Here is a 57,671-nt window from a genome sequence, read left to right on the forward strand (position 1 = left end):
AGTGCATGCGCCGTGACAGCATATGCCTGCATCGGTGTACCGGGCGCAAAGATCGCTCGCATAAATTCCCCATGTCCCGCATGAAGCACGAGATTGAGATCTTCTTGTCCCGTGTGCGTTGGCAAACCGGTTGCCGGACCGGGACGTTGTCCGATATGAAACGTGATCGGTGTTTCGATCATTCCCGCCAGAGAAACCGCCTCGCACATCAGATCAAACCCACCGCCGGACGTCGTCACAATACTTCGCGCACCGGCATATGAAGCACCTAGTGCCATATTGACTGCTTCGATCTCATCTGTTGCCTGCTCTACCACCGCACCACACTCCTTGCTGTTCTGTGCCAAAAAAGTCAAAAGCCCCGTTGACGGCGACATGGGATACGCCACACAAAAATCAACCCCTGCCGCAAGCGCCCCAAATCCCACAGCATCAATGCCAGACATGAAGAGGTCATCTTTGACTGCCTCTTTTGTTTTCATTGCAACATGCACATCGTGTGAAAAAGCGAAATGTGCACCCATTTTAAAACCTCGTGATAATGCCTCTTGATTTTTTGTAATGATATCCTTTCCCTTTTTTACAAAGAAATTGCGTAAATATTCACGTGCATGCTTTTCATCTGCGCCGATCAATCCCAAAATCGCACCGGCCGCAACCGTATTAGCATAAAGAGTGCCACCAATCGACTGCGCAATGCTTATAAAATTCACTTCCATCACACAATCCTGGCAAAATTCCGCGTCACGAAACCCCAAAAACATCGTCTTATCATTAAAACGATGCTTATAAAAAGAAAATGACCGCGGATCAAGAGAAACGAAGAGATCGATCGTAGAACGAAATGCGTCTCTTTTTTCACTGGAAATACGAATGGTCGTGGAATTGATCCCGCCACGCACGCGCGACATGTATTCCGCCGTCGCAAAGACATGAAAGCCTTGTAATTTCAAAATGTGCGTCAGCAAATGCGCAACGCTCTGAATCCCTTGTCCGGCTTGCCCTGCGATCACGATCGAAAGATCATCTGTAATATGATGTGCCATAATTTTTATTTATATTTTTCAAAAATCTCTGAATGCTCTCGCTTTTGTCATGTTGCATTTCAGCGATCTCTTTTGATCTTATTATAACACAAAACAAAAAACGACCGTAACAGATCGCTGATAACGACTCCTTTTTTTCAACTACTCTAAAATTAACCAACAAAACACATGCCATGGGTACTGATGTGGGTACCCAAAAAGTTTTACACTATTTTCCCGTTGTAACCACGTTTTTATTCAGCCAGATCTTTTTTTACTTCTTCAAATTCATTCTCAATTTCCTGCAAACGCTTTTTTGATTCTTTGATGAGTTTTGCGCCTATTTTTACTTTTTCAATGCCCTGTTCCACATCCACTTCATCTTGCTTTTCAAACCATGTAACGATCTCTTCGATCTCCTTGAGGTTTTTGGTCAAATTGCTTTTTGCTTGTGCCATATATTTATTAGTATGTTATTAGTATGTTAGACACGCCTTGCTTTAGACACACTGCGTTTTAGACACGCTACGCTAGTAGACTTTACACGACATTCTTCTGCATGTCTACATATCTAGAGCGTAGCGTGTCTACCAGTCTAATAGTCTAAATTTACTATACTACGATTTTTATTTTTACAAAAATACCTATTGTACCTCCGTCATGATCTCGCCATCGCTGATGTGAATTGTCATATGATCACCTTTGCTCACATCGTTTTTTCTTCGCACAACATTTCCCCGTTCATCACGTGCAATGCTGTATCCGAGCATGAGTTGTCTCTGCGGATCATTTTGTACGATCGACTTTGCAAGGAATTGCAGGCGCTTCATATATTGTATGATGCCACTTTGGAAAAGAGCGAATGCCCGTTGCATATTCACAAGAGTTCTCGCATCATCGATCATGCGTCCATAGAAACGAAAGATGTGATCTTGCGCAACAGTAAAAAATGTTTTTTTGCGGTCAATGCTTTTTTCCATGTGATGGATCACGTTTGCAAAGCGACGAAATAATTCTAATGATGATGTTACAATCTCTTCCAAAAAGTCCGTAAGTTGCCGTTCGTACTCATTGCCACGTTCTTGTTGTTGTCGCAGAGCTTTGTCAAAAAAGTGCACGATCATCTGCTCCCGACTGCGTACATATTCGCCACATTGATCCCAGCTCTCACGCACAGCACGTGCCGCCGCCGTCGGCGTACTCACACCGCGATCCGCCACGAGTGTCGTCAACGTTTCATCCTGCTCATGCCCCACACCGGCAACAACCGGCACAGGAAAATCTGCGACCATGCGCACCACTTTTTCATTATTGAATGCTTGCAAACTCTCCAAACTACCACCACCGCGCACAATGACCAAAACATCCAAATCTTTTTTTGCCATTGTCGTAAGGGCGCTGATCAGATCATCAACTGCCTGTGCACCCTCCACACGTGATTGATGGAAAATGATTTTGTATCCATAGTGACCCACATTGGTCGTAAAATCTCCGATTGCCGCACCTGTACGCGATGTAATGAGTCCAACTCGCTGTGGCAATTGTGGCAGTGCACGCTTTTTTTCCAGTGCCAACAATCCCTCCGCGTCCAATTTTTTCTTGAGATCATCATAGGCCTTTTTGAGCGCCCCTTCACCGTATAACTCCACCATCGTGCCCACAAAGCTAAATCCGTATTGCTTATGATAGTTGGGATGTCCCGTGATCACAATCTCCATACCGTCTGCAAGTGCGACACCGGCCAGATCATAACGATCGCAAAAGATCATACATCGCATCACACTGGAGCGATCTTTGATCTCAAAATATACGTGCCCGCTCGCATTGCGCTTAAAGCCCACAACCTCACCCTGCACACGCACATTGCGAAAATGTGTTTGCAACAGTGTGTCCAACATCGTCACAAAATCCGTAACGCTTACTGCCACATCATTTTTATCGATGATTTCCCCGGTCTCCTGATCATAGTGCATCGGTTGTTGTACCGGCATGGGACGTATTGCCGCCAGATCATTCACCGCTTGTGCCTCTGCAAAAAGATTGTTCTTTGTTTCATAGGCAACAGATACATCGCCGGTAATCCCATTGCCGCGCACCAAACCTAAAATTACATCACCATACTTGCGAATTTTTGCCGGACCGATGCCTTTGATCCGCAAAAGATCACTGCTTGTCTTTGGCTGCAATCGTGCAATTTCTTTGATGGTATTGAATTGTAAGACCATATATGGCTCCAGATGTTCTTTACCTGCCTGTTCTTGTTGCCATGTGATCAGTTGTTGCATAAGCGTCATATGCAACTATTGTGGCACAAAAAACCAAATAAAAAAAGCTTTTTCCTAAGAGTATCTCTCCCAGCTACAAAATCAACAAGAAAATTGCCGCAATGATCAAACACGTCACAAAAACGATCGATGCCCATCCGCATACCCGTACCCACCACGGATGCGTTTCTCTCCCCATGATGTGTTTATCATCCCCGACGATCATGATCACCACCAAAAGAGGCAAAGCGATCACACCATTGATGAATGCCGCATAATACAATGCCATGATCGGATTGATATGAAAAAAATTCAAAGAAAGCCCAAATAAAATTGAAATGACGATGATCATATAAAAACCTTTTGCATGAGAAAATTTCTCTTCCAGACCCTCATGCCATTTCATGACCTCCGCAAGCGCATACGCACCGGACCCGGCCAAAATCGGGACGGCAAGCATACCGGTACAGATCAAACCGATAGAAAAAAGAAGAAATGCATGTTCTCCCGCCAATGGGCGCAGTGCCATCGCCGCTTGATCTGCAGACTCGATATTATATATCCCATTCTGATGTAAGACTTGTGCTGTTGTGATAATGATGAAGAAGAAAACACTGTTTGCCAAAAACATCCCCGTTCCGACATCCGTACGCATTTTCCGTATTTTTGTCGTCAGTCCATGTTTTTCTTTTTTGAGAGGAATGATGGCACTTCTTTTTTCCATACGATTTTCCTCCACTTCTTCTGACGTTTGCCAAAAAAAGAGATATGGCGTGATGCTTGTGCCAAAAACAGCGATCATCGCAAAAACATATGATTCATCAGGTAAAAATTGCGGCACAAAGGCAAAATGAAATATTTCGCGCCACGCAGGATGGATAATAAAACCTGTCACAACATACGCCAAAACTGAAATAGTCAACCATTTCAACACGCGCACATAAATGCGATACCCGATGAAGATCTCACACACGATTGACACTGCCGCAAAAAGAAGCGCCGCGATATAAAAATTTATATGCGTAAGCATATTCAATGCAGACGCCATTGCGCCAAGATCAGCACCAATATTCACAACATTTGCAATAATGAGTAGCACAACGATCCCGCCGACAATACGTTTTTTATAATGACGCTGTAAAACACCGGCCAAACCATGATTTGTCACGATACCAATGCGTGCACATACTTCCTGAATCGCCATCATCATCGGCAAAAGCCACACGGCCATCCAGAGAATACTCAAACCGAACTTCGCACCAACAGAAGAATACGTACCGATACCTGACGGGTCATCATCCGACGCACCCGTAATGAGACCCGGTCCAAGTGCACGAAAAAAAAGATGCATTTTTTTCCAAGGGTTTTTTGCCAACTCCATGACGCGAATGACTTCTGTCTCCGCGATCACGACCGTACCATCAATCGTCTTGACAGCCCTAACCTCGCCCCACACGACCAATTTGCGCGCAACAATAAGAGGAATACCCGCCATATGTCGGAATTCCGACATGGAGAAAAATTTTTCATTATGATTATTGTCGTTTTGTATTGTTTCCATTTTTTCTCAAAAAAATATCTATCATCATTGTGTCACACTTCACGCGTTTTGATAAGAACAAAAAACCCTACCTCTTTTAAACACTGTATGGCGCATGATCGAAAATTTCATTGTCAATCGCGTTCTTCACCGCATTATATTCCGCGATATCTTTTATCGCCCATGTGAGCAGTGGTTTATTTTTTTTGTGTGCAACAGACACGATCCAACACCGTGGCAACAATGATGCCCGACAAACAAAGAAATCCGGCATATGCGCACTCACGCTCCACAAAATATACAAACCAATCTTTCGCACCCAGCCGCCACAAAAACTCTTATTCTTATAGTCAGTGAAGTTTTGTCCGCATGAGATCTGCGGAAAATATTTTTTTGCTTTTTTGACCAAAAGCGGATCAAATGACGACAACGCGTAATTCCCATGATATTTTTTTAAAATATCGCGCAGTGTAGCAAGAAAAAATTCTCGATCATGTCTTTTGTTTTTCATCTCAATAAGAAGAGGCACGCGCCCACGGACAAGAGCCAGTACATCATCCAGCGTTGGAATATGCTCCTGCGATGAGCCTAGTATACACGCGGAAATCTCTTTTTTTGTCATGTCAGACAATACTGTGTCCACATTGCACATACGTTTTAGCGACCAATCATGAAAGACGATCATTGCGCCATCTGCCGACATCTGCACATCCAATTCAATCGGATAACTGGCATCAACAGCTTTTTGACATGCTCCCAATGAATTTTCCGGCGCATCGTGACCCCATGCGCCCCGATGTGCGATCGGCTGCTGTTGTATCCACTGTTCTGTTTTCATAATAATCCACTGTATGCATTGCCCAAGACGCCCATTGCCCATGGGAGTATAAAGATGAGACCGATCAACGGCAAGACAAACGTCACGATCGTAATGATCAATGTCGCGAGAAAGATCTTTCGCGCGCTTTCCACACTTTTATAAATTGCATTGATCTTTTTCTCTTGTTCCTCCAATTTTTGTAATATTTTTTCTTCCATATTTTTATATATTCTTTTGACAAATATCATATAATACACACTGATCGCATTTCGGAACGCGTCCACAGATCGCACGTCCATGCGTGATTAAATATTCATTCCATTCCACATATTTTTTTGGCGCGACAATTTGGCTCATTTCCCCACTCATTTTTTCCGGCGTCCTCGCGTCACTAAGTCCGATGCGTTTACATAAGCGAAAAACATGTGTGTCCACCGCCATGCCCACATGTTTTCCATATGCTTTTGAAAGCACGAGATATGCTGTCTTGATCGATACACCGCGCAATGTAAGCAATGCCTCCAATGTGTCCGGTACCTTGCTACCAAAATTTTTTACCATCGTTTGCCCGCTTTCCTTGAGTGCTTTGGCTTTGGAGTGATAAAATCCCGTTGAGTAGATCTCTTTTTCCAACGTTGTGATCTTCGCCTTTGCATAGTCTTCTGCCGTTGTATATTTTTTAAACAATTTTTTTGTCACCATATTCACACGCGTATCCGTACACTGCGCAGAAAGAATTGTCCCGACAAGTAATTCCAGGGGCGTTGTCCATTCTACAAACGGACCCGTTGTTTTATACGATTTTTTCAGCCGACGCAAAACTTCCCGCGCAATTTTTTGCTTATCCATGATGCAATTGTGGCACATCTCACACAAGAAATCAAAGATTGACAAAATTGTTGTCCATTGGTATAGTCCATACGCGGAAAATACCATTCACTGTTTCTTTGACAAAAAGGAGAGTATACGATGACAAAAAATAATTCCCATAGCACAGTAACGCGATGTGCTCGATGTTCTTACATGCTCATGCCCCATGAAGGTTATGATGAAACGTGTGGTACACTCAATGTAACACTGTGCGAAGATTGTTATGCACACCCTTCGATCAATCCTGGGGAATACGCTTACGCGATCAAACTATGCCTCATAAACGATTTTGGCACCTTGTCGCCGTACGAGATGCCGGTGTTTTGGCCACAAAAGGACGACGAACCTCTCGAGATTGAAGAAATCTTAAAAATCACACTTGAAGAATCTGCATCGGACATTCCTTGCGGAAAGACCTGCAAATGCATGAGCATTTCCACAGAAATGCAAGCACGTGCAGAAATGAAAGATGGCAGTCTATGCATTTTTCACCGCATGGAAAACGGAATGCGCAGAAAAGCGCTTATGCTGTACTGGTGGCTTCGCTATTATGAAAAGAGTAACAGCCATCCGGATTTCTGGACGGATTTTACAGAGGACGACATCATGTCCCCGCAAATCCTCGCCACCCATGCTCTCGGCATTGCATAATTTCACCCCATCCATAGCAGTCTGCGCACTGCTATGGATATTTTTTTACAAAAGATCACCAGCTTCCGCCACCACCGCCGCCAAATCCGCCACCCGATCCGCCACCGCTAAACCCCGATCCGCCGGAGCCTGCCGATGACGGTTGCGAAACCATCGTGGCATTATTTGCATCGCTAAACGCGTGCAAACTATGTGCAAAAAGGATCGGTGAAAATGTTGCATCACCGCTTTCATACCACTGTGGCTTTGTTTTATAAATATCCTCAAATTGTTTTGCCCATGCTTCTTCCACGCCGAGCACCATTGCATATGGCAACAACTTTTCAAATCGTTCCAGATTTTTTTCCGGCGCATTATGAAAATTGATCCGATCTTTTTCTGCTGTTTCCATATACAATTTCAACCCCAAAACCTGCTCACGAACGATCGCACCATTTTTTGTCCGTTGTGGCATCACGATGCCAAAACTCAAAATAATAACGGATGAAAGAAATGTCGCTATGCCATAAGCAAGACCTGCCATACTGCCGGCAATAAATGAACCGACAATAAGAAATATGCCGATCGTCACATATGTTGCGCGCACTATTGATGGCGTTCCCGTATAGTATCCCTTCTGCATGATCGCACCTTCTATGCTTTTTTTGATTGCAACGAGATCCTTATAGAATTTTTCTTTAAGGTCTGACATCCTGCGCGTTTGCGCACCGCCAAAAATCGCATCAAATAATAATTTGTCTTGCTCGCTCACATCTGCAGAGCTCTTTCCTGTCTGCGTAAATTCATAATCCTCCGAAGAAAATACTCCTTTTTTGTCGATCTTTTTGATCGTGAGATGGCCATTCACCGCCAGCTGGATGATCGCCGCAGAGACGCTCTTTGGTGCAACGGCATCTTCTGCGATCATCCCAACTTCCGCTGCCGTCAGACCTTCCGGCGCCTCGTAATATGGCACGATCGTCCCTTTACCTTCCGGATCACGCCCTTTGGTGTACCACAATCGCCACATGACTATAAGCACAAAAACAGGTAATCCAAAGATCCAATTGTCCATAAGATATTTGACGATCTTTTGTTGCAATGTCGGCTTGTACACTGTTCCGGCCGGCATGCCGATCACGGTTGTCACACCGGAACCTGACACAAGATTTTCTTGCGCAAATGTCACTGTACGATCATTATTAGTGATCATGTCATCGCATGCGACTGTTGACCCATACGGTCCAGCAAAGCATGCTGTTTTGCTGATCTGTGGTGCATGCACCGTTACCTGCACAGCCTTCATCAGCGCCGACCATCGATCTCCCGTTGCATTCCAATACAACTCGTCGTGATCGTCAAAATAATTGATCGCGCCTGTGACCGTGTATGTGATCACATAAGTGTTCATACCTGTCACAAACTTATCCGCATTCCCAATCTTGATCTGCAGATTATCCCCATCTCGTGCTGTGACAAATGTGTAGGGAACACCATATTGATCTGCGACAGTAATATGATCAAGTGTGATCGTACGATTATCATTTGTCGCATTGGTATATTTCACAGGAACATCACGATAGATCCCATGTCGCTGTGTCGTGCCATAATCATATTGGATCGTTTCTGCCACATCCACCGTTGCATCAGCATTGATCGTCATATCTACATCATATGTTTTGATCTCCTCCGCACGTACGCTGAATATCGGCGCCAAAAGAAGCAGTCCTCCGAAGAAAAAGAATATTTTTTTCATAATAATAAAAAATTTAACTTGTAACTTATTTAATATGACTGTCATTTTTTCTTTTATATAAGCAATTACTGAAAGCCCACTTTTGTCATCCTGAATGTGTTTCAGGATCTCGCATATACGGCTTATATAGATGCTGAAACACGTTCAGCATGACATGGATATTAAATGAGTCTTTGTGTCTTTATTATACCACTATTCCCCATGTAAAGAATAAAGCCCCAATATTTTTTGTAAAATATTGGGGCTTTGGAATCAGTGATGGCACTATTGCACCGTTCCGATGATCTTTTTGATCTCGGCAACGGTCTCTCCTGATCTATTCTGAATAATCGCAGAAAAAAAATACATGCCTCTTTTTGCCCCAAGTAATTTTACTGTGATGGCGAGCAAATCATGCGGTTTGACTTGTTTTTTATATCGGACACCGTCAACGCCCACAACCATTGGAGTTCCCGACAATTCAAAAAAATTCTTTGCCAATACTGCCGCAACCAGATTGGCACATTCGATCTGGCAATGACCTGGGAAAATAGGATTATCACGGAAATGTCCCATAAACCACGGATCATCCGAGCAAATGGTTTTAATTCCGACCATCTCATGCGGTCTTTCCGTGTTGTAGGAAATACGATCAAGCATTTGCGCCGGCCCTGTATGCGGGATCATCTCCGCAATATCTCCTCTCTCAAGAAAAAAAGATTTTTTTTCGTCTGCCATTTCATTCCCTCCATATTGAATGACGTGGATCGGTTTGACACAAAAATGATGCTGTCTTTATAAAATATGAATAAAAGGTACTAATGGACCATTATACCACAAAAACCACCTTAATGCAAGTGTCGATCTTTGTCACGTGTTTTTTTGTGAAAAGAGATGGCAAATCGATGCGCTTCCTCACGCATGCTTTCCAACAACTCTTTATCGGTAATGATCGCATGATTGACTGGAAAAAATGCACTTTTATAGACATCGACCTTTTTACGCGTTGGCCCTTTGGCAACTGCGATCACGGGAATATTTATATCTAGTTTTTGCCATAGATCATCCGCCATGTTGAGATGTCCTTTTCCGCCGTCCAAAACAATCAGCTGCGGTATGCCCCAATCATCGAGATGATTGAGCCGTCGCGCCAGCACTTCTCGCATCGCGCCCACATCATCGATCCCCTGCACAGACTGCACTTTGAATTTACGGTACTGACTTTTATCCGCCACTCCGTTTATAAATACGATCATCGACGCAACCATCGCTTCCCCGCCGATATGTGAAATATCATATGCTTCCACACGCATCTCATGTGCACTAAATCGCGTAAATGCAATGTCCTTTTTCATCAGCGCAATATCATTGATATGTGTGAGTGCAAAGATCTGCCGTTTCACTTTGTCCGCTTCTTCGAATTTTTCTTTTTTTGCCAAAGCGCGCATCTGCTTTTCCAACTTTTCGAGAAGTGCTTTCTTATGCCCGGAGAGAAAAAGCGCGATGTTGCGCATATTGCGTTTGTAGTCCGCCTCAGAGATCGCGCCGTCATACGGTCCGGGACACAGTCCCATTTGATAATGCAGACACCCTTTTTCACTCTGCTCACTGCGATCATGAAATGGAAATATTCGGCGAATGATCTTAAGCGCGATCTTCATCTGATCGCGCGATGTATACGGACCATAAATTTTTCCCTTACGATACATCGCATCCTGAAACTGTTCCTTATCAAAATCCGTCTGTCGTACGATCACAACACGCGGAAACCGTTCTTTGGTAATGACAAAAAAAGAAAAACTTTTATCATCTTTTCCGTCAATATTATATTTTGGCTTATGCGTGCGGATTAGTTCCGCTTCAAGGATGAGCGCTTCAAGTACGCTATCGGTTTGAATTGTTTCAATGTCTGTTGCTTGCGCTACCAATCGTTCGATCCGCTCACCGCGCGTATCATGACCGGAAAAATATTGTCGCACGCGATCACGCAATGACGTCGCCTTGCCCACATACAACACCTCTCGTTTTGCACCACGAAAAAAATACACGCCGGGTGCTTTTGGCAATTCCGTTATTTTTTTCGCGTTATTTTTCATAAATATAGATCATCGTAGCACTGTAAATCTATTCTTTCTTGGAGCGAGGTTTTTCTTCAGCATGGTCAATTTTCTTTTTTGCCGCAATCATCTGTAATTTGTTGATGATCGCCGATTCTGCAAATGAACCGACTTCCGCAAATTGATCTTCAGGGATCATTTCACCATCAAGAGCACCACTCTTCATCACAAACTTATACATGGTCTTCTTTTTTCCGTTGTCGGAAATTTCACGCGCTCCCTGTATGATGCCCGCAAGCATCACATGATGCCCATTGAGATCGATCGCACAGGTCACGCGGTCACGGTCAATAGTGATATTTTTAATTGCATGTGTGATTTGCGCTTCCGTCATCATAACATCCCGTCCTGAGAGATCATTGTCGATCAATTTTTTCCAAAAATTTCTATCCGCATTATGACAAATTGCTTGCGCTTCACACGTCCCCTCATATTTTCGCGCATTCTTGGTCACAAAACCCTGCCCATCAGCCGTCGGCACAAAAAAAGACCTGTATTCTTCGGGGATATCTTCAATACTGTGATATTTATTATCATGAGGATCAAATTGTGGTTTTTCTAAAGACATGTGTGTGTGCTTAGATTTTTACATTCCCATCATAGCAATTTTTATGCGCCTTTACCACATCATTTTGACAGATCCAAATCCTCTGTGATCCCAAGTTGATCGACAAATGATTGCACGTGACTCACTACGATCATCGCACCCTCATATTTTTTGAGTGCCTCCGCAATCACGGGGATATGACGAAAGTTGATATGATTGGTCGGCTCATCGAGAATGAGAAGTCCCGGCTCGAGCAACACAAGTTGTGCAAATGCCACCAATCCCTTTTGCCCTTCAGACAAACTGCCGATCTTTGCCTCCATAACATGCTTGGTCAAGAGAAATCCGCTGGCAACAGCACGCAGTTTTTCCTCTTCTTGTATTTGCATGACATTTAGAAGTGCATCATACACCGTATCATCAAAGTTCAGTGTAGAAAAATCCTGTCGATAATAACCCACACGCACACCATCCAATATTTTTGCACCCTCTGTATTGTTTGATGCCAATCGTTCAAGCAGTGTCGTCTTTCCAATACCATTCGGCCCTTTCAAAAGCAAGTGTTCTTTTTTCTTGAGGACAATATCCACCTTTTTCTCGATGGGTTCGTGATCTTTCATGATGTGCACCGATGTGATCGTGATCACATTCCCCACAAAATCACTTTGCGCAGGGATCACAAATTTACGGATCGTCTTATCCTCTTTGCGCACATCCACTTTTGATGCTTCCATTTCTGCGATCTCATCACGCATTTTCTTCGCCACGAGACGCATCTTACCACCTTTGTTTGCGAAGTAATTCATCTTCTCCTTATTGTCCCGAATCTGCTTTTCGAACTGCGCGTTCTTGCGAATTTCTTTTTCGATCTGCGCTTTGATCTCCTCTACGACAATATAATAATCCCCCACATACTGATCGATCTTGTGATTGAATATATCGAGATACAACACACCATCTGTGAACATGTTGAGGAAATCCGCATCATGAGAGATCACGATGCACGTCTTTTCATACATCATGAGAAACGTGAGCAAATGCCCCACGCCGGAATCATCCAAATTGTTCGTCGGCTCATCGAGAAGTAACACGTCAGGCTCTTGGATCAATGCCGAAGCCAGAAGAAGTCGCGCTTGCTGTCCACCGGAAAAGGCGGAAATCGGTTTGTCCATCGGCAATGTCAGATCGACGGCACGCATCACTTCTTTGATATGTTTGTCCAATTCATAATCCTCTCCTTTAAAATACACGGCAAAAAATTCTCGCACAGTCAACGTCAGCTGTTCGCGCGGGATCACCTGTTGCGCGCATGCGATCGTTTGTCCGTCATTGATATAAATGTGTCCTGCTGTTGGTTTGTATGTCCCCATGATCAAGTTAAAAAGTGATGTTTTGCCCGCACCGTTTTGCCCCATGAGAGCTACTTTTTTTCCTTTGCGCAAAGCAAAAGACGCCTCATCAAGGATCACCTTGCCGTTCTCATATGCAAAATTCACATCGCTAAAACGAATTGCTATTTCTTCCTGTGCCATAAACCTTTTTCTAAGATAAAAAATATTTTTACTGAATTCCCATTGTACAGGAAAAATAAAAAATGTGCAATCAATGTCTTTAGCGTTATTTATAGACACGCAATATTTATATATTACAAGTCTATAATAATAAATCAAAAACGTGCAACTTACACGTTTTTGAATGATATATATCCGGCTATATTTCGACTAGTTCTCAATAATATTTTTTGCTTCTACTACTGCGATTGTGTTTCTAATAGATTTAGCCTGCTCGTATTTTTTTTGCAACTCATCAAATAATGCTTTTGCATCCTCTTCCACAATTTGCGATCCATTTACTATGCCATCATATCCACCCACTGGTCTTCTTGGAATATGCCTTCCTCGAAAACCCTTCTCACGCACATTTACAGCAGAACCATTAATTGTTCCTTTGATAATAATATCTGCTCCATCCTCCTCCTTTTGCAAATCCGTCTTTGTTAAGATTTCGAATTCCTGTTCCGAAATAACACCCTGAGATTTAAGTTTCCGATACTTTTCTTCGGTGATTGCATCCATGTGAACTTGACTTTCTACAGTCTCACCATTTTTTAAAATATTTTGTAAAATTGTGTTCCCTTCTTTTGCTCGATCAGCAACATTATGTTCATAATTAGTTCGTTTTTGATCTGGAGTTGGCTGAGGTATAAATTGATTTTCAAAACCCATACACTTTGAATTAATGATGATATGATTTGTCATATTATCACATCTTTGTTATAAATACAATCTATTGACAAAAATTTAAATACGTGCTATGCTGGTCCGTTAACATAAAGTTCCTTCATATTTAGTCACACAAAAAACAGCAAAAGTCGATTTTACATGCATTTTCAAAAATGTGATGGAAAATAATGCGCTCTCAAAAATGTGAGCTTATTTTTCCCGTCGCATCTGCCAATATCTGGTCGAAAGCGCAAAACGGGGTCAAAAAAATCCGACACCATGCTCGGAAAAGGAGGCAAAAATGCACAAAGATGGATTGTCGCCGCCCGTACAGGGCACCTATGAGTCCCTAAGTGGACATTTAATTTTTGATAATACCCTGCCGGCGCCGGCTGCTGCCTGACAACCTGGCCTCGTCCTTCAACACTGGTACCTACCAAAAAAGGAGGTGAATGCGAATTGACGAATCCACGAGCACCGCCCGGATGAAACCCCCTGAAGCGCAATGTTGTAATAACTGTTGCGCTTTTTAAATTTATTCACAAAACTGTCTGATCGGTCTGATCTACCCAGATTATCTTGCAGCTTGCAGGAGCAGGTTTTATAACCTGCTCCTTTCGTTTTTACAAAACAAACATAAGTCACTTTTTACAGCACGAAAACAAATTATTGCTTCTCCTTGTGCCAAACACTTTACTAGAATTTCTTGACAAGAGAGAGAGAGTAAAATGATACGTATAGACAATAGGATTTTATATTTACATAATGGAAAATTATCAAAAATATAATATTTTATATCTAATTCAATCGTTCATTGCAATTTTTATTGGAGGTCTGATTTATATAATTTACCGAACAGACTCCTTGCTTATGTTTAAATGGTTCTACTATTTGAACTTGGATCAAACAATATTTTTTTTGAAATCATTTAGCATCCCCGTAAACGATCTCATAAAATATAGTTTACCAGATGCTTTGTGGATATATTCTTATATCATGGCAATGTTATTCTTGTGGAAAGGCGCTGTAAATAGAAAAAATATTTTATGGATCTTATTTATCCCCCTAATCGGGATAAGCACTGAACTACTGCAAATATATGGATTTTCAGGAACATTCGACGTCGTAGATATTTTACTTTGTATTTTTGCAATAACATTAGCACTTCTTCAAATACGCTGTTTCAATTTAACAATTAATTATAAAATATGAAACAAAGCAAAGAAAAATTTGGATCAATAATAGTAATTATGCTATTTGCTTTTTTGGCTATCGGTAGTGCAGATACTACTGAAAAATCAACATCTCAACCTGGATCGACGACAGGTGAATCTCAACAAAATACAAATACAGCCCCAGAACCTCCAAAAGAAATTACCTACACTCCTGTTACAGCGAATGTACTATGCTCCGAGTACAAATCAAATGAAATCGCAGCAGACAAAAAATTTAAAGATCAATACCTTGAAGTGACTGGCATTGTCAAAAGTATTGATAGTGATTTCACCGATATGCCGGTTGTACATATAAAGTGTGGGGGAGAATATGATTTTATTAGCGTAGATTGTCATTTTGAAAGTAAAGATGAAGCAGCAACACTTGAAAAAGACAAGACGATAGTTATCCAGGGACGAAGTTCTGGTGAAGTAATGGGCAATCCTCAAATTAATACTTGTAAGATAAAAAAATAATTACAACACTAAAGAGCTTGACTTGCAATCTTGCAGGAGCAGGTTTTATAACCTGCTTCTTTTCATTTTTACAAAACAAGAATGCAAAGCACACTGCAACTGCGTTACTGCAAAATTTGTAAAACAATAGACGGTCTTTAATTATGTATACTGTTCATTTCTTTAAAACCTCGCGCAAGAATTTTGCTGTGTAGCTTTCTTTGTAATATTTGATGACTTCTTCCGGAGAACCTGCAACAATAATTTTTCCACCGCCAGATCCGCCCTCCGGACCCATGTCGATGATCCAGTCCGCTGTTTTGATCACATCCATATTGTGCTCGATCACCACCACGCTGTTCCCGCTTTCCACCAATCGATGCAAAACATCGAGCAATTTTGCCACGTCATCAAAGTGCAATCCCGTCGTCGGTTCATCGAGGATATACATCGTTTTGCCTGTTGCTTTGCGCGCGAGTTCCGTTGCCAGTTTTACACGTTGCGCCTCACCGCCACTGAGGGTTGTCGCACTTTGTCCGAGATGGATATATCCGAGCCCCACGTCTTGTAATGTCTTGATGATCGTATGGATCGCCGGATACGGCTCAAAAAAATCCACCGCCTCATCAACTGTGAGATCCAACACATCCGCGATCGTTTTGCCACGATAGGTAATCTGCAATGTCTCGCTATTATATCGTTTACCTTTGCATACATCGCACGGCAAATACACATCCGCCATAAATTGCATCTCGATCTTGAGCGCACCATCACCATCACAATTGTCACATCGCCCGCCACGCACATTGAAACTAAATCGTCCCGGTTTATATCCCCGGGCTTTTGCCGCCTTTGTCTGCGCAAATAATTCACGGATCGGTGCAAATACACCAGTATAAGTCGCTGGATTGGATCGTGGTGTGCGGCCGATCGGACTTTGGTCGATCAATATCACTTTATCGAGATGCTCCACACCAACGATCTCTTGATACTTACCGGGACGCACTGCACTACGCATGAGCTTATGTGCCAATCCTTTATACAGGATTTCTTCAACAAGCGTTGATTTCCCACTGCCAGATACGCCCGTGACCACTGTCATCATGCCCAAGGGAAATTCTACGGTGATCCCCTGCAAATTATTTTCTCTCGCACCACGTACTGTGAGGATCTTTTTATTTTTTATCAAACGTCGATGTTCTGGCACTGGAATGAATTTCTCACCGCGCAAATATTTTGCCGTCAAAGACTCTTTGTTTTGGATCACTTTTTCCGGCACATCTGCCACAACGATCCGCCCACCGTGCTTACCTGCACCCGGACCGATATCAACGAGAAAATCCGCCGCACGCATCGTCTCCTCATCATGCTCGATCACGATCACCGTATTGCCGAGATCACGTAAATACAGCAATGTTTCCAGAAGCTTTGAATTGTCACGCGCATGCAGTCCGATCGATGGCTCATCGAGAATATACAACACACCCACCAACTGCGATCCGATCTGACTCGCCAGTCTGATGCGCTGTGATTCGCCACCGCTGAGTGTGTGCGCACTGCGCGCAAGCATCAAATATCCCAATCCCACTTTATTCAAAAAACTGAGCCGTGAGATCACTTCTTTAATGATCCGCTCACCGATGATCTTTTCTTGTGTGTTGAGTGGCAATTTTTCAAAAAATTGTACAGCGTCCGTGATCGTCATTTGCGATATTTCATCAATATGTTTTCCACCGATCTTGATCCACAAAACCTCTTGTTTGTATCGACTGCCCTGGCACGCGCTACATGGTTTGCGCGACATATATTGTTCGATATCTTTACGAATACTATCTGATTCTGTTTTTTTGTACCGCTCTTCGAGAAACCCCACAATACCTTTCCATTCCACAGTAAAACGCCATGTGCTCCCTTTGGCACTTTTCATGCTCACAGGAATTGGATCTGGATCCTCATCGCCATGCACCAAAACATCAAATTGTCGCTCGGCCAGATCTTTGAGACGCACATTTTCGGGAATGTGATAATATTGCAAAACGGCATGAAAGATCGCTCCATAGTATGAGTTTTTCTTTTTATTGCTCCACGGCAATACGCCGCCCTGTGCGATCGTTTTACTTGTATCAGGGATCACCATCGTGTAGTCGATTTCTTTTTTTGTACCCAAACCCTCACAGGCCGGACACGCACCATATGGCGAATTGAAACTGAAGAGGCGCGGCTCCAAATCGGGAAAAACGATCTTTGGATGGCGATGGCATGCAAATTTTTGATTATATACAGTCACGGATTTTTTCTTTTTGTCATAAGGACGACGTACATATACCAATCCATCCGCGATCTTGAGCGAGATCTCCACAGCCTCAAAAAGCCGTGAGATTTCTTCCGCATCCGCCTTCATCGTATCTACGATGATCTCGATATTGTGTTTTTTATTGCGGTCCAATGCCAACTCACTGGCGGCATCCAAATTGTGCACCTCTCCATTGATATATGCCTCGAGAAATCCCCTGTCCCACATATCGGAAAATAGTTTCAAATAGGTACCCTTGCGTGCGCGCACGACAGGCGCACAAATTTCAATCTCCTCGCCTTGTGCATTTTCAATGATCTGCGCAACGATCTCATCGGTCGAGAGCACTGTGATCGGTTCATGACACTCCGGACAATGTGGCACACCGATCTTTGCCCAGAGAAGACGCAGATAATCATGCACCTCTGTCACCGTCCCTACCGTAGAACGAGGATTGTGTGACGTCGTTTTCTGATCGATCGAAATCGCCGGCGACAATCCCTCGATCGTATCCACATCCGGTTTATCCATCTGCCCCAAAAACTGCCGCGCATAACTGGACAAACTCTCCAGATACCGTCGTTGACCTTCTGCAAAGATCGTATCAAACGCCAGTGTGGATTTCCCGCTTCCGGACAAACCGGTAAACACCGTAAAACTGTCTCGCGGAATCGTGAGATTGATATTTTTGAGATTATTTTCTCGTGCGCCTTTGATGACAATATAGTCCGATTTATCTTTCATAGTCATCACAGTATAGATCATAAATGATGATCTTTCAAGTAATGATGAAATAATCATTGACAAAGACCTATCAAAATACACGTCTTTGCGAGGAATGCAGTGATAACGGAATGACGAAGCAATCTCACTAAAATATGCTGTTTTTCGTGCAGTGATCGAGATTGCTTCGTCGCTACACTTCGTTCCGATCCTCGTAAAGACGAGACTAATAAGTCCACTATCTTTATATCTTGGAAAAAGGTGAGTGGTTACTATATTGTGCGATAAAATCACTCGGACGCACCCAATCCTCTTTTTTTGTACGCTTCTGCTCTGACTTGAAATATCCAGGTAAAACAGTTCCGTCCCATGCTCCCACATAGATCCCAAAATGCAGATGTTCCTCTTGCCACCAGCCATTATCCACCGTATTGCTCTTACCTACCAATCCGATCACATCTCCCATGTCGACGCGCGCACCTTTTTTCTTGTTTCGCTCACCGAGATGTCCATACAATGTGTAAAAAAGTTTATGTGTCACTGGATGTTTATGCACCACGATGATGATATTACCCCAATTACCTTTTGTCGCACTGCCCGCATGCAGTGCCGAATACACGACAGACCCGCGACCAATTGATACGACAGGCGTCCCCGCAGAGCAGATGACATCTTCACCGAGATGTTCACCCCAATCCACACCTCCAAAAATCCCATACACACCAAAACCCAACCCATTCACACGGTATTCATCGACTGGGTAACACAATTGTCGTGCATAAGGATACGCCATATTACCATTTGATCTGAAATTCCAATTCCTCTCCGTCTTTTCCTCTTTCGTGTTCAATGTTGATCACCGCATCTTTGGGAATGCGTAATTTTTCTCCCGCAACGTGGATCACGAATTTTTCATCTTTTTCCAACACGTCTGCCAAACGTCGCAACTTTTTGATAAACTCTTTTTTCGTATAGACTTTTTCAATATCTCTGTTTTTTGATCTTTGCATACGTGAAAAATTTATTTATTAACTTCTCCATATAATATTTCTTTGGATCTTTCTTCTGTTTTTAAAAACTCATCACCCAACTTTTTTAATTCATTATTTGTTACATTGCCAAAAAGTTTTTCTATCAAACGCTGCCCACTCTCCGGGAGTCTTTCTTGCGCTTTTTTCATGAGTTCCTCCCCATCGATATCTTTTTCTAAAGATAAAATGTTATTCACCCACCGTGCCGCACCTGCTTGGCGGATTATTGTTTGTAAATCCGGCAAGTCATATTCTCTGAGCTTTGCATTTTTTACCGCAGAAAAAACCTCTGCACTCCTTTTTGAAAAATCCCCTTGCATCCCATGAGCATCTTGTTCACTTGGCAAACTCAAATATCGCTTATGAGATCCCTTAAATAAAGAATCATCCCTGCACATCGAACGTCTTTTTTGCAACGTGAACCATGCAATATCATTTGCGATCTTTTCCTTTATCTCCTCGCTTTCCATATCTCTGACAGTGGCACACTGAAAGGCGTGTGCGATCTCATGTGCAATTGCATCTAAAAAATCCTTGAGATTCTCATTATGCTCAAGCTTGCCTCTACCAATACCGATTGTGCCAAGTAAATCGCCAAAGCCTTCATAATAGATTGCGTCAGCGGTAATTGTTCTTCCCGCATCAAATACGGTTATCTTTGGGATCTTATAACTGGCGCATAATTGATTTGCCCATTCCTGGCACATCTCCAACCGCCCACTTGTATCTCTGCCAATCCATTTTTTATTCAGATCCAAAAGACTTTCTTCAATTGCATGTAATGCTTCATTCGTACAAATTTTGTGAATATCCTGCAATTCTTTGCTTGGTGTATACAGTTCATAAATTCTTGATTCTGCTTCAAGCATTTCTTCCGGCATGTGGATACGTGCTCCATTTTTTTCAAAAACATGCCAACGCAAATCACTTATCAAATCTCTCTTCTCTTCGTCAGACAGAGATTTCAGATGCTCCTCAGGAAAGGACAAGATCTCTCTCGCCTTTTCTTGATTTTTTGTATTTATTATTTCTTTCTCATGATCAACAAGGCTTTTCTGGTCATTGCTGTGCAAAGTTTCAAATTCATTCATAAATATCATTAGCTATTGCATCATCGTCAACAATTCTTCCAATCCTGTCGTAAATGTCACAAATCCACTCACTTGATTGATGTGTCCGACGTCATTGAGTACGATCAATTTTCCTCCCAATTTTTCTTCCAAAACCTTCCCCTCTGCAAGCGGTACATAGGGATCATTGTCAGAATTGATAAAGACTTTTTGCATCACAGACCGCGCAACTTTATCATAATCCAAGGGCGAAGTAAAAAAACTCTCCAAATACGGGATACCGATCGAATGTGAAAATCCCGAAACTAAAAGCATACCTCCGATCTTTTCATTTTCTGCCAGAGATTCCACATACCGCATGATCGCCATACACCCCAGACTATGTCCGACCAAAAAAATCTCTTCGTTTGGCGTGCCGATCTTTGTGTGCAAATATTTCACCCACTCATCCATTTGAGGAAAATCTGCGATTGGCATCTGCAATACTTCTGCAGAAATATTTTTCGCGCTGAGCTCGTCTTTCATCCACGGAAGCCAATCTGATTGCGCAGAACCACTCCACCCATGGACAATAAATACCTTTTTCATATATTTTATCAAAAAATGACTTACTGCCTATATTTTACTCCACTCACTGTAAAATCCAAAATTCATATGTGAATTCGCTTTCTTGACAAAATATATTTTTTGATGCTAATATTGACAGTTGTTTTTTACATCAAAAAGAGCTCGTACCTAAAAAATCTGATTTTCCCACAAAGGAGACTCCCCATGGCAAACGAAATTTACAAAGTGGATATTTTTGCAGTTGATCGTGCAATGCTAGGCGACTCAAAAACGATCACGATCCATCGAAACAATGGCATTCCATTGAAAATTCCTCTCTCTCGCATTACATGGTCAATCGTGCCGGATGATATGGGAGAAATCGATTTTTGTATTACCCCAGTCATTGACGATGATCTGCAAATGACCTATGAGATCGCCGGATACAAAAAGTACATGGAGGAATTTGCCGAAGCAATAGGTCTCCGCACCGGCATTTTTAAAAAAGACTAACAGTTACCCACCTCCTGATTCAAAAACTCTGCATTAGCGCACTATTGCAGAGTTTTTATTTTGAAAAATTTAATGCACCACATTTACAACAATTTCCTTCTTGCCCAGACTTTCTCCACATAGATCTTGCGCCACCATACACGTCCGGACAAAAAACCGCCAACTGCGCCCAATAGCAAAAGCACCCAGTAAAAGATTGGACCTATATGATCACCCCCCGGAGAATTCAATTGACTGAACTCGACCAAAGCGCACGCGACAATGCCGACAAGCGCGCCCAAGATCGTGGCCGCAATCAGATACACGATCTTTTTGGTGACTGTTGGTTCTCCCGGGGCAACAAATTGTACGACACGATCTGCAATGATTCTCATATGTTTTTTTATTTTAAATTTATCATCTCTTCGTATACTATCATAGCAAATACTTTCAAAAAGTCCCAGAGTAAAAAATATCCGGCACATGCCTTTTTGCAAAAATATAAAAAGAGCTGGTTAGGCTCTTTTGATTCATATTTTATAACCTTTTTATTGTAGTATTAATTTATAATACCGAAACTTATTGATTGTGAGGATGTTATTATGATCCCGCACATGTCGACCGACATCACTATAAAAAATCACTAAACGTTCGCGATCCTTTTTGACGTACTCGATGATCTTTTCTGTCTCGAAAATTTCATGGATAAAGCCGTTTCCTTTTGCACATTCCAATCGTCGCTTGTATGACTGCGCATTTCTATCTGACAGATCCCCACCATCAACGATATACAGGTCATAACCGGAGAAATTATCTCGGAAATTATCAACGATGTATTCCAGACGATTTTTGGGAAGCCTGTACAAAAATCTGTTTCCCTTTTTGTTCTTCATCTGCACCTGCTGAATGAGGATCCGCCGGTCATTCATGATTGAGAAGCCGATTGTCATAACATGCGTACCTTTATAGTGCACGAGAAAACCAAATATCCCATCCAAGAATGTGCGACTGTGTTTGGAATAACCATATTCATTATAGCCTGTAGTAAAATCAAGTCTTACAGAAAAATCCTTTGGTAGACCACGAAAAACAAATTCCGTCAGATGATCATATGCATCGACCACTTCATTCCAAACATTACGACCACCACCATACAACCACATGGAACTCTGGATCTTCCGCACAAGATTATACCGATCATCACATTTAAAAAGATCCTCGACAGTAGTATGCATGTATCCAGATGAATATTCGATCTTGCACAACTCATCAAATGTAAAATGCTCAAATACCTCAAGCGGTAATTGATAAAAATTGCGCCAGAATTGAAAATCCTCGGGATCGCACAGATGATCAGCGATCAATTCTCGCTTACCTGCCAATTTTTTGGAAATATTGCGCAATGCGTAGATCGGTTCTTTCCACCGCGGACTCACCTTGCGCAAACAACCTTTTACCTGTCCCAATTCAATGCCCACCATGAAAATCACCTCCTTTGTATATTTTGACACATCTCTTTTATTTTTAAATAACAACCGGTCATTCTAAACCATACAAAACAATTTGTCAACGGTCGTTGCGTGCTTTTTTGTATATAGATGTACACGACAGTACAACAGTGATATAATTTCTTGGTTATGAACACAATTCAAGAAAATAAAAATCCCACACAAGAGGACTCAACATTGGAAAGTCTTGCATTCAAAGCCACACGACACATCGGGTCAACGACATCACTGATCATCCACTCGATTTTTTTCGTGGGAATTTTTGCGTTGCAGTGGCTCAATTTTACTTTTGATCAGATCATGCTCATCCTCACAACCGTTGTATCTTTAGAAGCGATCTATCTCGCCATATTCATCCAGATGACCGTCAACCGCCACGCAAGCGAACTCGCTGATATCAGTGAAGATGTGGAGGATATTAGCGAGGATGTGGAAGAGATTTCCAAAGATATTGATGATATCCAGGAAGATGTGGAGGATATTAGCGAGGATGTGGAAGAGATTGGCGAAGAAATGGAAAAGGATGATGAAAAAGATGATGCAAAACACAACAGCAGTCAACAACGGATCAATCACATCGAAAGCATCCTCAAAGAACTCCTCGCCGAGGTTCGTGAGCTAAAGGATAAGAAATAAAATAAAAAACGACGATGCAACTGACACCGTCGTTAAAATTCTTCTGTGGATTATCTTGATTTAGAGATCCGATTTAAACTGCAAGAGCATTTCCAATAAACTGCGCTCTTTTAGGAGAATCTCAATAAAAAAGATCTCCGGTAAAGATGTGTACGGACTTTCTACTCCCACTTCATGAAATATGAATGAGGTATTTGTTGAAAGCAAAGCCTCTTGCACCAGTGTATTTTGCCGGATCTTCTCATGAATGAATGTGACAATGAGCATACGGTGTTCAATTGAGTTATAGATGATCTGCTCATCTCCCCAATAAACAAAACGCTTTTCCCCTTTTTGAATGGAATGCGTGATTTCCCTTCCAGCTCTCAGTGCATCCATCCCATCCATCGCAAATATTTCTTCTCGCTCGGCAATATCCGCAAATTTAATGCCCTGCAATGGACTCTCAACGGATGGAAAAATGTGTGACCCAATTGCAAATGGTGTTGTGGCAGGATTTGACAAGATTTGCCCTCTCCAATCCTCCGAGCGATATCGGATGTTCAAACTGTCCTTGTTTTTTTGAACCATAAGATCACCTATTCCTTGTTTTATGATATATTTTGTTAAAATAACGGTAAAAATCAGCATATAGTATTTTGTATACCATGTCAATCAACACGACCATTGTGATCACAATAGCATGAATTTTAGTCAAAAATTTATCTTTTTTGCACCCCGCGCACAAAGACTTCCGACAGAGCAGAAATTCTCACGAAAAAAGATCACTCTCATTGTGAGGATGACCTTTTCTTTTTTTGAAAACTTTTCTGTGATGACCTATTTTGTGCTGATGCCAAAAAATTTGTACAGCATGCAATAGCCAGTCGCTGCGGTCAGAAGCAACATTACGCCAATAATATACCCGACAACCTGCCCCCAGCCAGCAAATGCGCTGTACGCAAAATACATCACCACCAAACCCGCGATCGCGCGAAAAACACGATCCATTGTGCCCTCGTTGACCTGCATATGATTATAAATTAACAAATTATCTTTGTATTGTAGTACCTCCACAATCCCCCCTTTATTTCACCCATTCGTCATTGCGATGAACAGAGAGAAGACTCTTGCCCTTTTATCTCTTTGACAGACCACATATAAACTGCTATGCTAACGCGTTACCAAAAAAGTCATTTAACAATCACACAAACACATTCCCGTATAGGAGGACTCAGAGATGCCCGCGTACGAACCGACCGGACCGTATATCTTACAGAGCGGTCCAAAAAAAGGCCTGAGCATTGAGCAACTCATGTTCAGTAATTACGAATGGCTCGTCTTCATGAAAAATTTTCTCAATGAAAAAAGCCCCGACGCCAAAAACCAGTTACACAAACACATTGAGTGGGTACTTGGTCAAGGAAGTCGCCGCTCGCCCACGATGATTTGCCCCCAATGTGGCAAAAGACCGGTATCCTATTTTTCCTATCTCGGATCCGAACAATTTGGCTATTCGATGGGCGCTACATACACATGCTGTAATGATGAGGACTGCATACACCGATTGAGTACCCGGGGCATTGAAAAAAAACCGGCTTTTTTATCGATCGACCACTCATCGATCATACATTTCAAATCAAAGCGTGATCAAAAGAAAGTCGTAGACATTCTCAAAAAATGTTATGAGTTGCCCAAACGGCTGACTAAAGAGACATTGTTCGCGTTCTTTAACAAGTAACGCAAAACAAAAAGAGCCTGTATCATTCAGACTCTTTTTTCTTTTTCTCCTATTTATTCATCTCAATCACATCGAAAGCATCCTCAAAGAACTCGTCGTCGAGGTCCGCGAGCTAAAGGATAAGAAATGAAAAAATCGGTCTTTCTCTCCACAAAGAGAAAGACCGATTGCACGTGATTACGTACTGACAATATTTATTGCTTGCACATTTCCCACACATCTGGATATTGTTGCATCGTCTGAGCCGTAGCGAGATTCCACGAATCAGTATTACACTGTATTTCTCGATCATCTTTATGCAAAGATTCGAGATAGTTGCGATACAGCTCATAGAATTGTCGCTCTCGGATCGATCCGGGATTAAACCGATGGACTGCGTCAGGATGACTATTCATCAAACCGGCAAAATTACTCGTGGCGACGTTTATCAATTCCTGTTGCACAATGACTTTGGGATTCTCAGCAATTTTGAGCGCATATTCATACCTTTCCGTCGTCAATGGCATTTTCCCCAGTGTGGAAACCTGCTCATCATACACCGCCTGCTGTGTTGGGATCGTGGTCCAAAATGGAGTAATGTAAAATCCACGAATAGGAAACATCGCCAAGAAAATCAAACCTGCGCCACAAAATACACCACAAAAAGGAACAATGAAACCAATGAACTCAAGGTTGTTTAACTTTCTCACAACAAACATGCAACAAGAAAGAACGGCAAAAAAGTACATCAGCATAAAATATGACGACGGAGAAACACCTGCATACATGGACGGTACATGTCTGACCCTAAAAATACACATGACCGCAATAAGATTAACAATCCAAAGAAGCAGCAGCATAGCACCTATTTTGCTATATAACGGCTTCGCAAGCCTAAAACTCCTTTCCTTCTTATCGAGATATATCCCATCTTTGAGTATAATACTCTTGCACTTTTTACACTTGTCCTCATTCCATTCCAAGTCTATCGACTTGATGTGTTTACCACATCTAGGACAACGGCGAAAATCATGCATTGCCTCAGAATTTCCTTCTGCTTTTACCAAGTATTCTTTGGCAAAGCAACGTCTCCACAGATCAACAACATAGTTTTTCAACGAACTGACAAGCTGTGCCATAATAGCACCTCCTCTGATAGAAAATTACGCTTTTTTAGATCATGCGATTGTCATGCCGGTGTACTTATGCATCGAGATGCAATTCCACTCTGGCGATGTATATCGTCACGTCTTTCGCGTATTTTATCGTTCCGACCTATTCGGACCGACATGAAAGTTTAATACAGAACTGATTGTATGTCAAGGATGGTTTTTTGGGTAATATAAAGCAAATGGATCACTTATTTGAAATGGATCACCGTGATCTCCGGACGTCCTGATGTGCGCATTGCCGGACCCCATGTGCCGACACCCCGCGATGTATAGATCGAGAAATCTCCCTCACGCGTCAGTCCATTCGCATAGCGACCATAGATCGCACGCGTGATCAGTTGAAATGGAAATAATTGCCCGCGGTGCGTGTGCCCCGCCAATTGCACATCAAAACCCAGATCCTTGGCAGTACGTGCACTAGAGGGATCATGATACAGGAGGATGTTTGGTTTGTTGAGGTCGAGATCCTGCATATTGTGGATTGTTTCTGCGATGTCTTTTTTCTCGCCACGCTCGGGATAACTCACGCCGACGATCTGCATTCCATCCACAGATACCACAGCATCATCCAAAGTTTGGATCGCTGTTTGTGCAAGCGTATCGGTCACCATATCCAGACCGAGATATGTCTCATGATTACCCGTAATAAAATATACACCCTGCGGTGCTGTCATATGTCGCAACGGATCGATGAGTTCTGCCAGCGCGCCATCCATCCCGTCAAAGAGATCCCCCGTGATAAACACCACGTCAGGATGTTCCTTATTGACCGCAGTCACTACCTGCGTCAAAAAACGCGCGCCATATGTGTGACCGAGGTGCACATCTGATAATTGCACGACCGTTTTGTCTTTCCATGTCTCAGGCAGATCTTTGACCTCTAGTGTGATGTGTGTGACTGTGGGATGAAATGCGCACCATATACCATACCCGGAGTACACGAGAGCGACAATGAGAAAAGAGGTTGCCACAAATTTTTCATTCATGCCACATGCAAACATGTGACAGATCAGAACAATACCCCACACGATGATACACACTATGATCACATTCCACCCGATGGCAAGCAGTAATCCCGAGATCCCATAAAAAGCTCTCGTAAAAATATTCTCCGCATAGTGCGCGAGGATCGATGCAATGATAAAGCTCACACCACACACAAACAATCCCACCACCAACCACATTTTGTATTGCGGATCACTGATGCTAAAAAATCTGACCAAAGAAATATAAATAAAATAGTTCCCGCCAAAAAGGATCGCGATAAAAATGACCAAAAATATCATGAAGCCCCACACCATATGCATGAATAATTAATCGTTAAACTCATCTCACACAATTGTACGCTATTGGAATCATTTTGACTACGCGTGGTCCGTTATGTTTTTGCTTGCACTGCTGCGACATAATTACAATAATCACAATTTTCCGCTGCCGGAGGAATGTCATCACGCATGAGACACGCGTGCGCATCAGTGATGGTCTGCTCCACCCAGCTCGCATCACCAACATAGGGGATGACTTTGACATCAAATTCCAATTTACTGTCAAAAGCCTCTTTGTCAGTGTCTCCATTACAATAGACAAAATACCCCGTGTTTGAGACGGTAAAACCGTTTTTGCGAAAAAGCCATTGATAGATTTCCATCTGCCGTTTGTAACCGATCTGCCACTCCGCATCCAGACTAACTTCCCCGCTTTTTGACGTTGCCTTATAATCCACGATGATCAATTCTCCTTGCGGATTGACCCACACATCATCCACTCCGCCAGTGACGAGTATATTGGTTTTTTCATGCAGATACTGTATACCCCGTCGCAATGAATCCCGCCACTCATCCATCCGCTTATCATCAAACGGCACAGCATCGATACCATATTCTTGCATCAAGGGATGCGCTGTTTGACCGACTCTATGGATATCAAATTCTTTTTTGAGCAAAGCATCCACTGCCGAGTTGAGATTGAACGGAAATCCCGGCGGACGCCCCACACCGAGCCTCCGGTCCAAATAAAAACATCGTGGACAATTCAAAAACAGATCAATCTTTGACCGCGATAGCTTAAATGCGTTCTCAGATGCAGGATCAAAAATATTGCGCGTTCTTATAGCCTTATAATATTCAGACATATGTTTAATTTTACGATGTAGTTAATTAAGCCGATCCGTAACATAATTATACGACCGTATAATTATGTGACACGGTATTGTTGCCTGTTGTATCAATTGATCAATTCTTTAAAAAATTGAGTTGTGTTTTGTCCCATATTTTTATAATTAAGTTATTTGCAAAGTGGTACATAATCGCACGGCCGTGGGATTATGTTACGGGGTTTTTAGCATTTGCAGTTTGGATAAATTGCAAAATATGTAATGGGATAGGAATGTAATGTTATGCATCTTTACGATCCTTCCAAAATTTATGTTTTTTATTCTGCTCATTGACCAATTTTTTCAGCTTGTTCCAATTTTGTTTTTTATTTCCTTCATCCATCATCTTATTGATATCTTTTCCGTTTAACCCGGCATACAATGCCGCGATCTCATAACGCACACCTTGATTATCATTTGGATTCATTTTTAGCAAAAGTCGATATAATTCAATCGCCTTTTCATTATCTCCTTGATCCCAATAATCATCGCCCATGTATTGTATTGCACGCATGTACGCTCGATTATCCATGTCGCCCCACTCCATGGATTTCGGCCATTTTGGAAATTTTTTGACCGTTTTTCTAAAAGCGATTCTCGTCACTTCTTCACGCCTTTTGTCATCACCAAGCACGCCATACACACTGATCAAACCAATATACGTTTGCACATAATCATCATCCGCAATTAATGCAGATTGCAGTATTTTTAACGCTTTCTTTGCACCTCTCTTACCTTCATCCAAGAGATCCATTGCATCATAATAATTATTATTAAGTTCTTCATAATCTATATTTTTGTTGTTCATATATAGTTTATAAATTATTATCATTTTTCCAACTACACCCATAGTTAGAAAAACCCACTTTTAAAAATGTAACATAATTATACGGCCGTATGATTATGTGACTTTTCTTTTAAAGAAATGTTTTTTAAGTTCTGATGCATTATCGATGGTTGATGCTGTAATTATACGCACATATTTATCTGCATTGTATAGACGAACGAGATCCAATATCGTTTTTTCGCACGGATATGGTGATACAAAGACGCTTTGTTGCAATTGTTTGAATTCCAACACATAAAGATGTTTGCGCAAAATATCACGAAAGACACGATCATCCTCCGGTATATCAAAGATCACAATGCGCCACTTCTTATCCCATTTTTTAGGTTTGACAAATGTTGCAATCGATCCAAATAAGTCCAACTGGTGCGCAATCCTTTTTCCTTGCGCAGTCAAAACCAGCATAAAAGATCCATCTGGCATCTTGCGTTCTTTGATAAGCTTTTCTTGTGAAAGTCGTTTGAGCGATCGCGCAAAACTGCGACGATTAATTTTTTGCCAATCTTTGTGCATAACGGAAAGCGTAGCAAAATACTGACCTGGGGAATGGGATAATCCCAGTGCGACACCGCCAAACAACAAAACGAGAATCTTTTTTTGTAACTTCCCTATTTTATACATAGCGCACTAATGGTAACATAATCCCACGGCCGTGGGAATATGTTACTTTTTTACACGTTTGAAATTTGGAGAATTGTGGTGTATTTCATCCTATATTTTTGCATTGATCATTTATCCCGATAATTTTAACGCAATGAAAGATACCAAACCACATCTATCATTTATTCTTTCAAAAATTGAATTGTTTTTTGCCCCGTGTTTTATTTTTTAATGACTTTAGCTATGTGGTACATAATTATACGGCCGTGGGAATATGTGACCTTTGATGCGTCGATTGATATCATTTGTCAGACCAATCTTCACATACCCCGGCATCGCCTCGTTGATCAAAATATAGATAATTTCATTTATAGTTTATTTTTTAGGTTTTAATAACAATAGTAATTCTTCTGATTTCACTCGTGATGCTTTGATTTTATTATTTTTTAGTTTATTGTTTCCTCCTAGAGTACTAAATTTACCAACAATGACATCATGAGAATGTTGTCTACTGGACTTATCAATGTCAAAATATTTTCTTGATATCTCCTTAACTAGTTCACCAGAAAGTCCATTGCTACATTTTCCTTTTGGAAACGTGAAAATTACTGACACTTTTTTTTGTGCAAGCACACATAAAAGATCATTAAGTGCTTTTTTTGACTGACTTAAATTACTAAAATGTGACTGTGGTCTCTCCGTAATGTCTGGGTAGCGTCCTACGCCGGATACTGGTCCACATGTGCCTCGTGCGATTGTTTCTAATACGTGATAAAACCTACTATAATGCACACCGGAATATGGCGGATCAATAAAGACAAGATCGCCCTCTTTAACTTTTGTTTTGATAAAATGGATTGCATCATCCACATATGTCTTTCCTTTTACTTTTGCGTGTTTTTCAGAAATTTCCTTAAGGGTAGTCTTGCATACATGTATGATATCTCTATGCCATGCGTCATAGAGAAACTTTCCAGCAGTTTCTGTTGGTTGAAAAGGTTGAGCTGTGTGCCCCGGAGCTGCTATCGTTCGACTTACAGCATCAATAAGCGCTGCAAGACATGCTGTTTTTTCTGTACTGTTTTTTGGTAAATATTTTATAAGATAATCAATCGTCAACGCTTGTAATGGACTGAAATAGTGACCGCCATATGCATTCCAGATTGGACCAATACTTGATTTTTTTTCACATAGTTTTCGTGATTTTTGAACTGTTTTTCTAAGTACACTGATTTTACAATCCTGCAACTTCACTGCTTCATTAAAAAATGTGGAGGATTTTATCTTTGCATTTGCTTCTTCAATCCATTTATTTTCCAGTGACACAGGATTTAACTTTTTGTCTCGCTCAATAATAGAACCAGACAAAATCTTACCATACATTTGCAAATCAGAAGCTAAAACAGGCACATTGAAACTTTGTGCAACATGATGCACAACCGATCCAGCACCACAAAAAGGATCCACAAATCTTTTTGCAGTTGGCACGGTTTTTTTTATTAGTTCACCCAATCCATTATTTAGCATGAACCGCTTTGAGCCCATGTATTTCATATTTTTGTTTTTTAACTTCCTATAGTCCAGATTTTTCTTTCAGTTCCCTGTACAGAGCTGATGGACCAGTGCCACCCGGAGCATATCTGTCCCTATTAAAATCATCATCTTGCAAATCTATCCGATTAAATATTTCCAAAAACTCCTCCTTTGTGACAATATCGCCAACTTTATCAAAACTGAGATAGGCATCTTTTAAAAATCGCATCAAGGCAATAAACCCCGTTGATTTGTTTAATATCATATTTTGTTGAACATCGTTCCATGCAGTTGGCCACTTTTGTTGCACTGCAAAAAAATAATTCCACAATATTTGAGCAATATTTGCATCTTCTTCTTCAATAAACATATTTCTCAAAAAAAGTTTTTTTTCATCATCACCATTAACTTTATTTGGTATTGAATCTCTTTTATAAATATCCCTATCTTTCATTGCACAAATATTATTTCCTGAGATATACCGAATCAACGAATCAACAAATGTTGCTTGGGTTATTGTCTCAAATCTATCCGTAGCTACACCAAGGATTTTAATTTTACCAAAAAATGGACTACCCTCCTTCTGATCTAGTGCTCTAGCAATATTATGAGCAGTTTTTTGTGGACTTCTAGTTTTTGTATACTCAAATAAATCTGCAACAAGTGATTTATTTACCTTTGTGTGGCTTTTATTTATTGTAGCAAAGATAATTGCTTGGTCTTCAATATCCATATCAACAAATATCGTCACATTTAGAGTGAAATCTTCATTGTTCAAATCAAGTCCACCCTCTCTCAAACCAGCTAGTCTATGTTGACCATCTAGTATTTTTGCTACATTATTATTTCTGCGAATCATTAACTTTCCACTACTTTCATCATAATTAATGTTGCAAATTGCAGAATCGCCAACATTTTCAAACTGACTAATTTCTACAATGATACCAGTTGGAAATGTTGCATCTACAAGCTGAACATAGCTCGCTATTTCCTTCACTCTATTTTTTGATAATAATCTTTGAATTCCAATATATTTTTCTAGTTCAGTCGAGTTTGTTTCCAAATGTCTTATATCTGCATAAGATATTTCCAGTAAATCTTTATAACCAATTGATGCAACATAAAAAACTCCAACGGGTTGTTTCACCTGAATGCAACTAACTTCAATATAATTTTCATTATTATTTAAAGTATTCATGATAATTGATTCATAATATCTCTTTGACTCTCCTTATTTTCTTGATCAGGATCAAGATTTTGGGATTGACGATAGTGTGCATAATATATCGTACCAAGAGCATAAAGAACAAATATCCCCGATATTAATCCTATATATTGTGTTTTAGTTGGAACAACTGTAGTGGCCATATAGCCTACAGCAGAAAATATAATTACAACCCAGGAAATCATATATAAGATTTCTGACAAATTTACTGGTTTTTTTGAATAACCTCTCATCATGTGAATAGCAGAGCCTAATAATGCTGCGCTATATATAAAAAATTCTCCATTTTTCCAGAGTTGATTTATGCTAAAATTATCATCGGTTATGAGTACGTAAAAAAAAGTGAGCCAAATTGGTAAAAATGAAAAAAATATTGTTACAAAAATGAAAAACACCGACTCCTTATGATCGTCCCAAGCCTGTGTTTCTTTAATTATCTTAAATATATTCATAATAATTAATTTGCTATTGTAGCATTCAATATTCAAATATGCAAATGACGATTAATATTCACTTTATTCACTCCACAATTTAGCGATCACATCTTTTGTTTTTTGTTCGTATATGTCGATGAGTTTTTTTGCTGATTCAACCAAAACACGTTCTGCTTCAATTTTTTCTACAATTAGTTTTTGATTTATTTTTGATGGCAAAGAAATTTTGATGGATCTAATAATTGGCATATTCAAACCACCTCTTTGATTTTCTCCGTTAATGTTTCTTATTTCTTGATATTTTTCTTTCAAAGAATATAATAAAAATTCTGAGATCAATTTATTTTCATCTGGATTTATAGAAACCAACGATTGATTACAAGCAGCTTCAGTTCTAAGAATGGCAATGGTCCCACGTGTCTTTCCTTGACCATTCAATGCTATCAAAACAGAGTTTTTTGGCAATAATCTAGCATTTGAATTATCTAATCCAAGCTGTGTAATCCTACCTTCACAATCATAAATTTCCCCTCTATGGATATCACCAGAAACAAGCCACTTAATATCCCCATTATAATATTCTTTAATTGTGGATCGTGGAGTGCCTCCTGTCATGAGCGTAGAAACATCTCCAATCTTTACCTTTTTCCACTCTGGGTCAATTTCAATTTTTGGCTTCCAATTTTCTGTGATTTGTTTTGCGCCGGTGATGATTTTTTGATAGCCATCCAATTCTGCTACGATTTTTTCTTGGATTTCGAGAGGTGGAAGTGGAATTTTTGTTGATTTTAATTTTCCAAAATGTCTTTTGTACCCGTCAGATTCTATTGGATTTACTATTAAATAATAATACAAAAATTTTGGAAGCAATTTGTCATTTGTCTGCAAAATTTTAATACCATCTGCACCTTGAATAAAATTATTTTCAATATATTTAATTGCGCAGGTATGATCACCAAAAACAATCACTGGGTTTTGTACTGATATTATGGCATCTACATCATCGCTCCAACCAGATATATTATCTTGAGATTGATCAATGACAGGATATCGACCATCACTTTTTATATCTTCTTTTTTTAATTTTTTTGGTGGAACAATCGTAAGTATTAAGTCTTCAATTTTTATCATTGGCCATTTTACATTTGTATAATCTACAGATTCAAAATAGCGATCGCCACTCAAATTATAATCTCCACTCTCCACAATTTTAGATTTTTTAACGGCTGTTGCTATAGATTCCGGATCAAGTCCGGAATGACATGATGAAGGCATCGTTTGATTTTCTTTCCATGCATTTAAAATTTCCACTGCACATGACAAATCATTTTTATCACTTGGTCTGCGCTGTGCGCCGAGATCAAAACCATCATTGGCGATTTTGACAAAAAGAATTTCGTCATTCGTTTCCTTTTTGGTCTTGTCAAAAAAGAGGATTGACGTCTTCACACCTGCATACGGATTAAAAACGCCACTCGGCAAACTTACCACAGCCCAAAGCCCTGCATCTTCTACAAGCTTCTCACGAATCGCTTTATGCGCACGAGCTGCCTGAAAAATCACGCCCTCTGGTACAATCACGCCACATCGCCCACGATCAGTCAGATGACGAATCATATAATTGAGAAAAAGCACTTCAGTCGCTCCTGTGTCCATCTGCAATTCTTCTGCCACTGCCGCACGATCGATCTTGCCCGCGAATGGTGGATTTGCCAATATGATATCCCATTTTGTCGTTTCCCCTTGCGTATCCACAAGTGAATTGCGTCGCTTAATCGTCGCATGTGGCAATTTATGAAAGTATAAATTCATGAGACCGAATTTGATCATATCCGGATCACTGTCAAACCCCGTGAATGCTTGATTTTCCAAAAATTTCTGTTGTTTTCCTGTGAGGATATCCATCGGAAATTTTCCCGCTTTTTTAAAATCATCAGTTGTGTACTTCTGTTTCAAATGATCCAATGCCGCAACAAGAAATCCGCCCGTACCACAGGCCGGATCACAAATACTTTCTTCTGCCTTTGGATCGATGACGTCTACAATAAATTTGATAATATGTCTTGGTGTGCGGAACTGTCCTCCTGTGCCCGCTGATGCGATACTGGAAAGCAAATATTCATAAAGATCGCCAAAAAGATCCGATCGTGTTGTTTTTTCTTCAGATTCTAGATCTGCCATCAATTCTTCGATTTTATGCACGACTGTACGCAGTGCCGGTCTGGCAAAAAGTTTCACATGTGCTTTGTTGTAAAGCATCTTCACTGTTGGATTCGTTGTTTTTTCTGCAATTTTTTCAAAGGCATCTCCCAAGTGTCCGAAAAGAGCATCTGCATTGAGACTGAGAATATTATCCCACTGATAAATTGCCAGCTCCCCACTTAAAACCGGTTTATATTTTTTGTCCAACAGTTTTTGCTCTTGATCATGCTTGTGTAGTTCGCGTAAAAAAATAATATAAATCATGAGTTCAATCACCGCCGTATGATTGGTAAGACCGCCAGCCCAAATGACATCCATAATGCTATTGATCTTGCTACGAAATTCTTGTAATGACATTTTTTATATTTTTAATATTTTACTTGTGGCAATATCTTCCGCCATTTCGATCAGTTCTTCCTCTTTAAATCGTTCTAACCATTCACCCGGTCTATACACGTTAAATGGTGGCTCTGATAAAAATGACACATTTCTCTCCTGTGCAGATCGCACCACTTTCTCACGCAATTCATCGTTGGTCGTCATCTTGGCAAAAATCAGTCGTGACATCAATGTGCGCTCTTGATCCGCACCTGGCTCTATACCGTATTTTTGTACCATATCCTCCATCCATTGATCTCTCTGCGAATCACGCGTTGGAAGCTCTTCCTTGCCCAGTGCACTGAGTACAAAATTACGAATGGATACAATTACACCAAAACCTTCTTGCAATTTATCTTCTGAAAAATATTCTTTTGGTTTGTTAAATACGTGTTCATCCAAAAATAGACTCAACTCTGCCTCACGCTCTTCATCTTCTGCCATCTTGAGAACTTCCCCATTTTCTGCGACAATTTCTTGAATTGCTTTGGTCCATGCGGATTGATACATGTTTTTGTCCACTGCATCACCATCGGGACCAACCGTCATTTTATCCCTGGTAAGCACAGCATCATCATCGTTGCTCACAATTGGTGTAAATGGCGACGGCGTTTCAGTTCCACCATCGCCAATAACTCCCTCACCTCTGCCACCTGTCACCGTAGCCCCCTTTAATATTAATGGGGTTTTGAGTGGCGCTTCCCAATCATATTTTTCTTCAAAGTATTCCACAACACCGCAAAAATCAAAAATCGTAAAAAACTCTTTTTTAAAATCTTTACCATCATGGTGAAACGTGTACAAACGTGTGCCGCGTCCCTTAATTTGCTGATATGAGGTTGTTTCAAAAATCGGTCGTGCAAGTACGATATTGAGAACTTCCGGACAGTCAAAACCTGTGGTGAGCATATCTACTGATACCGCAACACGCATACGTTGATTTTCTGGATCCTTGAATTCTTTGGCGATTTGTTGTGCATTCATCACACTACTCGTAATTGTTTTGGCAAATTGTCCACCATATGCCGGCATCATCTCATTGAGAATTTTTTCCAACTTCAGTGCATGCCGCTGTGATACCGCAAAAATAATCGACTTGCCAATTTCTCCATCAGGTGCTTTATTGGCATTATCGAGAAATTCCTGCATCATCGTGCGGTTCGTTTTTTCCAAATAGACCTTCTTTTCCAAATCTCGAATTGTAAAGGATTCGCCCTTTGCCTCGGATACTTCCAAACCCTCTGGACTAAGTGCCTTTTGCGTAAGCACCGTGTTCATTTTGTGAAATCGTGGACCGACAAGAAATGGCCCCTGTGAATCGCCAATGCCATCTTGAATAGTATAACGATATGTTGCCACACCATCCGCACATCCAAAAAACTTATATGTATCTCTCTGAAGACGTTTTTCAAATGCACGCGGATCATCTATTTGTAATTGTGATTCATCAATATTTTTGAGAAAGTCTTTCGGTGTGGCAGTGAGACCAACTTTTGTCGCTCCGTAAAAACGATCTGTTGCAGCACGTGCTTGTGCAGAATATATACTGCGGTGTGCCTCATCATGAATAATTAAATCAAAATACCCCGGTGAAAAATAATCTTCGCCATTCTTAATCATGCTTTGAATTGTTGCCACCACAACATTTGCGCCAACAATATTATTGCGTGCACTTCCCCAAAATGTGGCAATGGATGATAAATCACCTAAAATTGGTTCGAATGCCCCCTTGGTTTGTGTAGCAAGTGTAATACGGTCTACAAGAAAGAGAACATTTTGCGCCTGGTGTGTTTCTAAAAATTTGCGAATAAGCGCAGCCGCAAGTCCAGTCTTACCCGTCCCCGTTGCCATCTCCAAAAGAAATGCTCTTTTGCCGGCATCATATCCTTCGGCAATTGTATTGATTGCTTCTACTTGATAATGGCGCAATGAAAAATTACTCGGATCAACTCTTTGTAAATAGTCTGGTGTGATCGGATTGCGCGTAAGTGGCACTACATTACCCATCGTATCAGCATTTCTTTTGCGCTCAAGATCCCGTTGTGTATAAAATTCATTTACTTGAATCGCATCTCCTTTGGTAATATCCCAAAAATAAATAACGTGATCATTTGCCAAATAAATATATTGGATTTTTCCTTTATACTGAGCATCCACATAATTTAACGCCTGTTGTTTGGCGCTATACGGATCAATTTCTGGTGCCTTTGCTTCAATAAGCGCTAATGGTTGTCCAGATGAGTTTTTCAAAATATAATCCGATCGTCCTGCAACGCCATGATCTTCAAAAATAACTTGTTGAAAACTTTCAATATCCCATTTGGCATCCCGCAATTTTCTATCAATAACAACACGTGAAAAAGCTTCACTCATAGATATAACATCATAATATAACTCTTTCATTCTACCCCCTATCCCACCAAAAATCAAAAAAATGGCTTTTTTATGGTGTTTTTTTTGGTGTTGCTATTTATTTCATTTTATCATGATGCTCTTTTGATAACATATACCAGATTGCTACACCCAACTCAAAGAGGGCTCGCAATGACAATGGGAGATTGCTACACCCACTCAAGGAGAACTCGCGATTGGCGATGGGAGATCACTTACTAAGAGATACGAGGAGTGGCTATGTGTGTATTGAAATACACTTTTTACATGGCACATTTCACACATATTGAGATTTTTGCTATGATATCTATAAATAATTGCACCATCACCATTAGATCATCATACTATTGAGGAGGATTTCATGGCTGGACACGGAACCAACAAAACAGGCAACAAAAAAAGCAATGGACGGCGAGCCGGAATCAAGACAAAAGGTCGTGCCAAACAAATGCCACCCACAATCGCTGCCAAAAGAGAGCAGGAGAAGCGTGAAAGAAGCAGAAATAACCGCTATTAGTCGTTAAAACGACCAACAACTCCCCATGGAGACAGTGTGCAACATCACCTGTCTCCCTTTTTTAATGTGTTGCATTTTTATCAATTTTGTGTTAGGATGGCACGTCGTGTACATTTAACAATTTCCTAAACAAACCCTACATCACGGAGGAATACCTATGCAGAGCATCACATCACGTGACATTATCAGCACAAAGTACACCATCATAGATGGCAAATCAGTCATCCTCATCTTGCTTGTGAAGTTGCCCCTGGTCAGACTACCTCTTGAACGAACTACATGGCTTGTTGACAAATCTGCACCGACCAATAGCGTTGAAATCTCAGAAGAGCCCAATCAAGGAACCGCAGAATGTGATTTTACCATTGTAGGTGACACGATGGAAACATTGCGCGCATTTGGACATCAGATTCTCACCGACTCATTTAATGAAATATTGTGGAGATAACCTGGACTCTCCCCTATCGCCACAACCGACGACATGTCTATACATGTTGTCGGTTTTTATTTTTTATTAATTTATGTTAATTGTCTTTTTTTAATAATGTATCACTGTACGCCCCCCCTTGCATGCTCATGATAACAATTATTATTACTCCTTGACTAATTTTTGAATATAAAAAAGCGTGACCCTCATTAAGTCACGCCTACTTTGATATTTGCAGAGATTTCTGCTCAACTTTTTTTACTTGCCGCTTCCAATAATGCACCTACCAGGATCGCAGCACCGACACCAACTGCCACTTTTGCTACTTTACCCATAGGCTTTTTTGGAGCATCTTGCGGATAATCTTGCGGTTCCACATCATATGCTAGGCCAGCAGTAAAAAAACCTTCTTTTCTTTTTTTTGTTCGACCGCACCTAGGGCATTGATGATATGTGAACCCATCAGTATCGCCACATGTTCGCTCCATGTCAACAGGGATTCTTATAATCCGTGTTCTCCCATATCCAATCTCTTCCTCCGACTCATCAAAACAACTTTTACATTTCATAATATCACCCTCCTCCAAGTTTTGCGCTTACCTCCTAATTGCCTCTTCGACAAAGAACTTCTAATTTCATTATCAATACCATATTACAAATATGCTAATTTGTCAAGGTTCATCAATATTTTTATTCTTCTTTCACACGGTTTTGTTTCACTATAAAATGATCTTCGGGATATGTCATTTTTTGTTCCTCTGCAAGTTTTCGCAAATATCCCTTCCCCATCGTTTTCTCAATCAGTCGTGCAAGTGGCAAAAGATGTCCTGTGAAATGTGCTTTTGCAAAAACAGCAAAGACATCTTCGCGCGATGCGAATTGTTCAGAACTTTTTTCATAGATTTGGTCAATAAGCTTATTGAGAAATTGTCGCTCTTCGAGATATACATCAGCTGTCCCCCATTTGGACATTCCTTCATAGCCCCTCTTATGCAGTTCTCTCACAAATGTGCCTGAAATACGCTCCGTTTCATCAAATCCAGGATAAGTTTCATCACGAAAATTCATTCCGGCCTCAAGAGCAGGTATGTCCGCAAAATTCTCCACTGCAAATCGTCTTGCCAATTCCTCTGTGACAGCCTCATTCAACATTTCAAAATACCCATAGCCACCTTCTTTATCTTGCATACCAAAGATTCTCATGCCGTCTCTTCGTCTATGATAGTGCAATTTGCTCTTTTCATCATCTTGCCATTGTGCATGTACTGTTTGATATTCTTGCAAGTGAATCAATTCATGTGAAAGGACTTTTGCAAATTTTACAAGATCATCATGACGAAATAGATTTATCAAGGCACCTTGAATCTCCATTATATAAAGTCCATCACACATTGAGCCATCTTCATCGCGAAATCTTGACCAATTAGATTTTGATAACTTTTTTTGATCTATAATATGGATATGATCAGCGGTGATTTTAGTATATATTCCACCATAGCGTTCCACAAAGTCTTTCATTTTTTCATTGACAGCATCAATAATCTCAGATTCATCGTCTGTTTTCTCTCTTTCAAAGCCATAAAATTCTTGATTTTCAAATAGATCCGCAAAGAATTCCAATGCTTTTTCTTCATCTTCTTTATTTTTCATCAATGCGCGTGAAATAGTTGTTTTTCTTTCCGGCGTATTTTCCGCGGGAGCTTGTGCAACGGGTTGTTCAAATGGATTTTTCATATGTGGGCATTTTTTTATCTTTGAATCAGTATTCCGATACTATATCTTTCCCTGATATTCTATTAATTATTTTTTTTATATCAATTTTTCCTTCTTCTTTTTCCTCTGTTATATCATTTTCCATTCAATAATAACAATATCAGTCCGATCATGCGATCTTTGTCGCGTGGTTTTGATTCTGCCACAAGCAGTGTGATCGTGGTAAGTGATTCCGGCGTGATCTTTTTTTGGAAATCAATACCCGTTTTGTGCAAAAACCACACAAATGCAAATGCGCCCGTACGCTTATTGCCATCGTTAAACGGGTGATTTTTCACGACAAAATATAGTAGATGTGCAGCTTTTTCTTCAATACTCGGATACATATCAGCGCCAAACGCTGATTGCAAAACGTTACCCAATATACCTTCAAGATTTTTTTCTTGTTTTTCTTGTGCAAACAGATCCGATGCTTGTTTTTTGGCAATCAAATCTTTCTTTAAATCACCTACAGCACTGTACAAATCACTCGCACGCAGTGATACATCTTTTTTTGTTACACCCTTGTGTGGCAACCGATCTTCATCATAGGCTTCCAATGAAAACCATGTACCGGCAAATGTTTTGATCAGTTCCAAAATATCATCTGTTTTGATCGTATGATCTTTTGGTAGCAGCTTTTGTACGTGTTCTACCGCTGTGAGAAAATTGTCATAATTTTTGCCAATCCGTTGCGGATTGATGAGATATCCTTTTGTGATATATTGTCCGAGAATTTTATTAGCCCAACGTCTAAACTCAATTGCGCGAACAGAATTTGTTCTATATCCAACCGCTAAAATAATATCCAAGTTATAGAAATTCACTGTCCTAGTTTGCATTTTCCCCTCTATCGCTCCGTGTTTTGTGGTATGTGCAAAATTTGCACATACCACTTTCTGATCAAGTTCTTTATCAGAAAAGATGTTTTTAATATGTTTGACAATCACAGTTCTATCAACATCAAAAATCTCGGCAATTTGTTTTTGTGTTGCCCAAATTGTTTCATTATCAAAATCCTCACGAAGTTCTATTGCTCCGTTTTTTGCTTGATAAATTGCCAATTGTTTCTTGTTTGCCATGGATATATTTTGTTTTAAATTAGCACATTCATTCTACCCTTTTTCCCTATTCCCTGCCAATGTGATGCAATTTTTAAACTCTTCAGAATTCCCGAATGGTTGGGGATGTTTAAAATCCCTCTTTAATTCCTACCTACCGGCAGGCAGGCCCCCTTTACAAAAAGGAGATATGCAAAATTTTTTTGTGTGATAACAAATTTACAGCCAAGCACAGGTAATAAAAATGGGCATCAGTGATTTACACCAATGCCCTTTGCAAATTTACCAAGGGTTCTTCCCTCTTTTTTACAGATTTAACGGATCAATTTCGTCATGATTATCCAAAACGATCATCCCCTCCACGGTAATGTATCGTATGGGAATTTTGACTCCAGGTGGCAACACAAGTCCATTCGTCTTGCTAATATCTTTTTTTTACAATGATATCGAGTCGCTTGGCTCTCGTCTCTTTCCTTTGGCGATCCCTCCCCACTTCCACTACGCGATCATAGTGAATTTGTTGACGGTATTGAATCGCTTGTGATCTCATCTTATCCCTATTTTGGCACCCTCTTTTCATCTTGTCCCCCATATTTTTGTTGAATTTGATCAAACTGGAGACTCATCTTATCCGCTTGTGTATTTATCTAAAGAACTTCGTTTTGTAATCGACTATAAAAAAGAGTACACGGCGAGCCGGCTCATGTCAATTTTTTTGCACATTTCACACGCATTGCGTTTTTTGCTATGATAGCAATAAATGGATTTTACCGAACCATAAACCATCCCAATGACAAGGAGGATCTCATGGCTGGACACGGAACTAACAAAACAGGCAACAAAAAAAGTAATGGACGGCGAGCCGGAATCAAAACAAAAGGTCGTACCAAACCAGTGCCCCCCAATATCGTTGCAAAAAGAGAACAAAAAAAGCGCGAAAAGGGTCGACCTACCCGCTATTAGTCGCTCAAACGACCAATAGCTCTCTACGGAGACAGGATGCAACATCACCTGTCTCTATTTTTTTGGCGTTGTGTATTTTTCAATTGTGATATACAATGACTCATCGCGTTATTTAACAGTTTTTTTTGGAAAAACCCCTACATTTCGGAGGAGTATTTCATGATAAAAATCACTACGGACGATATCATCAACACAAAGTGCATCATCACGGGTGACAAAGTAACCGTCCTCATCATCCACCTGAAAGGTAAGGTGCTAAAAATTCCCCTTGATAATACCATGTGGATCACTACAAATAAAATGCCGGAAAATACAGTTTTGATCGCGTCAAAAGAACCCAACGATGAATCTGCTGAACGCACTTTCATCATTGCGAGCTCTTCGGTCGAATACTTGCACGAATTTGCACGTCAAATTCTTACTGACACATTTGATCCAAACGAATTCTAAATGCCCCGATACAACCGACACATGTCTACACATGTCGTCGGTTTTTTTATCTTTTTGATTCGCGTTGATTACCTTGGAATCACTTACGTTATCTACTCAAAGATCAATTCCGCGATCTTCCCTCTAATAAGTTCTTTGAAAAACTGTATTGTGCTCTGCCCCATATTTTTATTTTTAAATTATTTACAACGTGTAACATAATTATACGGCCGTGGGATTATGTTACGCGGTATTTTTAACGTTGCATTCATAATTATAATATTTTTTTCATTAAAATTTCATGTAAGTAATTGATTGCTTAATTAAAGGTACCTGACCCCATTTATCAAATGTGTTTAGACATTACCAAAAAATATTGACTTTTTACTGTATTTATATTATTATTTCCTGTCAGATCTTTGACAAGTAAATATCCATACATTTTTGATCACTATCGTTTCAACCCAAAAAATTGGAGGCTACATATGCTTACAGGAAAGATTTTATTGATCGTTTTGACAGGTGGTCCTTGTGCAGGAAAAACCAGCGCCCTCTGCCGACTCTTGGAGTGGCTGACGGGACTGGATTACCGTGTTGCCATCGTTCCGGAGGCAGCCACTGAGCTGATCACCTGCGGGATCCGACCACAAAATTTTGATGACAACGTGCTGTTTCAGCAGTTTGTAACCAAAAACATTTGTGCAAAGGAGGACTTGTTTGCGATGGCCGCTTTGCGGATGAAAACAAACGACCCTTCCAAGCCAACCATTCTCCTGTGCGACAGAGGCCTCATGGATTCACGTGCCTATGTCGGAGATGAAGCATTTACAAAGATCCTCGCCAAAGAAAATTTGGATCTTGCAGATGCATGTGACAGGCGCTATGCCGGTGTGATCCATCTGCGCACAGCCGCTGATGGAGCAGAAGAATATTACACACTGAGCAATAATGCCGCACGATCAGAATCGCCCAAAAAAGCACGAGAATTGGACCAAGCCACTGAACAAGCGTGGCACGGTCATCATCGCTTGGTCGTTGTGGACAACAGCACGTCTTTTGCAGGAAAACTCATGCGCACACAACAGATCGTGTCCTCGATCCTGGGCATTCCCGGTCCGACAGAGTATGAACGGAAATTCCTCATTACCGAGGCTGACGAACCGCTCATCATCCCTATTCCCCATGTAGATGTTGCCATAGAGCAATACTATCTCAACGGAGACAAGGAGCGCGTCAGGAAACGGACACGGCATGACGCCAGTACGTACTTCTACACGATCAAAACAAATCGTCCGGGCATGGAGAGAGCCAAGGTCGATCGGATCATTAGCGAAGATGAATTCTTCGACTTCCTGCGCAGAAGGGATCTTTCGCGAGGCGTGGTACGGAAGACCCGGACGCATTTCGTCTGGCAAAACCAGTATTTCGAGTTGGACCATTTCCATCACAACAACATGAAAATTCTCGAAGTGCGCCTTACCCAGGGGCAAACAGAGGTCATTCTCCCCCCGTTCATTCCCACGTCACTTGACGTAACGGATGATGAACGGTTTTACAACAACAGTATCGCCGCATCGATCAAAGATTGATTGATATGAGGTGGCACAAGATCAAAAAGCAAGAGCATGAGGAAAACTCCCCATGCTCTTTATTTATTGTGTATAGGATTAAGTCTAGATTCCCGTTTTCACGGGAATGACAAGAGTTTTCAGACTCAAACATAGTTTCTCCTGACAATTTTTTCTTTGATTTCTTGCCCAAATGTAAAAGCCGGTGTTTCTTTTGAAACATCCGGCTTTAGTAGTGTTGGATATGCAGCTCCGGCTCATAATACAGGCACTCATACAGCAGGATCGTGCGATGACAGAGTGTCGGCACAGATTCGATACACAGGAATGTCACTCTCTTATGCAATGCATAACGCGCAATCGTTCGCACGATCGTCGCGATGTGATCTTTGCGCAGATGCGCCAGATACAGATCGCAGTAGTGACCATAAGTGATCTCCCCCCGATAATATTTCCCGACAATTCTGTCCGGTGGCGCGAGATCTTTGAGCCATAGATCAAATGAACATGGCCAGATGCGCTCGTCCGGCGTGGTACCATCGTTTAGCGTGTGTCGCGACATCACTGAGATCCGCAACCCATCAGAATTTGTCGCCGGCAATAAAATACATTTTGTACGGATCATTATTGATCTCCTTTTTTGATCGTTTTTTTACTTATTTTTATTGATCTTTTGATTTCCAATTATATCATATATACATCGATCATTGGCTCCTTTGACAAAGATAAAAGAATCATCCTGAAGCTCCAACTGCATTGAACACAGCTGGGGGCTTTTTGATAGCTTTGCCGTTTCAGAGACAATGTTGTTATAAAAAAAGATTATCGCAATCACAACCAAAACTATCCCAAGAATTTTCCCTGGATTTCCGTTGACAAAACGATTCTTATTGACCATCACAATGATAACGCCAACGATTATGGCCAAGAGGCAGAATATCCCATACATAAAACCGACCGCCAAAAGCATGAGGCATTCTTGCCCAACGCCTATGCCGCCCAAGCCATAAAATAACATCAGTAAGGAAAAGATGATTAGACTGCTCGCTGAAATATTCCACACGTTCATTATTTTCGAATTGTCCAGTTTTTTAATATCATTGGCTATGGATATGCACGTGATCAAAGCGAGTAACCCAACGCTAAAAAGTACGAGAAACCCTATCCCATCCGAGAAATCATACAGGATCACCAATAAAGAAACTGCGTACACGATCAAATCAATCTTAGAATTTTTGCTGAGCATATCATTTTTTTAGCTTATTATTTCTCCACAGAAGAAATTGATCCTGCCATCCGCTGAAACACTTGCACCGCCTCCTTGAGTTCAGCGTGAGCATCCGATCCGTCCAACAGCCCTTGAGCGTATTTTTCCACTACTTCTTCCTGACTAATTCCCTCTTTTTGGGAAATTGTATTGATCTCATCATAGATCCCTATATCCAAACAAATCGACGGGTATGCACTACTGGCAGTGGAATATGCTTGCATTGACGGCATCGGTTCTCCTTCATAGATGATGCGATAATCAATCGCCGTATGGCTATTCAGTTTTTTGCAACCTTTTTTACAAAAACGATCCACATCGTCAAAATCGACAGCGCATGTGCCGGCTCCATTGGTCGGACTATCGGGGATATAATCTTTTTTTGCCGCTACCAGCCATATTGAAAAATCATTACGTATATCAGCTGAGAGATTTTCATTGGTGATTTTTATCTCAACAAAATCTTGGCTCTTCTGAAATTCGGAAGCTGACCAATTCGAAGGAAGATCAATGGCAAAACCGTATTTTTTGTTGGTATAACGCTTCCATTTTCCATCTGTCTGCCACATTTTTGAAAGAGCATCGTTTCTTTCTTCAAAATATCCTTGGTCACCGGTATTTTCTGGAATGATTTCTACTTTTTGTTTTTCTACTTCCATTTTTGCCAATTCCCCGTCCAATCTCTTTTGTAGGATGATATTTTCTTGCTCGCTTCTTTTTTGGTCTATTTCATCGCGATTACGATGGGCACTAATAATCTGGACATAGAGAGTGCCGGCATATAAAACAATACTAAACAGAACAACCAGAACAACAAATATCCACCAATTGCTTTGTTTCCTGCTATCCGGAGAAATATCCGCATCATTTTTTTGTTGTCGATAATTTTTCCATTTGAAAAAAAGATAGCCCGCCAAAAGCCCCGCAAGTACCCAGAGAACAGCCGTTACAAATATATACACGTAGAAAGCTTTTTCCGCTTCCAATTCGAAGACTGGCTGAAAGATCACAACGACCAAAGACATGGGAACAAAAAAAATCACCGATAAATGTCGGCTGATCGTTCCTCCGTCTTGCGTTTCAAAAAAGATCCCTATGAGCGGAAAAATCATTCCCAAAATAAACCCAGAAAACAAGCCCCAAATCAAATATTTACTTAGAAAGATTTTCTGTTCCATAAATTCTTTATAGTGGTCTCTTTTCAAAAGAAAGCTCTTTAAATATTTTGTCTTTCTAACTTAAATTGTGATGTTCAACTCTGAGATAAGAATTGCCATCAGAATTAGACAAGTATACTGATATTAAATACTGTGCTTATTATACCATTTTTCGATTTTTTGACGAATGCAGAGACATTGCGTTTATCTGAATTTACACATCTCCTTTTTCTTGGAAACTGTAAAAGGCAGTTTGTGTGATGATGATGTGATCGATGAGCTCGACGCCCATGACCCTTCCCGCCTCAGTGAGCCTCTTGGTCACACTGATATCATCATCTGATGGCGTCACGTCTCCTGAGGGATGATTGTGCGCCACGATGATCGACGTTGCCAGATGTTCAAGCGCCGGCTTGAACACTTCACGCGGATGGATGAGGCTCGCGTTCAACGTCCCGACTGAGATCGTTTCTTTGTGCACCAGCTGATTGCGTGCATTGAGATAGAGTGCGACGAAATGCTCTTTCTTTACTGTGCGCAGTTCCTGCAACTGTGCAACGGCTTCTTTGGCGCGAACGATCGTTGGCAGATTGTTGTCCTGCACGTCCAACGCCCGCTTGGTCAATTCAAAAGCCGCAAGAAGCAGACACGCCTTTGCCGGACCGATGCCTTTGATCTGTGACAGGTCTTTATAATTGAGATGAAGAAGTTTTTTGGTCGGAAATTTTTGCAAGATGTCGCGTGAAACGTTCAATACATTTTTCCCCGCAATACCCGTGCACAACAAGACGGCCATCAATTCATGGTCTTTCAAATTCTCCGCACCTTTTTCCATCAACTTTTCCCGTGGCATCACATGCCGCGGCATATCTTTGATCATCATGATTCTTTTTTAAAATTTACACTACTACACTGTCTTTGCGTCTTCTTTTATGTAGACTATTTTTAATTTTAAGTTTGGTTTATTGACAATATAGCTATATAAGTATATAATATACATGTAGACAATAGGTTTACTCGATTTTGATCGATTACCGCCAGCAGTGGCGGTTTTCTGATTTTTAATGCTTTTTTTTGAATTTATCAAAACTAATCCTATATTCAAAATCCTCAGCAAACAAAACTTCCTTTACCACGCCAAGTTTCTGCATATCAAAAACTTCTCGCCCCACATGATTCCTCGCACCAAAAACATAACATTCTTTTTGATATTCTTCATACATATATTTTATCGCATACATCAAATCCCCATCACCTGAAAACAAAATTACCGTATCATAATTATCTCTTTCTTTTATCAAATCGACTGCCATTTCCACATCAAGATCACATTTTTTTTCAAACCCATATTTGTTATCATCGCTATGAATATATTTTACTCTTTTTTGAACAACATCAAACCCACTCATTTTTGCCTTTTCAAGAATCAATCGTGACCAGCTAATTAAATTGGTTGATTTTTCATTTTCACCATAATCAGCGCCATAATAGAATCTTCTTAAAAATTTTTTTCCAGTTGAAAAGTTCTTACAAAGCTGTGCAAGCTCTTTGATACCAACTCTCCATATCAAACTATGTTTCCATTTTTCTATATTTCCATAGTCAACAATTATCAATGTCTTCTCTTTTTTATTAGAAAATGAATCTACAAATTTTTTGATTTCGTCTTTTGTCATAACTCAACAAATCTCATTTATTTTTTATGCGTGCTGTGTGTTGCTGGCAATACTTTGCGAAACACGCCGGCAATGAGGATCTGATCCGACTCATCGAGATAGATCGGCTGATGTTTCGGGTTGGTCGACTGCGGGAATAAGCCAATCATATGCCCTCTGAGCTTTCGATATTTTTTGATCGTCGCCATGCCATTGATCACCGCCACAACAATCTTTCCTTCGAGATCCTCGCCATTGTCATACTTGGCAAACACGACATAATCATTGTCATTGATATCCGCTTTATTCATCGAATCCCCCAACGCTTTCACGGCGAATAGTTGTGCCGGTTTTTCTTTGCGAAAAAGGCTCGTGGATACTTGCACATACCCCTCCACATTATTATCCGCAAACGCCAATGCTTCTCCGCATGACGCAAGTCCAAATGTCGGAATGGAAAAAATATTCTCGAGATCGGAGAATGACTCATTTTTCACCATATAGATCTTTCTTTTATCATCACGCTTGATGAGCCCCTTCTTCTCCAGTGCTTCCACCACTTGTACCGTGCCTTTGAGCGCACCAACGTCATGTCCTTCTTCCTGCAATGTTGCATGCACTTTGTATGCGGTTGGATTATGTGATCCCTGCTCAATGATCTCGCGAATCGTCTCCAAGATCACATGTTGTTTGCGTGTGAGTTCTTGCGTCTTTTGCATATTTTTTATTTTTATGTAATTATAGTGATATAGTATCATCATCGTATATCACTGTCAATAATTTCACGTGACAAATGTAAAATCCCCCTTTTCCCCCCTTTGCCAAAGGGGGAGGGGCGTTGACTTTCCGAGAACTTTATGTTATAATAGCCTGTTGTGTTTCATTAACAATCCCGAGAGGGATATATACGCCTGAGAAGGCATCCTAGAGACAGGAGGAAAAAATGAAAGAATTGGCATCACAAAAACTGAACCCAGAGGAAATCGTGACACATCTGATCAGAGGATCAGAAAAAGTCGACCGCATGAGGAAAGAAGTTGAGTGCCTCATTCGCACAATTGCAGGACTAATAAAGATTGAATCATTACCCATGCCCAGATTTAGTGAGCACAAAACGGAACAATGTTCCTGGCGATTCACACCGGTGAATACCGACGACCATGGTATTGTGACCCGAGATCTCGAAATATATTGCATCTTTCACTTCACGCCTAAAAATTCTGGCATCGTGTATTCCCTCAAAAAATCCGTACCCTTTCATTCTAAATATGTACAGCACGTTCACCAATGCCTCCCTGATTTTGTTCAGGGTGTATTACGGTTTTTTCCTGAGATACAAAACCAGTGGGAGTTTCTCTTGCGTGCATCTCTAAATATTTAACTCTATTGGAAAATCTCACATAGACTGGAGGAATATCGTGTCAAACGAAATAGAATGTAGAAATGATCTGTTTTGGCGTCAATTACCTGAACATAGCGGCAGACTCACTGCCAACGGAAACCCTGACCATGAACTCATCGAGGACGAAATCATCACAAAGGTTTTTACACGAGGCAAAAAATATCCCATAACGCTTCATATCGATGGGAGTGATCGTGGTGATGTGGATATCGTAATCTGCGCTTGTAGTGATGATGGAAAACTCCATCAGATCATTTTGGCAATTGACGTCCGTGTTACCGAACAAAAACTCCTGGATCATTTTATTTTTTGATAGATATGATCTAAACAACCCGCAAAAGCGAGTACGGTATGTAATATATCTGACTCGCTTTTTTATTTCACCCGGTTGACTTCTCTTACATTTCATCCTACACTACCCCTTCATGTTGTTTAACAACACTTTGTATAAAAACCCATCCCCAAAACCTAACAGAGGAGGTGCACATCCATGTCCGGCAAAAAAGAACCCAAAAATAATAAAACAACATGCACGAAAGATCTGTATTGGCGCTACGTCCCTAACTATTCCGGCACTCTCAGTGCCGACGGCACGCCTGATCCCCAACTTGTAAAAAAGGAGATCATCACAAAGGTATTTACCGCAGGCAAAACGTATCCTCTCTCAGTCCACGTCTCCGAAAGTGATTGTGCTGACGCAGACATTACGATTTACGCTCTCGGTGACGATGGGAAAGAATACCCTGTTCTTGTTGCCGACGATATCCTCGTCAGAGACAAGCGCCTCTTGAGTCATTTTTGTTCTTAAAAAAATTTCATTCTTGATCCTACACAAGCGAGTACGATATGCACTATATCTGACTCGCTTTTTTGTTGGCAAATCCAGCCGTCGCATGAAGCTATGGACTGGCAAGAAAAAACCGGGGGAATCTCTGCTGAGATCCTCCCGGTTATGCTTCGCCAAGCCATAGCCTTTTGTTCGTAGAATGGCTTTGCCAAGCCGTAGCCTTGGTCTTTTTTTAGTGCACAGTACCAAATCCTCCTGACTGTGCTTGCATTTGGCGCATCATTTCTGCGATTTCCTCTTCAGTCGACATTGCGCCGGTCATACCTGCTGATGGACCGCCAATCATAATGGCGATACCTGCAATCCTTTTTTCTTTCGCATCCTCCTCTGCTTTTTTGAGAGCCTTTGCCACATCGATTTTGAGACCGAATTTCTTCTTTGCAGTAAAAAGCGCATCCGCCGCCGCATCCCCGAAAAATTTTCTCGTGGTCACACACTCTGCGAGACCCTTTAATTGCTTCTTCGTGAGGGTGTCGCATGTCTGCAGATATGCAACAATAAATCGATGTTTGCCGGTTCTGGTCATGAACGACTGTGCGAATCCGCTTGGGTCACCGCCATCAACGATGAGGAATGGCAGAGCTCTTTGGATCACAAATTCCTCCTTCTTTTGCATTTCTGCTTCACCACCTCTTGGCGCCGTGATGTTGCGAGCAATAATCTTTAGCTGATCCAATGAGAGCTCGACATTCTCGTACTCCACGAGATCAATGAGTTTCCGCAGGAACACATCATATGTCACTCCGATGTATGGTGCTTCGTTTATTGATCCTCTGCATTCATCGCTGTAAAAGATCGGTGCATGCATTGCATCAAGAAGAATGTCTGCCGTAACAGCCTCTTCCAGTGAGATCGCCATGATAAGATCACAGCAGTGCAAAGCGGAATTCCTTTCATGGAGAAAATACGATGCGTAAGTCTGGCCATTCATGATTTTCCCCACCATCGCATCCACGATCTCACTTGCAAAGATATCTACTGCCGGAATATGATCGATACTGGCAAACATCGCACTGTCCAGGAGAATGTGTATTCTTTCCGCCACCTGCATCAATTCATTCAATATCTCTGCATCCGGTGACTCCGGAACGATAAAGAGATCATTTCCTTTCGCGAGAATCTCTCGCACAAGACCAGCGACGGCATCTTTATGAATTCTCGACAAAACGAGAAGGATCAGTTGCTCCATCTCAAATAGCGACGGTACCCATGACGCTCTGATGTGTTGACGAATGGCCAGATGTCGCAAATCATGATGGCGACATGCTCGGACAAATTTACTTACATCATCCAAATCATCCGTTGTCAATCGATCGATACCTGCACGCAGATGATTTAAATTTTGCTCATGGATCTTTCTTTCATCCGCACGCATCGCTTGAACATCCGAAGAAGGAATGCTGTTTGCGATCCCCACAAGCTGAACCAAATTTTTTGCTACCTTGACCTGCCCTTCAATTGTTAATGCCATCTCAATCCTCCATTTTGATCTATGTTTATGAAGCACTTCAATGCAACTAGTGTAATATGCTTCTGTTAAAGTACAACATGATATAGTACATGAATATTTACAACGCGTCAAACCGTAAAAACTGCACGTCTGAAAACTCAAAAAATCACGCATATATCAACAAGACCCCCTCTCCCTGAGGGAGAGCTTGCCTACCGGCAGGCAGGGGTTGGGGTGAGGGGTATTTCAAGCAAGATCATTGCCTGATCACACTTTTTAGTGTATAACTGCACAAGGTGCCAAACACACCACCCTTTGCGTAAAGCTACGGCTTGGCAAAGAAAGAACTGCCATTTTTGTGACAGTTTTCTTTTTTATCCTATTTTTTCTTTTTTTACACAAATTCAATGTCATCCACGGTTTTACCGTAAAAGTCTTGTCTTTTACCAGTGCGATCATGAATCCCCAGGCTCAGGTACGATCCATCACTGGATTCGTAATCCCAAAATGTCTCACTGTCCCCTTCTTTGAAGATCTCCTCACCACTTGTCCGCTCAGCAACAGCATGTGCATCAAATAGAAACGTGAAATCTTTCCCGTCATAGACCAATTCTTCCGGAAACGGCTCTGCGATGCCACTATAAACCTCTCGCACCAACACAAAAGAATTTGTCTTGGCATCATCTGCCAATACATATCCATCCGAGAGAAAACATTTGATATAAAAACTTTTATCGTCAAAACGGAACAATACGACTTCCCGCACCTCAAGTTCCTTATCGTCCACAATGATCGTTGCGCCTGCGGCAATCTTTTTGCGAAATTCTTGTACGTACATATATGGCTGTTATTAGTATCCCTATTAACTAATTTAATATAAATGTTATTTTTTCTTTTATATAAGCGCTTATTGAAGGCAAACTTTTGTCATCCTGAATTTATTTCAGGATCTCACACTCATGGCTTACTTAGATGCTGAAACAATCTGCCTGCCGATAGACAGGGTTCAGCATGACATAGAAAAATAAATAAACTCTATATGTTTGACTATATCACACAAATGCAAAGCCCGCACAAGTAACCGTACAGGTTTTTCATTTTTCTTGATCCGTTCCTACGAAAACAGTTCAACCAAAAGTCGTACAGGAGAACCCTTGGCGCCTTTGGCAAGTTGTTCATCAAAAATAGCTGTCATGGTCGGTGCCATATCGATATGCACCCACTTGTCTTTGTATTCTTTGGCAAAATGCTTGAGGAAAATCGCACCCGTAATGGCTCCGCCAATCCCGCCTTGTCCCTTGGTGCGAATATTGGAAATATCCCCATGCGTCCCCGCAATCTCTGCGCTATAATCATCCCATAGTGGCATACGCCACACCGCATCACCTGTTTTTTCTCCTGCCTCAATCACTTTTTGCGCCAATGCATCATTATCGGTGAACACCGCACTCGCACGCTCGCCCAGCGCAACCACCGCCGCACCTGTAAGCGTCGCCACATCGATCACCTGTTTTGGATTGAAGCTCTTGGCATATGTGAGTGCGTCTGCGAGAATCAGCCGTCCCTCCGCATCCGTGTGCCCGATCTCCACATGCGTACCGTCCATCATTGTGATGATGTCTCCCGGACGCATGCTGGTCCCGCTTGGCATATTTTCTACTGCCGGGATCAATACGACAATGTGCTCTTCACTGTTCAATCGATCTGCCGCAAAGATCGCCGCCACAACAGCCGCGGCACCGCTCATATCCATCATCATTTCCAATCCATACGGATGTGGCTTGGTATCGATGCCACCACTGTCATACGTCACGCCCTTACCCACAAGCACCGTCGGTTTTTTTGTCCCCGTGCCAAAATATTCCAAAATGATAAACCGCGATTGACATGTACTTCCCTGTCCCACTGCGAGCACGCCATTCATTTTTTTGCGACGCATTTGTTTCTCATCCAACACACGCATTTTGATCTTGGTGCCTTTGATCGCCTTGCGGATGATCCCTGCGAGATGCACCGGCGTCATATCACCGCCCGGCGTATTGGCGAGGTCACGACAAAAGTTTACTTGTGACGCGATCGTCACACCTCTGCGAAAATCTTTGTGTACGCATGTCTTGTCTTTTTTTTGCGCCACAACGATCACCTCATCGATATCATGCCATCCTTCTTCCGGTTTGGCCTTGTATTTGCGGAACTCATAATCCGCCATATACACCGCCTCTGCAAAAATCTGACACAAGTCGTCACCGATGCCCTCAAACACTATCAGGTCCTTCCATGTAATTTCCAATCGCTCGATCTTGTATTTCTTGGCCTCTTGGATGATCGTGCGCACAAGCACAATCCATTTGCGCCGCGTCATCGCATCCGCTTTTGGCACTTTGATCTCCAACACATCGCCCTTTGCACCCGCCACAAAACGATTTCCCACGATCTTTTCCTGCAATGACACGCGCGTATATTTTTTGCGTGTAGTATTTTTTTCAACGATCGTGATCTTCATATGTGCAATTGGTTAAAAGATTATTTACAGCCTGTCTCTATTAAAGGTTGTTTCTTGCACTTCGTCAAATATGCAATAGCGCATGATCCAATTTTAATGCAATTTTTGTTTTCAATCGATGTGTATTTCCATGGCTCAACAACCCTTCATATGAACGCCATCTTTTCAGTGTCGCATTTTTCCTCATCCGTCGCACCATCCTCTTTTTCGTCTTCGTCCGCAAGATCCGATGATCAGAAAAGATGATCATCCCGAGAAAATCCACACCGGATGAGAGGGTTTTGATAAAAACCTTGTCCGGATGCATTTCCAGTCGTAATTCTTCCCACAAAAAGTTCTCTATGGCTGGAATATCATTCTCCAACTGTTTTTTGTTTGTGGCTAAGAATACAAAATCATCCGCGTAACGAATATAGTATTTTGCTTTCATTGTATGTTTTGCAAACTGATCGAATTTGTTCATATAAATATTCACAAATAATTGTGAAGTCAGGTTGCCCAGCGGAAGTCCGATTTTCCTCTCTTTCCTGTGGTACGGTTGAAATGACGAGAAACTCTCTATGATGTTTTCAAGAAGTGTGATGATATTTTTGTCCGGAATATATTCGGAGAGAATTTTTAATAAAATATCATGGTCGATATTTGCAAAGAATTTTTTGATGTCGCATTTCAAAACCCAACATGTTTTTGTGTTATTTTGACTGACTTTATGAAAATATTTTTTAAATCTATTGATTGCTTTATGGGTTCCTTTATCATTTCTGCATGAATACGAATCAGCGATAAATGTTTTGTCAAAAAACGGATAGAGTTTTCTATAGATTGCATGATGCAAAAGCCGATCACGCACGATAGCTTTGTGGATGTTTCTTGGTTTGGGATCGTTGATTTTGAACGCTTGATAACCGCCGTGTTTATAGGTAAAATTACAGAGATCATTGTGAAGCAAAAAGATGTGATCCATGAGTCTCAAGGAAAATTCCTGCACGTCCTTCCTGTTTCTCTTTCCTTTTTCAAATTCTTTCCATGCTTCCAACAAGTTTTCTACACTGATAATATCATCATACGTATGAATCAATTGAATTTTCATCATAGTCAGACTTTTAAAGCCCCCCAGAGGAGTGCCTGCTGTAATTACAAAGGAAAAAGAAACGTATAGTTATTGGTTGACATTACATCGCAATTTTCCCAAAACGGAACGCTACGGGCTCGGACGCAGGATCGACCAAATATTTCTCGAAGTTCTGGAATCAAGTTTTACTGCCACATATTTGCCACCAGAACAAAAAGTGCTACTTCTGGGGAAAATAATTTCACGCCTTGATATACTCAAATTTTATTCTCAACTTGCATGGGAAAACAAACTCATCCCCAATAATCATTATATAGATCTTTCACAGAGACTAGAAGAGATCGGTCGCATGCTCGGTGGATGGAGAAAAGGACTTTTGGAAAAGAAAACTCCTGCAAAGTAAGCAGGAGAAAAAACAATAAGTTTCGGAGCCACCAAACGATGTTGATTCTCGGCGTTCCAGACGTTCGAGTTCTCAAGCCGGTTCACATTCGCCTTGAGCAAGTCGTCCGAGTTGAAGTTCACGTTGGCAACGAAATATGCGACGAGCCATCCACACCATCATCCTTTGAATACTCTCAGGATTGTATCTTATGCGGGACATAGAAGTCTGCCGGCTCATCGCACCAACTGGCTGTTTTTTTGTTTCAAAAAACATATCCGCTATTTTGCAAGACATATCCGGCAAAATCCTCGAGTACATTTTTTGACAACCTTGATCTGAGGCCTTAACCGCAAATTTTTCCAAGATTATAACTCTATTATACAAAAAAATCCCTCTGATTCAAAGTGCCAAAGCACCAAAGAATCAAAGGGACTAAAAGAAAAGGAACTAGATGACTTAGTTTCAAGCCAGATGCGGAGCCACCAAACGAAGTCGAAACTCGGCGTACCAGACGTTCGAGTGCTCAAGCCGGCGCACATACGCCCTGAGCAAGTCGTCCGAGTTGAAGTCCACGTAGGCAACGAAGAACTCACCCGTATCTTCATTTTCAAGTAGAAAAAATGTGCCGTAACCATCTCTCTTGAGTTTATCGCGATACTTCACCGCGAATTCTTCAACGTGACCTTGTCCGACACAAAGCTTGCGCAGATCTTCCCGATATTTTTCAACGAACTCCCCAAAACTTTGAAATTCATCAGGAGATGCGCCAAACAAAAAACCAAAAAGTTGACCAAATGTGCCATCCTCAATCATTTCGCGAACGCGAACCGTGATTTTGTTTTTT

General features: G+C 41.1%; 61 protein-coding genes (2 of these 61 running past the window's edge). 14 read left to right on the forward strand and 47 right to left on the reverse strand.

Annotated elements, in window-relative coordinates; genetic code table 11:
• The 7 genes from WC819_03340 to nth form a co-directional block, all read right to left on the reverse strand.
• Positions 1–1,046 carry the 5' portion of a 2-oxoacid:acceptor oxidoreductase subunit alpha gene (locus tag WC819_03340; GenBank protein MFA5986354.1) on the reverse strand. 685 nt of this gene lie to the left of the window's left edge, so 1,046 of the gene's 1,731 nt are visible here — the first part of the coding sequence; its start codon is at positions 1,044–1,046; its stop codon lies beyond the left edge, outside the window.
• Between the two features lie 233 nt (positions 1,047–1,279).
• Positions 1,280–1,483, reverse strand: a complete 204-nt coding sequence (locus tag WC819_03345; GenBank protein ID MFA5986355.1) for an exodeoxyribonuclease VII small subunit — start codon at positions 1,481–1,483, stop codon at positions 1,280–1,282.
• Between the two features lie 186 nt (positions 1,484–1,669).
• On the reverse strand, positions 1,670–3,310 hold the full coding sequence (xseA, locus tag WC819_03350; GenBank protein ID MFA5986356.1) for an exodeoxyribonuclease VII large subunit: 1,641 nt from the start codon (positions 3,308–3,310) through the stop codon (positions 1,670–1,672).
• A 73-nt stretch (positions 3,311–3,383) separates the two neighbouring features.
• The gene (locus WC819_03355; protein MFA5986357.1) at positions 3,384–4,850 is read right to left on the reverse strand and encodes a divalent metal cation transporter; all 1,467 of its coding nucleotides are present in this window, start codon (positions 4,848–4,850) and stop codon (positions 3,384–3,386) included.
• A 76-nt stretch (positions 4,851–4,926) separates the two neighbouring features.
• Positions 4,927–5,667: a glycerophosphodiester phosphodiesterase family protein gene (locus WC819_03360; protein ID MFA5986358.1), complete on the reverse strand. Its 741-nt coding sequence runs from the start codon at positions 5,665–5,667 to the stop codon at positions 4,927–4,929.
• Positions 5,664–5,867 (reverse strand): hypothetical protein, encoded by a 204-nt coding sequence (locus tag WC819_03365; protein MFA5986359.1) that lies wholly within the window; start codon positions 5,865–5,867, stop codon positions 5,664–5,666. The genes WC819_03360 and WC819_03365 overlap by 4 nt, the downstream gene beginning before the upstream one ends.
• Positions 5,868–5,871: 4 nt before the next feature.
• Positions 5,872–6,498, reverse strand: a complete 627-nt coding sequence (gene nth, locus WC819_03370; protein MFA5986360.1) for an endonuclease III — start codon at positions 6,496–6,498, stop codon at positions 5,872–5,874.
• Positions 6,499–6,618: 120 nt separating this feature from the next.
• Between nth and WC819_03375 the strand changes: the two genes are divergently transcribed.
• A complete protein-coding gene (locus WC819_03375; protein MFA5986361.1) occupies positions 6,619–7,170 on the forward strand; it encodes a hypothetical protein in 552 nt (183 codons plus the stop codon).
• A 55-nt stretch (positions 7,171–7,225) separates the two neighbouring features.
• Here the strand turns inward: WC819_03375 and WC819_03380 are convergent, their stop codons facing one another.
• The 6 genes from WC819_03380 to WC819_03405 form a co-directional block, all read right to left on the reverse strand.
• Positions 7,226–8,905 (reverse strand): DUF2207 domain-containing protein, encoded by a 1,680-nt coding sequence (locus tag WC819_03380; GenBank protein MFA5986362.1) that lies wholly within the window; start codon positions 8,903–8,905, stop codon positions 7,226–7,228.
• Between the two features lie 264 nt (positions 8,906–9,169).
• Positions 9,170–9,622 carry a 3-hydroxyacyl-ACP dehydratase FabZ family protein gene (locus tag WC819_03385; GenBank protein ID MFA5986363.1) on the reverse strand — a complete coding sequence of 151 codons (453 nt, stop codon included), beginning with the start codon at positions 9,620–9,622 and terminating at the stop codon, positions 9,170–9,172.
• Positions 9,623–9,732: 110 nt separating this feature from the next.
• Positions 9,733–10,980, reverse strand: a complete 1,248-nt coding sequence (locus tag WC819_03390; GenBank protein MFA5986364.1) for a GIY-YIG nuclease family protein — start codon at positions 10,978–10,980, stop codon at positions 9,733–9,735.
• A 28-nt stretch (positions 10,981–11,008) separates the two neighbouring features.
• Positions 11,009–11,569, reverse strand: a complete 561-nt coding sequence (locus tag WC819_03395) for a hypothetical protein (GenBank protein MFA5986365.1) — start codon at positions 11,567–11,569, stop codon at positions 11,009–11,011.
• A 59-nt stretch (positions 11,570–11,628) separates the two neighbouring features.
• Positions 11,629–13,080, reverse strand: coding sequence for an ATP-binding cassette domain-containing protein (locus tag WC819_03400; protein MFA5986366.1), 1,452 nt, complete (start codon positions 13,078–13,080; stop codon positions 11,629–11,631).
• Positions 13,081–13,269: 189 nt separating this feature from the next.
• Positions 13,270–13,806: a hypothetical protein gene (locus WC819_03405; protein MFA5986367.1), complete on the reverse strand. Its 537-nt coding sequence runs from the start codon at positions 13,804–13,806 to the stop codon at positions 13,270–13,272.
• Between the two features lie 1,172 nt (positions 13,807–14,978).
• Between WC819_03405 and WC819_03410 the strand changes: the two genes are divergently transcribed.
• The gene (locus WC819_03410; GenBank protein MFA5986368.1) at positions 14,979–15,461 is read left to right on the forward strand and encodes a hypothetical protein; all 483 of its coding nucleotides are present in this window, start codon (positions 14,979–14,981) and stop codon (positions 15,459–15,461) included.
• A gap of 154 nt (positions 15,462–15,615) precedes the next feature.
• Here the strand turns inward: WC819_03410 and uvrA are convergent, their stop codons facing one another.
• The 5 genes from uvrA to WC819_03435 all read right to left on the reverse strand — a co-directional run bounded on the left by uvrA (position 15,616) and on the right by WC819_03435 (position 21,145).
• Positions 15,616–18,477 carry an excinuclease ABC subunit UvrA gene (gene uvrA, locus WC819_03415; protein ID MFA5986369.1) on the reverse strand — a complete coding sequence of 954 codons (2,862 nt, stop codon included), beginning with the start codon at positions 18,475–18,477 and terminating at the stop codon, positions 15,616–15,618.
• A gap of 223 nt (positions 18,478–18,700) precedes the next feature.
• Entirely contained in the window at positions 18,701–19,249 is a 549-nt protein-coding gene (locus tag WC819_03420) for a M23 family metallopeptidase (protein MFA5986370.1), read from the reverse strand.
• A gap of 1 nt (position 19,250) precedes the next feature.
• A complete protein-coding gene (locus tag WC819_03425; GenBank protein ID MFA5986371.1) occupies positions 19,251–19,466 on the reverse strand; it encodes an amphi-Trp domain-containing protein in 216 nt (71 codons plus the stop codon).
• An 11-nt stretch (positions 19,467–19,477) separates the two neighbouring features.
• Complete coding sequence (locus WC819_03430) at positions 19,478–20,578, reverse strand: hypothetical protein (protein MFA5986372.1); 1,101 nt, start codon at positions 20,576–20,578, stop codon at positions 19,478–19,480.
• A 12-nt stretch (positions 20,579–20,590) separates the two neighbouring features.
• A complete protein-coding gene (locus WC819_03435) occupies positions 20,591–21,145 on the reverse strand; it encodes a DUF1749 domain-containing protein (protein MFA5986373.1) in 555 nt (184 codons plus the stop codon).
• Positions 21,146–21,328: 183 nt separating this feature from the next.
• Between WC819_03435 and WC819_03440 the strand changes: the two genes are divergently transcribed.
• Complete coding sequence (locus tag WC819_03440) at positions 21,329–21,616, forward strand: hypothetical protein (protein MFA5986374.1); 288 nt, start codon at positions 21,329–21,331, stop codon at positions 21,614–21,616.
• An 83-nt stretch (positions 21,617–21,699) separates the two neighbouring features.
• Here WC819_03440 and WC819_03445 read toward each other — a convergent pair whose 3' ends face one another.
• Together WC819_03445 and WC819_03450 are read right to left on the reverse strand one after the other, a co-directional pair.
• Entirely contained in the window at positions 21,700–21,990 is a 291-nt protein-coding gene (locus WC819_03445; GenBank protein MFA5986375.1) for a hypothetical protein, read from the reverse strand.
• Between the two features lie 153 nt (positions 21,991–22,143).
• Positions 22,144–23,076, reverse strand: coding sequence for a hypothetical protein (locus tag WC819_03450; protein ID MFA5986376.1), 933 nt, complete (start codon positions 23,074–23,076; stop codon positions 22,144–22,146).
• A gap of 156 nt (positions 23,077–23,232) precedes the next feature.
• On the opposite strand from WC819_03450, the gene WC819_03455 reads away from it, so the two are divergent.
• Entirely contained in the window at positions 23,233–23,739 is a 507-nt protein-coding gene (locus WC819_03455) for a hypothetical protein (protein ID MFA5986377.1), read from the forward strand.
• 60 nt (positions 23,740–23,799) lie between these two features.
• Here WC819_03455 and WC819_03460 read toward each other — a convergent pair whose 3' ends face one another.
• A complete protein-coding gene (locus WC819_03460; GenBank protein MFA5986378.1) occupies positions 23,800–24,309 on the reverse strand; it encodes a hypothetical protein in 510 nt (169 codons plus the stop codon).
• 249 nt (positions 24,310–24,558) lie between these two features.
• The gene (locus tag WC819_03465) at positions 24,559–24,750 is read right to left on the reverse strand and encodes a DUF2892 domain-containing protein (GenBank protein MFA5986379.1); all 192 of its coding nucleotides are present in this window, start codon (positions 24,748–24,750) and stop codon (positions 24,559–24,561) included.
• 208 nt (positions 24,751–24,958) lie between these two features.
• On the opposite strand from WC819_03465, the gene WC819_03470 reads away from it, so the two are divergent.
• A complete protein-coding gene (locus WC819_03470) occupies positions 24,959–25,459 on the forward strand; it encodes a hypothetical protein (protein MFA5986380.1) in 501 nt (166 codons plus the stop codon).
• Positions 25,460–25,653: 194 nt separating this feature from the next.
• Here WC819_03470 and WC819_03475 read toward each other — a convergent pair whose 3' ends face one another.
• The 11 genes from WC819_03475 to WC819_03525 all read right to left on the reverse strand — a co-directional run bounded on the left by WC819_03475 (position 25,654) and on the right by WC819_03525 (position 38,354).
• Positions 25,654–26,577, reverse strand: a complete 924-nt coding sequence (locus WC819_03475) for a hypothetical protein (protein ID MFA5986381.1) — start codon at positions 26,575–26,577, stop codon at positions 25,654–25,656.
• Positions 26,578–26,798: 221 nt separating this feature from the next.
• Positions 26,799–27,896, reverse strand: coding sequence for a metallophosphoesterase (locus WC819_03480; GenBank protein MFA5986382.1), 1,098 nt, complete (start codon positions 27,894–27,896; stop codon positions 26,799–26,801).
• Between the two features lie 92 nt (positions 27,897–27,988).
• Positions 27,989–28,741, reverse strand: coding sequence for a PD-(D/E)XK nuclease family protein (locus WC819_03485; protein MFA5986383.1), 753 nt, complete (start codon positions 28,739–28,741; stop codon positions 27,989–27,991).
• Between the two features lie 262 nt (positions 28,742–29,003).
• Complete coding sequence (locus WC819_03490; GenBank protein ID MFA5986384.1) at positions 29,004–29,570, reverse strand: hypothetical protein; 567 nt, start codon at positions 29,568–29,570, stop codon at positions 29,004–29,006.
• Between the two features lie 93 nt (positions 29,571–29,663).
• Positions 29,664–30,230, reverse strand: a complete 567-nt coding sequence (locus WC819_03495) for a hypothetical protein (GenBank protein ID MFA5986385.1) — start codon at positions 30,228–30,230, stop codon at positions 29,664–29,666.
• 216 nt (positions 30,231–30,446) lie between these two features.
• Entirely contained in the window at positions 30,447–30,560 is a 114-nt protein-coding gene (locus WC819_03500; protein ID MFA5986386.1) for a hypothetical protein, read from the reverse strand.
• Positions 30,561–30,584: 24 nt separating this feature from the next.
• On the reverse strand, positions 30,585–31,763 hold the full coding sequence (locus WC819_03505; protein ID MFA5986387.1) for a DNA adenine methylase: 1,179 nt from the start codon (positions 31,761–31,763) through the stop codon (positions 30,585–30,587).
• A gap of 19 nt (positions 31,764–31,782) precedes the next feature.
• Positions 31,783–32,940, reverse strand: coding sequence for a DGQHR domain-containing protein (locus WC819_03510; protein ID MFA5986388.1), 1,158 nt, complete (start codon positions 32,938–32,940; stop codon positions 31,783–31,785).
• Positions 32,937–33,419 carry a hypothetical protein gene (locus tag WC819_03515; GenBank protein MFA5986389.1) on the reverse strand — a complete coding sequence of 161 codons (483 nt, stop codon included), beginning with the start codon at positions 33,417–33,419 and terminating at the stop codon, positions 32,937–32,939. Before WC819_03515 ends, WC819_03510 begins: the two co-directional genes overlap by 4 nt.
• 63 nt (positions 33,420–33,482) lie before the next feature.
• Positions 33,483–35,960 (reverse strand): N-6 DNA methylase, encoded by a 2,478-nt coding sequence (locus WC819_03520; protein MFA5986390.1) that lies wholly within the window; start codon positions 35,958–35,960, stop codon positions 33,483–33,485.
• A gap of 3 nt (positions 35,961–35,963) precedes the next feature.
• Positions 35,964–38,354: a DEAD/DEAH box helicase family protein gene (locus WC819_03525; protein MFA5986391.1), complete on the reverse strand. Its 2,391-nt coding sequence runs from the start codon at positions 38,352–38,354 to the stop codon at positions 35,964–35,966.
• A 379-nt stretch (positions 38,355–38,733) separates the two neighbouring features.
• Between WC819_03525 and WC819_03530 the strand changes: the two genes are divergently transcribed.
• The gene (locus WC819_03530) at positions 38,734–38,889 is read left to right on the forward strand and encodes a hypothetical protein (protein MFA5986392.1); all 156 of its coding nucleotides are present in this window, start codon (positions 38,734–38,736) and stop codon (positions 38,887–38,889) included.
• 157 nt (positions 38,890–39,046) lie between these two features.
• A complete protein-coding gene (locus WC819_03535) occupies positions 39,047–39,337 on the forward strand; it encodes a hypothetical protein (GenBank protein MFA5986393.1) in 291 nt (96 codons plus the stop codon).
• A gap of 227 nt (positions 39,338–39,564) precedes the next feature.
• Here WC819_03535 and WC819_03540 read toward each other — a convergent pair whose 3' ends face one another.
• From WC819_03540 to rhuM, 3 genes are all read right to left on the reverse strand, one after another.
• Positions 39,565–39,885: a hypothetical protein gene (locus WC819_03540; GenBank protein MFA5986394.1), complete on the reverse strand. Its 321-nt coding sequence runs from the start codon at positions 39,883–39,885 to the stop codon at positions 39,565–39,567.
• A gap of 121 nt (positions 39,886–40,006) precedes the next feature.
• Complete coding sequence (locus WC819_03545) at positions 40,007–41,050, reverse strand: hypothetical protein (GenBank protein ID MFA5986395.1); 1,044 nt, start codon at positions 41,048–41,050, stop codon at positions 40,007–40,009.
• Positions 41,051–41,163: 113 nt separating this feature from the next.
• Complete coding sequence (gene rhuM / locus WC819_03550; GenBank protein MFA5986396.1) at positions 41,164–42,150, reverse strand: RhuM family protein; 987 nt, start codon at positions 42,148–42,150, stop codon at positions 41,164–41,166.
• Between the two features lie 786 nt (positions 42,151–42,936).
• On the opposite strand from rhuM, the gene WC819_03555 reads away from it, so the two are divergent.
• The 3 genes from WC819_03555 to WC819_03565 all read left to right on the forward strand — a co-directional run bounded on the left by WC819_03555 (position 42,937) and on the right by WC819_03565 (position 45,110).
• Positions 42,937–43,092, forward strand: a complete 156-nt coding sequence (locus WC819_03555; protein MFA5986397.1) for a hypothetical protein — start codon at positions 42,937–42,939, stop codon at positions 43,090–43,092.
• Between the two features lie 159 nt (positions 43,093–43,251).
• Positions 43,252–43,542, forward strand: a complete 291-nt coding sequence (locus WC819_03560; GenBank protein ID MFA5986398.1) for a hypothetical protein — start codon at positions 43,252–43,254, stop codon at positions 43,540–43,542.
• A 464-nt stretch (positions 43,543–44,006) separates the two neighbouring features.
• Positions 44,007–45,110 carry an AAA family ATPase gene (locus tag WC819_03565; protein ID MFA5986399.1) on the forward strand — a complete coding sequence of 368 codons (1,104 nt, stop codon included), beginning with the start codon at positions 44,007–44,009 and terminating at the stop codon, positions 45,108–45,110.
• Positions 45,111–45,318: 208 nt separating this feature from the next.
• Here WC819_03565 and WC819_03570 read toward each other — a convergent pair whose 3' ends face one another.
• The 6 genes from WC819_03570 to WC819_03595 all read right to left on the reverse strand — a co-directional run bounded on the left by WC819_03570 (position 45,319) and on the right by WC819_03595 (position 49,887).
• Positions 45,319–45,714: a DUF488 family protein gene (locus WC819_03570; protein MFA5986400.1), complete on the reverse strand. Its 396-nt coding sequence runs from the start codon at positions 45,712–45,714 to the stop codon at positions 45,319–45,321.
• A 27-nt stretch (positions 45,715–45,741) separates the two neighbouring features.
• Positions 45,742–46,335, reverse strand: a complete 594-nt coding sequence (locus WC819_03575) for a hypothetical protein (protein ID MFA5986401.1) — start codon at positions 46,333–46,335, stop codon at positions 45,742–45,744.
• A 17-nt stretch (positions 46,336–46,352) separates the two neighbouring features.
• Positions 46,353–47,534 (reverse strand): hypothetical protein, encoded by a 1,182-nt coding sequence (locus WC819_03580; GenBank protein MFA5986402.1) that lies wholly within the window; start codon positions 47,532–47,534, stop codon positions 46,353–46,355.
• A gap of 193 nt (positions 47,535–47,727) precedes the next feature.
• Complete coding sequence (radC, locus tag WC819_03585; protein MFA5986403.1) at positions 47,728–48,396, reverse strand: DNA repair protein RadC; 669 nt, start codon at positions 48,394–48,396, stop codon at positions 47,728–47,730.
• 178 nt (positions 48,397–48,574) lie between these two features.
• On the reverse strand, positions 48,575–49,189 hold the full coding sequence (locus WC819_03590; GenBank protein MFA5986404.1) for an NYN domain-containing protein: 615 nt from the start codon (positions 49,187–49,189) through the stop codon (positions 48,575–48,577).
• Between the two features lie 17 nt (positions 49,190–49,206).
• A complete protein-coding gene (locus WC819_03595) occupies positions 49,207–49,887 on the reverse strand; it encodes a S24 family peptidase (GenBank protein ID MFA5986405.1) in 681 nt (226 codons plus the stop codon).
• Between the two features lie 224 nt (positions 49,888–50,111).
• Between WC819_03595 and WC819_03600 the strand changes: the two genes are divergently transcribed.
• The 3 genes from WC819_03600 to WC819_03610 all read left to right on the forward strand — a co-directional run bounded on the left by WC819_03600 (position 50,112) and on the right by WC819_03610 (position 51,378).
• Positions 50,112–50,549, forward strand: a complete 438-nt coding sequence (locus WC819_03600) for a hypothetical protein (GenBank protein ID MFA5986406.1) — start codon at positions 50,112–50,114, stop codon at positions 50,547–50,549.
• A 37-nt stretch (positions 50,550–50,586) separates the two neighbouring features.
• Complete coding sequence (locus WC819_03605; protein MFA5986407.1) at positions 50,587–50,883, forward strand: hypothetical protein; 297 nt, start codon at positions 50,587–50,589, stop codon at positions 50,881–50,883.
• Positions 50,884–51,060: 177 nt separating this feature from the next.
• On the forward strand, positions 51,061–51,378 hold the full coding sequence (locus WC819_03610; protein MFA5986408.1) for a hypothetical protein: 318 nt from the start codon (positions 51,061–51,063) through the stop codon (positions 51,376–51,378).
• A gap of 211 nt (positions 51,379–51,589) precedes the next feature.
• Here the strand turns inward: WC819_03610 and WC819_03615 are convergent, their stop codons facing one another.
• The 4 genes from WC819_03615 to WC819_03630 form a co-directional block, all read right to left on the reverse strand.
• A complete protein-coding gene (locus tag WC819_03615) occupies positions 51,590–52,888 on the reverse strand; it encodes a hypothetical protein (GenBank protein ID MFA5986409.1) in 1,299 nt (432 codons plus the stop codon).
• Positions 52,889–53,261: 373 nt separating this feature from the next.
• Positions 53,262–53,705: a DUF4178 domain-containing protein gene (locus WC819_03620; GenBank protein ID MFA5986410.1), complete on the reverse strand. Its 444-nt coding sequence runs from the start codon at positions 53,703–53,705 to the stop codon at positions 53,262–53,264.
• A gap of 276 nt (positions 53,706–53,981) precedes the next feature.
• Positions 53,982–55,370, reverse strand: coding sequence for a leucyl aminopeptidase family protein (locus tag WC819_03625; protein MFA5986411.1), 1,389 nt, complete (start codon positions 55,368–55,370; stop codon positions 53,982–53,984).
• A gap of 64 nt (positions 55,371–55,434) precedes the next feature.
• Positions 55,435–56,463, reverse strand: a complete 1,029-nt coding sequence (locus tag WC819_03630) for a reverse transcriptase/maturase family protein (protein MFA5986412.1) — start codon at positions 56,461–56,463, stop codon at positions 55,435–55,437.
• Between the two features lie 28 nt (positions 56,464–56,491).
• On the opposite strand from WC819_03630, the gene WC819_03635 reads away from it, so the two are divergent.
• A complete protein-coding gene (locus WC819_03635; protein ID MFA5986413.1) occupies positions 56,492–56,845 on the forward strand; it encodes a four helix bundle protein in 354 nt (117 codons plus the stop codon).
• 444 nt (positions 56,846–57,289) lie between these two features.
• Here the strand turns inward: WC819_03635 and WC819_03640 are convergent, their stop codons facing one another.
• A protein-coding gene (locus WC819_03640; GenBank protein ID MFA5986414.1) for a hypothetical protein crosses the window boundary here: on the reverse strand, positions 57,290–57,671 show its 3' portion. 341 nt of this gene lie beyond the right edge of the window; the window shows 382 of its 723 coding nt (coding positions 342–723); the start codon falls outside the window, past its right edge — the gene reads right to left on this strand; its stop codon occupies positions 57,290–57,292.

The organism is Parcubacteria group bacterium, from assembly GCA_041660065.1.
Classification (GTDB): domain Bacteria; phylum Patescibacteriota; class Minisyncoccia; order Moranbacterales.

Coding starts and splice junctions, on each gene's coding strand:
- WC819_03425 (MFA5986371.1), bottom strand. CDS start 19,466: ATGCAAAGATCAAAAAACAGAGATATTGAAAAAGTCTATACGAAAAAA.
- WC819_03475 (MFA5986381.1), bottom strand. CDS start 26,577: ATGGCACAGCTTGTCAGTTCGTTGAAAAACTATGTTGTTGATCTGTGG.
- WC819_03440 (MFA5986374.1), top strand. CDS start 21,329: ATGGCAAACGAAATTTACAAAGTGGATATTTTTGCAGTTGATCGTGCA.
- WC819_03400 (MFA5986366.1), bottom strand. CDS start 13,080: ATGGCACAGGAAGAAATAGCAATTCGTTTTAGCGATGTGAATTTTGCA.
- WC819_03470 (MFA5986380.1), top strand. CDS start 24,959: ATGCCCGCGTACGAACCGACCGGACCGTATATCTTACAGAGCGGTCCA.
- WC819_03620 (MFA5986410.1), bottom strand. CDS start 53,705: ATGTACGTACAAGAATTTCGCAAAAAGATTGCCGCAGGCGCAACGATC.
- xseA (MFA5986356.1), bottom strand. CDS start 3,310: ATGCAACAACTGATCACATGGCAACAAGAACAGGCAGGTAAAGAACAT.
- WC819_03535 (MFA5986393.1), top strand. CDS start 39,047: ATGCAGAGCATCACATCACGTGACATTATCAGCACAAAGTACACCATC.
- radC (MFA5986403.1), bottom strand. CDS start 48,396: ATGATGATCAAAGATATGCCGCGGCATGTGATGCCACGGGAAAAGTTG.
- WC819_03435 (MFA5986373.1), bottom strand. CDS start 21,145: ATGAAAAAGGTATTTATTGTCCATGGGTGGAGTGGTTCTGCGCAATCA.
- WC819_03520 (MFA5986390.1), bottom strand. CDS start 35,960: ATGTCATTACAAGAATTTCGTAGCAAGATCAATAGCATTATGGATGTC.
- WC819_03565 (MFA5986399.1), top strand. CDS start 44,007: ATGCTTACAGGAAAGATTTTATTGATCGTTTTGACAGGTGGTCCTTGT.
- WC819_03595 (MFA5986405.1), bottom strand. CDS start 49,887: ATGCAAAAGACGCAAGAACTCACACGCAAACAACATGTGATCTTGGAG.
- uvrA (MFA5986369.1), bottom strand. CDS start 18,477: ATGAAAGATAAATCGGACTATATTGTCATCAAAGGCGCACGAGAAAAT.
- WC819_03360 (MFA5986358.1), bottom strand. CDS start 5,667: ATGAAAACAGAACAGTGGATACAACAGCAGCCGATCGCACATCGGGGC.
- WC819_03490 (MFA5986384.1), bottom strand. CDS start 29,570: ATGAACAACAAAAATATAGATTATGAAGAACTTAATAATAATTATTAT.
- WC819_03495 (MFA5986385.1), bottom strand. CDS start 30,230: ATGTATAAAATAGGGAAGTTACAAAAAAAGATTCTCGTTTTGTTGTTT.
- WC819_03465 (MFA5986379.1), bottom strand. CDS start 24,750: ATGCAGGTCAACGAGGGCACAATGGATCGTGTTTTTCGCGCGATCGCG.
- WC819_03410 (MFA5986368.1), top strand. CDS start 14,979: ATGAAACAAAGCAAAGAAAAATTTGGATCAATAATAGTAATTATGCTA.
- WC819_03480 (MFA5986382.1), bottom strand. CDS start 27,896: ATGATATTTTTGGTCATTTTTATCGCGATCCTTTTTGGCGGGAACTAT.
- WC819_03345 (MFA5986355.1), bottom strand. CDS start 1,483: ATGGCACAAGCAAAAAGCAATTTGACCAAAAACCTCAAGGAGATCGAA.
- WC819_03390 (MFA5986364.1), bottom strand. CDS start 10,980: ATGAAAAATAACGCGAAAAAAATAACGGAATTGCCAAAAGCACCCGGC.
- WC819_03545 (MFA5986395.1), bottom strand. CDS start 41,050: ATGAAAAATCCATTTGAACAACCCGTTGCACAAGCTCCCGCGGAAAAT.
- WC819_03485 (MFA5986383.1), bottom strand. CDS start 28,741: ATGTCTGAATATTATAAGGCTATAAGAACGCGCAATATTTTTGATCCT.
- WC819_03420 (MFA5986370.1), bottom strand. CDS start 19,249: ATGGCGTATCCTTATGCACGACAATTGTGTTACCCAGTCGATGAATAC.
- WC819_03540 (MFA5986394.1), bottom strand. CDS start 39,885: ATGAAATGTAAAAGTTGTTTTGATGAGTCGGAGGAAGAGATTGGATAT.
- WC819_03505 (MFA5986387.1), bottom strand. CDS start 31,763: ATGAAATACATGGGCTCAAAGCGGTTCATGCTAAATAATGGATTGGGT.
- WC819_03380 (MFA5986362.1), bottom strand. CDS start 8,905: ATGAAAAAAATATTCTTTTTCTTCGGAGGACTGCTTCTTTTGGCGCCG.
- WC819_03610 (MFA5986408.1), top strand. CDS start 51,061: ATGTCCGGCAAAAAAGAACCCAAAAATAATAAAACAACATGCACGAAA.
- WC819_03510 (MFA5986388.1), bottom strand. CDS start 32,940: ATGAATACTTTAAATAATAATGAAAATTATATTGAAGTTAGTTGCATT.
- WC819_03375 (MFA5986361.1), top strand. CDS start 6,619: ATGACAAAAAATAATTCCCATAGCACAGTAACGCGATGTGCTCGATGT.
- rhuM (MFA5986396.1), bottom strand. CDS start 42,150: ATGGCAAACAAGAAACAATTGGCAATTTATCAAGCAAAAAACGGAGCA.
- WC819_03625 (MFA5986411.1), bottom strand. CDS start 55,370: ATGAAGATCACGATCGTTGAAAAAAATACTACACGCAAAAAATATACG.
- WC819_03460 (MFA5986378.1), bottom strand. CDS start 24,309: ATGGTTCAAAAAAACAAGGACAGTTTGAACATCCGATATCGCTCGGAG.
- WC819_03525 (MFA5986391.1), bottom strand. CDS start 38,354: ATGAGTGAAGCTTTTTCACGTGTTGTTATTGATAGAAAATTGCGGGAT.
- WC819_03515 (MFA5986389.1), bottom strand. CDS start 33,419: ATGAATATATTTAAGATAATTAAAGAAACACAGGCTTGGGACGATCAT.
- WC819_03450 (MFA5986376.1), bottom strand. CDS start 23,076: ATGGTGGGCATTGAATTGGGACAGGTAAAAGGTTGTTTGCGCAAGGTG.
- WC819_03395 (MFA5986365.1), bottom strand. CDS start 11,569: ATGTCTTTAGAAAAACCACAATTTGATCCTCATGATAATAAATATCAC.
- WC819_03615 (MFA5986409.1), bottom strand. CDS start 52,888: ATGGCATTAACAATTGAAGGGCAGGTCAAGGTAGCAAAAAATTTGGTT.
- WC819_03365 (MFA5986359.1), bottom strand. CDS start 5,867: ATGGAAGAAAAAATATTACAAAAATTGGAGGAACAAGAGAAAAAGATC.
- WC819_03600 (MFA5986406.1), top strand. CDS start 50,112: ATGAAAGAATTGGCATCACAAAAACTGAACCCAGAGGAAATCGTGACA.
- WC819_03560 (MFA5986398.1), top strand. CDS start 43,252: ATGATAAAAATCACTACGGACGATATCATCAACACAAAGTGCATCATC.
- WC819_03430 (MFA5986372.1), bottom strand. CDS start 20,578: ATGAATGAATTTGAAACTTTGCACAGCAATGACCAGAAAAGCCTTGTT.
- WC819_03575 (MFA5986401.1), bottom strand. CDS start 46,335: ATGCTCAGCAAAAATTCTAAGATTGATTTGATCGTGTACGCAGTTTCT.
- WC819_03455 (MFA5986377.1), top strand. CDS start 23,233: ATGAACACAATTCAAGAAAATAAAAATCCCACACAAGAGGACTCAACA.
- WC819_03405 (MFA5986367.1), bottom strand. CDS start 13,806: ATGACAAATCATATCATCATTAATTCAAAGTGTATGGGTTTTGAAAAT.
- WC819_03355 (MFA5986357.1), bottom strand. CDS start 4,850: ATGGAAACAATACAAAACGACAATAATCATAATGAAAAATTTTTCTCC.
- WC819_03555 (MFA5986397.1), top strand. CDS start 42,937: ATGGCTGGACACGGAACTAACAAAACAGGCAACAAAAAAAGTAATGGA.
- nth (MFA5986360.1), bottom strand. CDS start 6,498: ATGGATAAGCAAAAAATTGCGCGGGAAGTTTTGCGTCGGCTGAAAAAA.
- WC819_03570 (MFA5986400.1), bottom strand. CDS start 45,714: ATGATCCGTACAAAATGTATTTTATTGCCGGCGACAAATTCTGATGGG.
- WC819_03445 (MFA5986375.1), bottom strand. CDS start 21,990: ATGAGAATCATTGCAGATCGTGTCGTACAATTTGTTGCCCCGGGAGAA.
- WC819_03580 (MFA5986402.1), bottom strand. CDS start 47,534: ATGGAACAGAAAATCTTTCTAAGTAAATATTTGATTTGGGGCTTGTTT.
- WC819_03530 (MFA5986392.1), top strand. CDS start 38,734: ATGGCTGGACACGGAACCAACAAAACAGGCAACAAAAAAAGCAATGGA.
- WC819_03630 (MFA5986412.1), bottom strand. CDS start 56,463: ATGATGAAAATTCAATTGATTCATACGTATGATGATATTATCAGTGTA.
- WC819_03385 (MFA5986363.1), bottom strand. CDS start 9,622: ATGGCAGACGAAAAAAAATCTTTTTTTCTTGAGAGAGGAGATATTGCG.
- WC819_03590 (MFA5986404.1), bottom strand. CDS start 49,189: ATGACAAAAGACGAAATCAAAAAATTTGTAGATTCATTTTCTAATAAA.